Source organism: Streptomyces sp. NPDC003247 (assembly GCF_042888135.1).
Taxonomy (GTDB): Bacteria; Actinomycetota; Actinomycetes; order Streptomycetales; family Streptomycetaceae; genus Streptomyces.
The window spans coordinates 171,621-225,488 of the sequence record NZ_JBIAPF010000015.1 but is presented as its reverse complement, the minus strand read 5'-3'; the positions used below and the strand labels follow the sequence as shown (position 1 = coordinate 225,488).

Sequence of the window (53,868 nt, the reverse complement as noted above, 5' to 3'; positions counted from 1 at the left end):
CGCCGCAAGAAGACCGCCGGCGGACTGGCCTGACCATGCCCGACGCGATAGCAGCCCGGGCCGCCACGACACACCCCCGTGGCGGCCCGGCCCGCGTTCACCGTCCCGGGCCGCCGTTCCGGCCCGGCCCCGTGCAACCATCGGGCGCGCCGGACTGTCTCACCTGACATCAGTCACTTGGACTCTTCGGGGGAGATCATGGTGCGCAGCAGAACCGTAGGGGCGATCGCCGCCCTCATGACCGCCGCACTGGGTGCGGCCGCCGTACCGGCGCAGGCCGCGCCGGCCGCCGCTTCGCAGGTCGCCGCCTGCCCCACCGGCTGGGGCAGCCTCGACAAGGCGTTCACCGCCTCCTCGGCGGAGTCGGTGCGGGACGTACGGACCGGCCGCCACGACTGTTACGACCGGCTGGTCGTCGACGTCCCCGGCGCGAGCGCCGACGGCCTGGGCTTCTCCGTCGGCTACGTCGACCAGATCTACCAGGACGGTTCGGGCCACCCCGTCCCGGTCGGCGGCGGAGCGATCCTGGAGGTGCGGGTGCACGCGCCCGCCTACGACCCGGAGACCGGCGAGGCGACGTACCCCGCCACGTCGGGTCAGCCCCTGCCGGGCGTGGACCTCACCGGCTACGCGACGTTCCGCGACGCCAGGTTCGTCGGCAGCTTCGAGGGGGACACGCAGCTCGGACTGGGGGTGCGCGCCCGGCTGCCGTTCCGGGTGCTGCGCCTGGCGGACCGCCTCGTCATCGACGTCGCCCACTCCTGGGGCAGCACCGGCTGACGGCGTGGCACCTGCCGGCGGGCGCCCGGACCGGCGCCCGCCGTCGGGCGGTCAGCCGCTGCCGGAGGCCGCGCGGGTCGCCGCGTAGAGCCGGCCGGAGGTGACGATCAGGTCCTTGCGCTCCGCCGCCGAACCGACCATCGGCGGCGAGCCGTGCAACGGCACCTGGGCGCTCTCGGGGAGGAACCGGACCGTCACCAGGCCGATGACGCCGGCGGCCATCAGGTAGTAGGCGGGCATCATGTCGTCGCCGGTGACGTGCACCAGCGCCTCGGTGACCAGCGGGGTGGTGCCGCCGAACGCGGCGACGGCGAAGTTGAAGCCGATGCCCATGGCTGCGTAGCGGACGGCCGTCGGGAAGAGGGCCGGCAGGGTGGCAGCGCTCGGCGCGGCGAAGCAGGCCAGCAGGGTGGACAGGATCAGCACGCCGAGGACGGGCGGCCAGGTGCCGTCCGCCTTGATCAGCTGGAAGGACGGCACGGCGAGGACGATCATCGCGGCGGCCGCGGCACCGTACACCGGGCGGCGGCCGACGCGGTCGCTGAGCCGGCCGATGAAGGTGATCAGCAGCACGATCCACACCATGCCCACCAGCACCAGTGTGTCGGCGGAGCCGCTCGAACGGTGCAGCGTCTCCGTCTGATAGGTCGGCAGGAACCCGGTGACCATGTAGTTGGTGACGTTGTAGAGGAGCACGAGTCCCGCGCAGACCAGCAGGGCGCGCCAGTGGTTCCTGACGACGGTGCGCAGCTCGCTGCCCGCCGACGTCTGCGCCAGGCTCTGCTCGTGTGCGTCGAGCTGCTGCTGGAAGGCGGGGGACTCCTCCAGCTTCAGCCGCATGTACAGGCCGATCACGCCGAGCGGGCCGGCGATGAGGAACGGGAGACGCCAGCCCCAGGCCAGCATCTGGTCGTCGGTGAGGGCGACGTTCAGCACGGTGACGAGGGCCGAGCCGAGGGCGTAGCCGACGAAGGTGCCGAAGTCGAGCCAGCTGGAGAGGAAGCCGCGGCGGCGGTCGGGTGAGTACTCGGCGACGAAGGTCGTCGCCCCGCCGTACTCGCCGCCGGTGGAGAAGCCCTGCACCATGCGGGCGAGCAGGAGCAGGACGGGGGCGGCGATCCCGATCGTCGCGTAGCTGGGGATGAGGCCGATGGCGAAGGTGCCGACAGCCATCATGATCATGGTGGTGGCGAGCACCTTCTGGCGGCCGAGCCGGTCGCCGAGCGGTCCGAAGACGAGACCGCCGAGCGGGCGCACCACGAAGGCCGCGGCGAAGGTGGCGAACGAGGAGATCAGCTGGGCGGTCGGGGAGGCTCCGGGGAAGAACACCTTGCCGATGGTGGCGGCGAGGTAGCTGTAGACGCCGAAGTCGAACCACTCCATGCAGTTGCCGAGCGACGAGGCGCCGACCGCACGGCGCAGCAGCGGGCGCTCCACGACCTGGACGTCGTCCTCCCGGAAGGCGCGTCTGTTGCGCCTCAGCCTGCGGAGCAGGTCCCTGCGTACGTGGTCGGGGAGATCCGCCGGGGTGTGCGGGTCTCGTGGGCTGTGCGGCCTCGGGGAGCCTTCGGGCGGTACGTCGGCCACGGTAGCCAAGCGCCTTTCCTCGTCCGTGCGGCGCGCCACGTGCGACGCGCCCTGTTCGACGTGCGCGCGGTTTGCCCTGTATCGGCCCACTGGCGCACTTCGACGCCGCTTCCCACGGCGGGTGATTTCACGCCCAAGGTGTCCGACGTCACGGACGGACGGCGACGGAGCACGGTGACGGGGCGGCGCAGACCTCCCCAGGCAGCGCCGCCCCGTTTCTCTCCGACGTCGTCCCGTCTGCCCCGGCCGGGGCACTTCACACCTGCCTCGTGCGTTCTCTTTCCGTCCCGGTCGTGCCGTGTCGGGGCGGTGAAACCGCTCGGTGCGGGTACCGGGGTGGTTCACCGGCACTCCGTGAGAGGACGACGATGGGTGGGGCAAGTCAACTCCGGCGGCTCAGGACCGCCTATGCGACGGGGACGGCGCTGTGGGGCGCCTCACTGCTGCTGACGGTGGTCCAGGGCAGCGGATCGGCCCGGCAGACGGTGTTCCAGCTGCTGATCCTGGCGGCACTGCTGACCTTGCTGCTGTGTACGACGTGGCAGCTGTGGCACAGGGACGGGGACGAGCGCGGGGGCGGCCGCGAGCGTACGACGGACACCGGCGCGGCGGGCGGCGGACCGCCGCTCTCCCCACCCGTACCGGCGACGCCCTTCACCCGCGCCGCGTACGAGGAGGTCCGGCCCTCGTAGGCCCGCCCGCCCGTGCCCGGCGACCGCGGCGCCCGGACGCCGGGCACAGGGGGGCGGCGCGCCCGGCGTCATCCGCCCGTGCCGCCCTCGGCCTCCCAGCGCAGCAGGTCGCCCGGCTGGCATTCGAGCACTTCGCAGAGCGCGGCGAGCGTGGTGAAGCGCACCGCCTTGGCCCGGCCGTTCTTGAGTACGGCGAGGTTGGCCGGGGTGATCCCGACGCGCTCCGCCAGCTCGCCCACGGACATCTTGCGCTTGGCCAGCATCACGTCGATGTCGACGGCGATCGGCATCAGATCACCTCGGCGAGCTCGGCCCGCATCCGGGACGCCTCGACGTCGCGGGCGACGGCCTGCGCGAGCAGCATCCGCAGTACGAGCACGATGAGCGCGACCCCCAGGACCGCGAGGGACGCCCCGCACACGAGGAGCACCACACCCGGGGCGACGGCCTCCCCCGGCGCCAGGACGACCGCCAGCGCGAACACGAGCAGCGCGGCCGCGGTGAACGCGCCGGTCACGACGTCGACGTAGCGGAACGCGGCGTCGGAGAACACCGTGCCGCGCCGCACCATCGTCACCAGCCGCCACACGCAGACCAGGACGACCTCCAGGGCGAGGACACCCAGCACCACGATGACGAGGAGCGGGGTCCGCAGGTACGCCACGTCCGCCCTGAGCCCCTCCAGATCGACGGCCAGCAGCGGCACCATCACCGCTTGCACGAACACTGAGCCGGCGAGCAGTACGCCGAGCACGGCGCGCAGCGCGAGCACCGTGAGCTTTCCCATAGCCCCTCCCATAATCGAGCAACGATGGGAATCTATCGATATTCGATAGACGGAGCAAGTGAGGCGGCTCCCGGGTCGCCCACCGGGGTCGCGGCCTGTTACCCGGGGGAACCGGGTCGAAAGCCGCAAGCTTCCTCCGGAGCACTCCGGGTAGGCGCATAATGCGGGCGGGTGGTCGGTCCTGACCGGACCCGTCCGCACGGGCGCGGGAGTTGTCAGTCGACGCGGAGGAGGTCGGATGCTGCAGGTCGTCCACGACCAGGGACCGGTAGTGATCGCCGATCTGCCCGAGGAGGTCGACTTCGACACCAGTCCGGCGATCTCCTCGGCCGGGCACCGCTTATTGTCGGCCGGCTGCCGCTATTTGATCCTGAACGCGTCCTCCACCGAGACGCTGGACTCCAGCGGCGTGAGCACACTGCTCGGCTTCTGGCGTCGCCTCGACGCCGAGGGCGGCGCGCTCGTCCTGGCGGGACCCGCGGAGCATGTGCGGCGGATGCTGCAGATCCTCGGGATCGAGCAGTTGCTCGTCACGACGGAGACCCTGGCGGAGGCGACCGTCGCGGTACGGGAACTCCAGCGGTCCTCCGGCCGCGGCACGCTCCCCCACCTGCCGCCCGCGGGGACCGCCTGACGCCCGAGGCCGTCACCCGGCACGGAAGACGGTACGACAGACGGGACGGAGACGGGACGGACGACGGAGGGTGCGGACACCCCGTCCGTCCCGTCAGGGTACGCGCCGTATGCGCAACGGCCCTCCGCCCTCCTCCGACGGGTCGACGACGTGCCCGCCCCGCGTGATCTCGACGAGCCCCTCGGCCGCGAGGCGGCGGGCCGCCCTGCGGGTGGGCTCCATGAGCACGCGCCAGTCCTCGCCGTCGCCCGGCCGGACGGCCCGGGCCGCCTCCGACGGACAGATGGACGCCCCGGGCGCGCGCCGCGACAGCAGTTCGAGCATCGAACGGGCCAGCTCGGCCTCGACATCGGACACGACCCCTCTCCCCTCTCCCGCTCGCGGACCGGGGCCCTCGGCGCCTGCCCGCGCGCCGACGCCCTGCCACCACGGTCCGCCCCTACGACCCGCCGCGCACGTCGGGCAGCCGCCCGGGCCGCGGGCACCGCCGGGCGGGGTCGGCTGGTACGTGGGGGCGGCTGACGCCGGGCGCCGCACGGACGATCGCGGGGCCGTACCGGCGCGTCGCGCCGGTACGGCCCCGCGTCGCATCCGCCTCGGGTGCGGGTCCGCCCGTACGGGCGCCGCCGCCGGTCCGGCGGTCCGGCGGTCCGGCGGCGGCCACGGTGTCGGACCGTGGGGAGCACACCACACCCCGACACACGGTCCGGCTGCCCCACCCCGTGCGGCGCAGGCTGCACCGCACGGGTGACCCGCTCCGGCCCGGCCCGCTGTGCGCGAAACGTCGTCCGACGGCCGGCCCGCGGGATCAGGCGGTGCTGCAGGAGACCGTCGGCCAGGTCCAGTTGCCGTTGTGCTGGACGGTCACGCCCCAGTTGTTCCCGCTGCCGTCGGGCTTGGCGGTCAGCACCTGCGCACTGGGATAACTCGCGCTGATGTTCCAGGTGGAGAGGATCTTCGCCGGAGACGGCACGTTCATCGTCACCGTCCAGTTGCTGGAACCGGAGACCGCGACATTGAGGTTGTACCGGTCACTCCACTGCTGCCCCGCGGACAGGGTCGCCGTACAGCCGGTACTCCCCCCGCCCCCGCCGCCTGAATCGCTGTCCGGCGCCACGGCCCGTCCGGTCTGCGGAGAGATCATCCCGGCGCACAGGCCACGGGCGGCCAGGCCCTGTGCGATGCGCGGGATCGCCGCGAGGGTGTTGGCCGGCCAGTCGTGCATCAGGATCACCTGGCCGTCGGTCAGCCGGCCGGCGGCCGACACGATCGCGTCCGTACCGGCCCCGTTCCAGTCCTGCGAGTCGACGTCCCAAAGGACCTCGGTCAGTCCGTACGCGGCCTCGATGGAGCGCACCGTCGCGTCGGTCTCGCCGTACGGCGGGCGGAACAGCTTCGGCGTGCCGCCGCCGGCCGCGGCGATGGCCTGCTGGGTCCGGGAGATCTCCGAGTCGATCTGCGCCCGGCTCTGCTGGGTCAGGTGGGGATGGGTGTAGCTGTGGTTGCCCACCCACATGCCCGCGTCGACCTGTGCCCGGACCAGGGACGGGTTGGCGGCGGCGTACTGGCCCTGGTTGAACATGGTGGCCCGCAGCCCGTTCTGCCGGAGCGCGGTGAGCAGGCTCGCCGTGCTGCCGGACGGGCCGTCGTCGAAGGTGAGTCCGACGTAGCCGGTACAGGCGGCGGCCTGCGCCGGGGCGGCATGGACGGTGAGGGTGCTCGCCGCGGCCGTCGCGACGACGGCGAGCCTCGTGACCAGGGAGCGTAACGGGAGACGCGGTCCGGCGTTCATGGGAAATGGTCCTCCTGCCTCGGTGGTGGCCGGTCAGCTCGCGGTGCAGGAGACCGTCGGCCAGGTCCAGTTGCCGTTGTGCTGGACGGTCACGCCCCAGTTGTTCCCGCTGCCGTCCGGCTTGGCGGTCAGCACCTGCGCACTGGGATAACTCGCGCTGATGTTCCAGGTGGAGAGGATCTTCGCCGGAGACGGCACGTTCATCGTCACCGTCCAGTTGCTGGAACCGGAGACCGCGACATTGAGGTTGTACCGGTCACTCCACTGCTGCCCCGCGGACAGGGTCGCCGTGCAGCCGGTGCTGCCGCCCGAACCGGCGTCGCCCACGGTGATGCTGGAGCTGCCGCTGCTCTGGTAGCCCTCGGTGGCCATGATCATGTAGTAGCTGAAGCTGCCCAGGGTCATTCCGGCGTTTGCCCAGGCGTCGAAGTGGTTGCCGGTGGTGATGGTGCCGCCCGTCCTCTTCGACTGCCGGACGCTCCAGTACTGGTCGAAGGTCTTGGTTCCCTCCACGGACGGGGCGTTGTACCGCGTCGTCCGGTAGATGTCGTAGGTGCCGCCGTCGCTGGTGACGGTGCCCATGAACGTGCCCGTGGGCCGGTAGGTGCCCCAGTTGTCGACGATGTAGTACTCCACGAGCGGGTTGGACGTCCAGCCGTAGAGGGCCAGGTAGGCGTTGCCGGACGGGTTGAAGGTGCCCGAGTAGGCGACGCTCCGGCGGCCGCCGTTGCTCCAGCCCTTGCCGGCGACGAAGTTCCCCGTGTTGCTCCACTGGGTGCTGTAGGCGCCGCCGGAACTCAGGGTCATGGAGACCGTTCCGGGCGCGTCGGTCCAGAACGAGTAGTAGTAGCCGTTGTCGGTACCGGTCTGGTTCGTGGTGATGACCGTGTCGGCGCTCGCGGCGCTCGGCAGGAGCAGCGCGAGCACCGCGGCCAGCGCGGTGACCCAGACGCTCCGGACCAGGGGCGCGCGGCGGCCGCGACCGCCGCCTCTCCGTTCGGCGTACGTGTTCATGTCCGTGCTTCCTCCTCGAAGGACGGGACGGGCGGGCTTCGCGGTCGAAAGTGTTGATCTGACCCCGTCAACAGTCAACAGTTTCGGTGAAGCTTTCGAAACATTCGTCAGAGAGGAGGAGCTCGCGGCTGCCATACTCGCTGATCAGGCGGCAGGAACGACCGGCCGAACGGAGCGTTCACTTTTCACAGGGAAATACAAGATCAGCTCCCAAGTAAAGAACGTCGAAACATTCGAAGCTCTTCCGAAGTGCTTCTTCGCCCGACACGCTTCGTTCGCCCGGTCCTGACCGGGGAACCCGGTCCTCCGCGCGAACCACCGACCGGCAGGAGGCCGACGTGACGGACGAGCCGAACACCTGGCAGGACCCGACCACGCAGCACCCGCGTCCCGACTTCCCGCGGCAGGACCAGCCGCATCCCGGCTGGACCGGCCCCATGGACCCGCCGCCGGACCACGGCGAGGAGTCCTACCGGGGTTCCGGCCGCCTGGAGGGCCGCAGGACGGTGATCACCGGCGGGGACTCGGGAATCGGCCGGGCGGTGGCGCTGGCCTTCGCCCGCGAGGGAGCCGATGTGCTCTTCACCCACCTCGCCACGGAGGAGGCCGACGCACGCGAGACGTCACGCCTGGTGGAGGACGCCGGACGCAAGGCGGTGGCCGTGTCGTGCGACATCCGTGAGGAGAACGCCTGTCGGGCGCTGATCGACCGGGCCGTCGCCGAGTTCGGCGCCGTGGACGTCCTGGTGAACAACGCGGCGTACCAGATGGCGCAACCGGACGGCATCGAGGCCATCACGACCGAGCAGTTCGACCGGGTGATGAGGACGAACCTCTACGGCATGTTCTGGCTGACGAAGTTCGCCCTGCCGCACATCCCGGAGGGCGGGAGCATCATCAACACCACGTCCGTGCAGGCCTACAAGCCCAGCCCCCACCTGCTGGACTACGCGACGACGAAGGGCGCGATCGTCACGTTCACCCAGGGACTCGCACAGATGGTCGCCGACCGGGGCATCCGCGTGAACGCGGTCGCGCCGGGACCGGTGTGGACACCGCTGATCCCCGCGACCATGCCCGACACCAGCGAGTTCGGCAAGCAGAGCCCGCTGGGCCGGCCCGCGCAGCCGGCCGAGCTGGCGCCCGCCTACGTCTACCTCGCCTCCCAGGACGCGAGCTACGTCACCGCGGAGATCCTCAACGCCACCGGCGGCACACCGCTGCCCTGAGCGGTGCGGCGGACATCGCGTCGCCCCGCTCACGCCCCCTTGACCAGCGGGTCGTGCCCCCAGTTCATCAGCGAATGCCGCCAGCGCGAGTCCTCGACGTCCCCCGACGGCCGCTGTGCCGAGTGCCGCCGGATGTAACCGATCACCTTGCGCATGTGGGCGTAGTCCTCGTCGGACAGCTCGCCCTTCTTCTTGCGGAGGATGGAGACGATCCTGCGGCCCGAGGCGTGCCCGGTGGACTCGCCGCCGTCCTTGTGCTGCCCCGCCTCCTGCGACGCGTCGGAGGCCAGCCACTTCTCCAGTTCGGACGGCGTCATGTTGACCAGTTCCCGGAAGTCGTCCCAGGTCTCACGCCGGTCGTCGTCGGACGGCACCGGGCCTCACTTCTTCTTCTTGAGCGCGGACGGCTTGTGCACGGCCGAGCGGCCGGACTTGTCGCTGCGCACCTCGTACTGGGGCTCCTCCGGGGACGCGTCCACCGTGCGGCCGGCGGCCTTCGTCCGCTTGGTGATCTTCTTCTCCACGGTGCCCGTGGTCTCGCTGCCGTGACTGCTCCAGGCGACCTCGTCGCCCTTGGCCGGCTCCTTCTTCGGATCCTTCTCCGGATCCTTCTTGCGGGAACTGTCCTTCGCCATGGTCGAACTCCTCACGGGCTCCGGTGCGGCGCCCCCCTGCGCACCACCCTGCGGCCTGGCCCTACGGCCCGCACGTCGGGACGGGCACGTCGGCACGGGCACGTCGGGACGGGCACGTCGGGACGGGGGCCGTACGCACGCCTGCGGCGCGGACGGCCGCGTAGCACCGCGTTACCGTCCGCACCGCCGGGGTGTTCTACAGCGCCCGCTCCAAGCGGTCCGCCAGCAGCTGCACGAACCTCGCGGGCTCGGCCGGCCGGCCTCCCTCGGCCAGCAGCGCGAGGCCGTGCAGGAGCTCCGCGCTCTCCGCGAGGGCGGTGCGGTCCTTGCCGTCCCTGAACGCCTCGTTGAGCCCCTTGACCAGGGTGTGGCCGGGGTTCAGCTCCAGGATGCGCCGGGTGCGGGGGACCTCCTGGCCCATCGCGCGGTACAGGTTCTCCAGCGCCGGGGTCAGGTCGTGCGTGTCGGAGACCAGGCAGGCCGGGGAGACGGTGAGGCGGGAGGACAGGCGTACCTCCTTGATCTCCTCGCCGAGCCGTTCCCCCATCCACTCGAGCAGGCCGGCGTACTCCTCGCCCTGCTTCTCACGGTCCTCCTCGGACGCCGTCTCCCCGTCGGGGTCGAGGTCGATCTCGCCCTTGACCACGGACCGCAGCTGCTTGCCCTCGTACTCGCCCACCGCGTCGGTCCACACCTCGTCGACCGGGTCGGTGAGCAGCAGGACCTCGATGCCCCTGGCCCGGAAGGCCTCCATGTGCGGCGAGTTCTCGATGCCCGTGCGGGACTCACCGGTCATGTAGTAGATGGTGTCCTGGCCGTCCGCCATCCGCTCCACGTACTGCCGGAGCGTCGTCGGCTCGGTGTCGTGGTGCGTGGTGGCGAACGACGAGACGGCGAGGAGCGTGTCGCGGTTCTCCGTGTCGGTGACCAGTCCCTCCTTCAGGACGGCACCGAACTCCCGCCAGAACGTCGCGTACCGGTCCGGAGCCGCGGCCATCATGTCCTTGACCGAGGACAGGACCTTCTTCGCCAGCCGGCGGTGCATCAGCTGGATGTGCCGGTCCTGCTGGAGGATCTCGCGGGAGACGTTGAGCGAGAGGTCCTGGGCGTCCACGACACCCTTGACGAACCGCAGGTACGGCGGCAGCAGCGCCTCGCAGTCGTCCATGATGAAGACACGCCGGACGTACAGCTGGAGGCCCCGCTTGTGGCCCTGGGTGAACAGGTCGTGCGGGGCGTGCGCGGGGAGGAACAGCAGGGCCTGGTACTCGAAGGTGCCCTCCGCCTGGAGCCGGACGGTCTCCAGCGGGTCCGTCCAGTCGTGGCTGATGTGCTTGTAGAGCTCGTGGTACTCCTCGTCCCTCACCTCGTCGCGGGACCGGGCCCACAGGGCCTTCATGGAGTTCAGCGTCTCGGGCTCGGGCGGTGTGCCGCCGTGCTCGTCCCCGCCGTCCCCGTCGCCGCCGTCCGCCGCGGTGGGCTGCTGGGGGACCATCCGGACGGGCCAGGTGATGAAGTCGGAGTACCGCTTGACGATCTCCCGGATCTTCCACGGGGAGGTGTAGTCGTGGAGCTGGTTGTCGGGGTCGGCCGGCTTGAGGTGCAGGGTGATGGCGGTGCCCTGGGGTGCCTCGTCGACCGTCTCCAGCGTGTACGTGCCCTCACCGCGCGACGACCAGCGCGTTCCCCGGCTCTCACCGGCCCGCCGGGTCACCAGGACGATCTCGTCGGCCACCATGAAACCGGAGTAGAAGCCGACGCCGAACTGCCCGATGAGCCCCTCGGCGGCACCGGCGTCCTCGGCCTGCCGCAGCTCCTCCAGGAACGCGGCCGTGCCCGAGTTGGCGATCGTGCCGATGAGACGCGCGACCTCGTCGTACGACATCCCGATGCCGTTGTCCCGCACGGTGAGCGTGCGGGCGTCGCCGTCGGCCTCGATCTCGATGTGCAGGTCGGACACGTCGGCGTCCAGCGTGTCGTCCCGCAGGGACTCGAGGCGCAGCTTGTCCAGCGCGTCGGACGCGTTGGAGACGAGCTCACGCAGGAAGACATCCTTGTTCGAGTAGATCGAGTGGATCATCAACTGCAGGAGCTGACGGGCCTCCACCTGGAACTCAAACGTTTCGGTCGGCATGTTCGCGACTACCTCTCCGTTCCTTGGCGACGTCCGGAACTGACGGACGGCAGCACTGTAGAACAGCCGGTCACCGCATCCGCGCGAATCCGGACGGACGCGGTGGCCGAAGGAACGGACGCCCCGTTCACGCGGCGCGGTCCCGGGGGCGCGCCGCCCGCGCCGACGTCGTGGACACACGGGCGGACCTGACCCGGTAGGTGGTCTTCGACGGGTCGTGGACGGGCTCGCTGAGCGTGATGCGGCCGGCGGCGCGCAACTCCTCGCACGCGTCGGTCGGCAGGGCGACGTAACAGCCGCCGCGGCCGGTGTCGGAGTCGACCGGCCGCCAGTAACTGTACCGCCGGCGTCCGCTCGCGTACTCGGTCGCGAACACGGCGGTGCGGGTGTCGGAGAGCACCCGCATGACCTCCGCCTCGGGCGTGCGGAGCGAGGCCGAGGAACGCACCGGGTACGGACCGGGGACGTCCGCCGGGAAGGCGCGGGTCACGGCCGGCCGGCCGGCGACGCCTCCTGGCTGACGGTCCGGTGGGGTGCGGGGAGCGAGGAACCGCCCCGCGGGACGGACGGGTTCGCGGCGGCGCTGGAGCGCGCAGGCGGCACCGCGGGCGTCGACGGCGGCGGGGTGGAGGGGCTGGACCTGATCGTGGGCGAGCGGCATTGCGTGGCCTTTCCGGGAACGGGGACTCGACACCGCTTACCCGTTCGGGCCGGTGTTGATCTCTCTCCCCTCATTCTTGTGCACACCGGTGACAATGGCTATGCCCAACTTGCCAGTTGTCCGTACTCGCTTGATCCCGCCGGATCCGCTCGGTCCTCGCCGTACCGCGCGCGCTCCTCGCCCGCCCTGTCCGCCGGTCCGGCGGTCCGGCGGTCCGGCGGTCCGGCGGTCCGGCGGTCCGGCGGTCCGGCGGTCCGGCGGACAGACCCGCGGGGCCCGCCGCTCACGCCCCGCCGGTGCCCGGCCCGACCGTGGCGGGGGCCCGCGGGTCTCAGACGCGCAGGGCGGTGTGCAGGCGGACGGTCGTGCCGTCGTCGGGGGTGGAGCGGATCTCGACGAGGTCGCACAACTGGTGGGCCAGCCACAGCCCGCGGCCGCCGGCCTGGGCGCCGCGGGGTCTGGTCCGCCCCGCGAGGGGGTCGGCGATGTACCCGCGGTCGTGGAACTCGCAGATCATGCGGTCGCCGTCGGCCCAGGTCCGCAGCGCGCCCTCGCCGCCGCCGTGCTGGACGCTGTTCGCGGCGATCTCCGTGGCGGCGACGTGCAGTTCCCGCAGCCGCGTCGCGTCCAGACCGTGCCACCGGGCGCATTCAGCGATCTTGGCCCGTACCGCGGCCATGTCGCCCTGGCCGTAGCACAGTTCGTCGTACGGGTCGCAGGGCGGTGCCAGCGACTCGAACGGGTAGGCCGCCTCCGGGTCGAAGCCGTCGTAGGGCTGCGAGTGGCCGTTCCTGCGCACCTCGGGGTGGCAGCGCGACATCGTCTTGAGGTCGGCGTGGAGGCCCTCGGTGTCGTAGGGGCACAGCAGCCACCAGGCGGGGCTGTCGGCGAAGGCCTTGTTGAGCAGCCACTCGTGGTACTGGAGTTCCTGGATCTCGGCGCGGCTGCGCGCGTCGTCCCAGGGGGACTCGCCGATGCCCCGGACGGGACGGCCGTCCGCGGCGTGCTCCTGGATCCACCGCTGCCAGGCGTCGATGAGGCGTCCGGGGTGGTGGGCGACGGACCCGGTGTCGACGAAGCGGACGGTCGGCAGTTCGGGGAGTTCGGCGCGCAGCAGCGACACCTTCTCGTGGGGGACGGCCACGACCACCGCCTCGTCGCCGTCGAGCGCTTCCTGGATGAAGCCGAGCGTGCCGTCCAGGAACTCCTCGCGGCCCCGGTACGGGTACAGCTCGTGCCGGTACCCGGCGGCCGGAGCGGCGGTGTCCTGCGAAGACCGGTCGGTCATGGCGCGATCACCACCGGTACCTCGGGCGCGGCGAAACCGGAGAGCTCCCAGCACCGCCGCACTATGTCGTTGGCCCCCTCGAGGATCACCACGCGGTCGGGCAGGCACTTGGCGGCGTCGGCCAGCGCGCTCATGCCCGCCGCGTCGAAGAACTCCAGGTCGTGGCAGACCAGCCGCACGGTCGTGGCGTGGGTGAGCAGGCTGCGCAGCACCGCGCCGAACGCCGCGGCACCGTCGGAGTCGATCACTCCGTTCACCGTCCAGTGGCCCTCTCCGGTGCGGTACACCCGGAACTCGGGTGCTGCGGGCCGACTGCCCACGTGGTGCGGGTGCACGCATCTGACCTGGTCGAGCGTGGGAGGGTCCCAGTCGGCCGGCCGGTAGGTGCACAGCACCATGGCGCCGCTGTCGGCGGCGAACTCCTCCAGGTCCAGCTCGCTCTGGAGCATGGAGTCCGGCCGGGCCCCGTCGTGGCCGGCCGTCACATGGCGCAGGATCCGCAGGGCCCGGTAGCCCTCGCGCCCGGCGCTCGCGGCCTCGCGGCGCACCGCGGCCAGCAGCGAGCCGTCCAGCACGGCCGGATCGAGCACCACGGGGGCCGGTGCGTCGGAGAGTTGCCGGGCGGGTCCACCGCCGGCGCCGACGATCACGACCTTGTCGCCGAAGAGCGCGCCGTCGGCCACGAAGGCACGGCTGCGTTCGACGACGTTGTCGGCGGGCTCCAAGAGCTGACAGAGGTGGTCGCCGCTCTCGACCTCGTCCAGCGTCGCCAGGCTGCGCGCCGCTCTCACCGGTGCTCCCCTCATCACTCCTTCACCTTACTCGCGCCCTTGCCGCCGCCTTCCGGAGCCGTCTCCCTGCCTGTCCCCTCTCTGCCGGCCCCTCTCTGCCGGCCCCTCTCTGCCTGCCGCACTCCGACCGCCGTCCGATCACCACCCGCCGGGCTCCGGTCCGTCCCGTTCGGCGCGCGCCGCGGGACCTCGCGGGTCCACCTGAGGACGCACGGCAGCGACCCGTTCGGGGAGGTTCGCGAACCACGTGACCGGTGCGGGTTCCGGTCCCGGTCACGTGGCTCCTGACCGTGACGGCGCGACCGCCCGGCGGCCTTGACGCGCGGTCACGACAGCGAGTCGGCGGCGGTGCCCTCCTACCCGGTGCGGGCCCGCCGGGGGGAACGGCACGTCGTCCGGGTCGGCACGGGACGCGCGTCACAGGTCTGCCGGCGCGCGGACGGGGCATCCGGGCACCGACCGCATCCGACCGTGAAGGAGCTGCGCCGATGGCGAAGAACCTGACCCCCAAGTACACCGTCCCGGGCATCGAGCGGGAGGCGGCCGGCCGGCTCATCGGCGTGCTGCGGCTGCGCCTGCACGCCCTGAACGACCTGCACCTCACGCTGAAGCACGTGCACTGGAACGTGGTGGGCCCCCACTTCATCGCCGTGCACGAGATGGTCGACCCCCAGGTGGACCGCGTCCGCGACATGGCGGACGACGTGGCGGAGCGCATCGCCGCGCTGGGCGGGGTCGCCCAGGGCACGCCCGGCGCCCTGGTGGAGGAGCGGACCTGGCAGGACTACTCCATCGGCCGGGACGGCGCGATCGCGCACCTCGGCGCCCTGGACCTCGTCTACACGGGCCTCATCGAGGGCGTCCGGGACGCGATCAAGGAGGTCGGCGAGATCGACCCCGCGACCGAGGATCTGCTGATCGAGCAGCTGAGGGACCTGGAGCAGTTCCAGTGGTTCGTCCGGGCCCACCTCGAGAGCAGCAGCGGCTCCCTGGTGACGGCCGACGCCGACACCGAGAAGGAGGCGGCCGCGCGGGGCGCCGAGCTCGGCTGAGGGGACCCGTGGTCCGCCGCCCGGCCAGAGCCCGCCGGGGTGCGGGGTGCGTGCGTGGGCCGTGCGCGCGCTCCCCGGGGCGCCACCGCCCGCCCCTTTCCGGCCGGGTCGTACGGCTTCACCCCGCTTCCGGCGGGTAGACGCTGCCTCGGCGGCGGACGGTGGACGCTGCCTCGGCGGCACCGATCGGGAAGGGGAACACCGTGGACGGATCAGCGGTACGAGCCGTGGGCTGGGCCCGCACACTGCCGATGAACAGTACCGTCAAGGAGGCTCGCGACTGGGCCCGCCGGCATCTGGACACCCTGGGCTGGAGCGGCAGCGATCCGGAGACGGTGGACGCCGTCCTGCTCACCGTCTCCGAGCTGGTCACCAACGCCCACCGGCACGCGCGCAGCAGCGCTCAGCTGGTCCTGACCTGGGACAGCCGCTGCCTGCACATCTCCGTCCACGACGCGTCGGCCGACCTGCCGACCCCGCGTGCGCCCAGCGCGGAGAGCGTCGGCGGACGCGGCATGCTGCTCGTCGACGCGCTGGCCGACAGCTGGGAGACCCGTCCCTGTCCGCACGGCAAGACGGTCACCGCGTGCTTCCGGCCGTCGTCCGCCGCGTCCTGACCCGGGGGTCCGCGGCCGCCGGGTCAGGTCGCGGGGGCGGTGCCCGACTCGTCGGCGTGCCGCCCGGTGAGCGGCGGTGAGGAGTCGTAGGACCGGCCGGTGAGGTGGTCGGCGGTGCCGGTGACGTCCAGCATGCGCACGAGGTGGGCGGGCCGGTTGTCGAGGTGCAGGGCGATCCCCGCCGGATGGGTGCGCCGGCGGAGCATGATCAGCGCGGACAGCCCCATGGAGTCGAGCACGGTCAGCGCCGCGCAGTCCAGGTGCAGGTCACGCGGCGCGGCCCCGTGCTCCCGGGTGTGCTCGTCGAGGGCGCTCGTCACCAGGGCGAGGAAGAAGTCGCTGGTGTCGTAGTCGAGTTCACCGCCGATCGCCACGGTGAGGACACCCGGGCGGGAGGCCCGCGTGGTGACGTGGAAGGAGGGGTGCGTGCTCATGCGGGTGTTCCTGTGCCGGGGACCGAGGGAGCGGGAGGGTGGTCGAGGGTGGCGGCCGTCTCCTTCAGGAAACTCCGGGCGCGCGGGAAGTCGTGCAGGTGGCCGGCGAGCACGGTCAGACCGAGCCGCAGCGCGTCGGCGGGCACCCGGCGGGCGGTGAGGATGCCGGCCGTCCAGGCGACGAACCTGCCGAAGATGTCCGGATCGTCGAAGTACAGCGCGGTGGCGAGGAAGTCGAGGATGTGGCAGAGGTCCTCGGCGGTGCGCTCGTGCTGGGCGGGGGTGTACGACCGCATGGCCGGGTACCGCTCCTCCAGGTCGTACAGCACTTGTTTGACCAGGGACGGCCGGTTGCGGGTGACGAACGTGTACTCCTGGTCGGCCAGATGGGGCAGGTCGTCGATCTGCTGCCGGGGCACGGAGGCCTGCCGTGCCTCGACGCCGGCGTCGAGCAGGTCGGCCGCGTCCCTGGCATCCCGTGCCCAGGCGTCGGCGCGCACGGCGCGGGCCTGACGGCCGTCGGGGCCGAACGCGGCACCGCCCACCAGGACGGGTGTCCCTGTCGACTGACAGGCGGTCAGCGCCGCGTGGGCGGTGGGGAGGTGGGTGGGGATCGACGCCGACAGCAGGACGGCCTCGGGTCCGGTGGCGTGCAGATGGGCGATCAGGTGGGGCGTCGGTACGTGCGCGCCGAGGAAGTCCACATGCCAGCCGCGGCCCCTGAGGGTCTCCGCCACCAGGCGGGCCGGCAGGGCGTGCCACTCCCCGTCCACGCACGCCACCGTCACCCGGCGTCTCTTCCCCGACCGCGGCGACGTGCGGCGGGCGAGCGCCGCCACAGCGCGGTCGTTGATGGCGGTGGCGACGTGTTCGTCGGCCACGGTGATCCGGCCGGCCGCCCATTCCTCGCCCAGCCTCCGCTGTACGGCCGCGATGACGTCGAGGAGCAGGGCCTCGGCGGGCCACCCGTCCCGCTCGGCCGCGCTCACCACGTCGATCGCGCCTGTCTCGTCGGCGTCCAGAGCCGCCGCCCACAGCCGGTCCCGCAGCCGGGACACCTGGTGGTCGGCCGTTCGGCCACCTGTCATGCGCCGTCCTTTCCGCTCCCGCCGGGTGCGGCGGCTGTCCGGGTGTGTCCGTCGACGAGGTGGAGCGGCCCGCGGCCGCTCGTCGGGTTGGTGATGGCGAGGGTGGCCATGTCGTCGTGCCGGCCCGGTCCGAGCCACTGGGCGACGAGCATCTGCACGCGTTCGACGACGGCCTCCGCGGGCATCCGCGCGCAGGCGGCGAGCGCCTCGCGCAGCCGGCGCTCGCCGTAGAGCTGGTCGCCGAGGGGGCCGCCACGGGCCTCGGTGATGCCGTCGGTGTAGAGCAGGCACGTCTCGCCGGGGGCCAGTACGGCGCGTGCGGTGCGGGCGCGTGCCTGGGGGATGGCGCCGATCAGCTGGCCGGAGGTGTCGGCCTCCTCCACCTGTCCGTGCCGTCGCACGATCAGCGGCGGCAGGTGGCCGGCGCTGGTCAGCCGCAGGTGGACCTGTCCGGCGCGGCGCCGGGCGGAGGCGAGGACCAGGGTGGCGAACCGGGTGTGGTGGGAGTTCAGCAGGGCGTCGTTGAGCAGGGTGAGGACCTGCTGGTGGTCGCCGGAGAGCGGCAGCAGGGCCTGGAGGACGCTGCGGATCTTGCCGGTGAGCACGGCGGCCTCCAGGCCCTTGCCGGCGACGTCGCCCAGGACGACGAACGTCTCCTGCAAGGGGTCCGTGCCGGGGTGCACGTCGTAGAAGTCGCCGCCGACGCGTTCGTGGTCGCGTGCGGCGCGGTAGCGGCCGGCGTAGCCCACTCCGTTGACGTGCCGCAGTGTCGGCGGGAGCAGTTCGCGCATCAGCACCGCGGTGATGGAGGACTGCTCGGCGTAGAGGCGGGCCGCGGAGAGGGCGGCTCCCGCGCGGGCCGCGAACAGGCGCGCGAAGACCTCCTCGCCCTCGTCGAACGCCCGTTGGCTGCTGGACCGCAGCAGGACCAGTGCGCCGGCCGGGACACCGTGCCCGGGCAGCGGGGTGACGATGACGGAGCCGATGGGACCGGTGAAGCCGGGCGGGATCGCCCAGTCGGGGATGTCGTCGGGGCTGATCCAGCGGGCCGGGACGGGCGGGAACCCCTGGATCGCCTCGGTCAGTCCCGGCACCTCCCCGGTGTCGATCAGCCGCATCGTCTGGGTGACGGGGCCGCCGCTCTCGGCGTACGTCAGCGGGTGGTGGCGTCCCTGGGCCGGGGCGACGATGACGGCGGCGTCCGCGATGTGACGGGCGGCCATACGGGCGGTCACCTCGAGACAGTGGTCGACGTTCAGGGACGACAGGAGCGCGCTGGAGACCTCGGCGAGGACGGCGGCCCGTTCCTGGGAGTCCTTGAGGGCCCGCTCGGTGTGCCGGAGGTCGGTGTCCTCCACCAGCCACCACACCACGTCGCCGTGTTCGCCGGGGCTGCGGGTGGGATGGGCCTGGAAGGTGCGCCCGGTGATCGCGCCCGACGCGGGGCGCGGGGACCGGGCGTCCGTGCCGGACCGGTCCAGGCGGTGGTGCGCGTCGGACAGCCAGCGCGGGGCGGTCCGCTCGAACCAGTCGCCCCCGGACGCGTCGGGGAAGAGGGTGCGTGCGGCTTCGTTGATCTCGACGACGCCCCCGTCGCGGCCCACGACGAGGACCGGGTAGGGAGCGCTATTCCACGACGCGCCGACGCTCGCGGCGCCGCCGTGCGGACGGGCAGGGGGGCCAGGCGAAGGAATCACAAGCAGGGGAACGCATGGTGCGCACCCCACCCCCTCTCTACAGCTCGAAACTGTTGACCTTCGACAACCGTCTCGCACTCGGGACGGCCCGCGCAACCTCGTGACGGGTTGTACACGAATCCGCCACGCCTCCCGGTGCGCCACGCTCCTCCCCCGGCGGCGGGCGTGCAGGGGCGGGGCGTCCCGACGCCGGGGCCTGCTCACCGGTGCTGGCCGTGCCCTTGCCGGGGGACCCGGCTCGACGGGACGGGCGGGGCTGCCGGAACGGGCCCGCGGGCCGCCGCGGCGCTGTCGGTACCGGCGTCGGCGTCGCGGTCGGGGAGGTCGCCCACGGCGGCGGATCCGGAGAGGGAGACGCCCAGCAGGGCGGCGAGCAGCGCGGCGCCGGCGGTCGCCGGCGTGCGCCGGCCCGGCCGCCGGCCGGCGGGGCCCCGGTGGCCGGCACCGGTCGCCCGCGCGGTCCGGCCGAAGCGGGAGCGGAACGCGGTGGCGGCGCGCTCCCCCACCCGCCGGCCGCCTCGGTGCTGCCCCGAAGGGCGCCCGGCGGGTGTCGCGGCCGCCTCCAGGGCCGTCAACGCCCGGGCGCACGTGAGGGCGTCGGGGCGGCAGCCGGTGTCGAAGGCGGTCATGGCCTCCAGCAGACCGGCCAGACCGTCCAGTTCCCCGTCGAGACCGGCGGGGACGGCCGGCCGCCGGTGGAGGCGGGCCATCGCCGCCTCCAAGGGGACACCGGGGTACTCCAGTTCACCCTTGAGACACTCCAGCAGCGTCAGCCCGAGCGCGTACACGTCCACGGCGGGGCCCGTCCCGTCGCCGGTGACCTGTTCGGGGGCCAGGTACGCCGCCGTGCCCACCAGCACTCCGGTCGCGGTGCGGGCGCTGTCGTCGATCCGCCGGGAGATGCCGAAGTCGGTCAGGTGCGGGGCGTCCTGCTCGTCGAGGAGGATGTTGGACGGCTTGACGTCGCGGTGCACCACTCCGGCGGCGTGGACGTGCGCGAGCGCCGTCGCCAGGTCCGCGCCGAGGGCGCACACGGCGGCGGGGGTCAGCGGTCCGGCGGCGATGCGGGCGCGCAGGGTGGAGCCCCGGACGAGCTGCATGACGAGGAAGGGCAGGTTCTCGTCGCGCCCGACGTCGTAGACGGTGACGAGGCCGGGGTGGTGGAGCCGGGCCAGCAGCAGCGCCTCATCGCTGAACCGTTTCTCCGCCTGTTCCTCGCCGCCCCTGAGCAGCTTCACCGCCACCGGACGCCCGAGCCGCAGGTCGAACGCCTCGTGGACGTCGGCGGCGCCGCCCCGGCCGAGCGGGGCGTCCACCCGGTAACGGCCCGCCAGGACGCGTCCGCCGAGGGGCTCCGGCACTGAAGGCCATGGGCGTACCGGCATGTGTTCCCCCAAGGGACGGGTGTGCGCGAGTGTGGACGGCCGCGGGTGGATCCGGCGGACTGCGGATCCAGCGGGAACGGCGGGGCGGCGGGCGGGTCCGGGAGCGGTGACGCCACCGCTCGTGCTGTGCGGGGCGCCGTCGGGCCGCGCCCGCCCGCCATGAGACCTCGGGTACCCGCCTCCCCGGCCGTCACGCCCGGCCGGCCGGGGCCGGGGCCGCCCGGGGGGCTGCGGACGTCTGGCGGCACGCCGCCCGCCGGGACACCCGGTCGACCGGGCACACGGTCGACCGGGCACACGTGCAACCGGGTGCACGGTTGACCGCGTCCCGCGCGTCAGGGGCCGGTGGCCGCCCGGCTCGTGCGGGCGGCCACCGGCCCCTGATACGGCGTCACCCCGGCGGCGTGTCCGGTCCGCGGGTCAGCGCCGGCCCCGCAGCCTGCCCAGCAGCCGCTGGGCCTGGGCCCGGCGGCGCGGGTCGGCGGAGGCGCGGCGCACCTGCTCCACCGCACGACGCCCCTGCGGGCTCCTGCTGAACTGCTTGATCTTCTCCAACATCCCTGGCACGGCTGCCTCCTGGAACGGTCGACGGCGAGGCCGGTTCGGCAAGGCCTGTGTACCGACGCGTCTACCCCGGTCCCGTCACCTCATCCCTGCGGGCGTCGGCGCCCGTCCGGCTTGACGGCTCCGGTGCGTCGGCTTCGGTGTGACGGGCTCGGTACGACGGCTCCAGTGCGCCGGCTCCGATGTGGCGGCTCCGGTGTGACAGCGCCGGCGTGACGGCGTGTCAGGAGCGCGTGCCGGGGTGCGGGGCAGTCGGTCATGGTGTCCCCCGTGTGTCGCCGCCGACCGGTGCGGACCGGTCGGCGCCCCACCGTGCGAGCAGCCGCAGTGCCGCTCCGCGTCCGCGGTCGGGAACGGTCCACAGGGTCTGGCCCCGGACGCCCCAGCGCTCCAGCAGGGCGTTGGCGGCGAGGAAGCCGCTGGTGGCCGCGCGCTCCATGAGGGCCACCGGCAGGTCCGTGCGGACCAGGTCTCCGGCCACCACCAGGCCCGGGTCGCCGGTGCGTACGGTCGGCCGGTCGCCGTGGCCGCCGACCGGGAACAGCGGGCAGTCGGACCGCCACTCGTGGCGTTCGTCGACGACCCTCGCCGCGCGGGTCTCCGGGTACACCCGGTGCAGTTGCGCGAGCAGCCGCTTCCGCTCGACGTCGCGGACCGCGCCGTCCGGCAGGGCGTACGCGTGCAGTTCCACGACGGATCCCCCGCGGCGGGCGCTCCAGCGGGCCGCCTCCGACTCCCAGCGCTCCAGCACACTGACGTTGTCGAGGGTGCCGTAGCCGCTGGTGCCCAGGAAGCCGGGCCGGTCGGCGGCGACGCGACGGTCCAGCCACAGGCGGCTCACGAGGAACGGCGGCGCGGTGCGCAGCCGGGCGACGCGTTCCCGCCACGCGGCGTCGGCCAGGCGCGGGGAACGGCCGACGAGGGCGCGCAGGCCGCCCGTGTCCAGGGCCAGCACCACGGTGTCGTACCGCCGCTCCTCCTCGCCCGTGACCACGACGAAACCGCCGTCCGGGGTGGGTTCGACGCTCTCGACGGGGGTGCCGGTGCGCAGGTCGGCGCCGTGGCCGCGCAGATAGCCGGCGAGGGGGTCCCACAGGGCGGCGGGGAACGGGTCGCCGGGGACGTCGAAGAGCAGGCCCTCGGCGGAGCCGAGGAAGTAGATGTGGAACATCAGCACCATCTCCGCCGCCGACAGTTCCCGGGGATCGGCGAAGAAGCTGCGGGAGAACACCTCGAAGGCGAGGTGGTGCGCGGCCTCGGGGAAGCGGATCGACCGCAGGAAGTCGTGGGCGCTGACGCCGTCGAACCGCTCGTACACGTCGGGCACGCGGACGTCGAGGAGGGGCAGCGCCGCGACCGGGTTCATCCGGGCGAGGTCGCGCGGCCGGAAGGTGGGGCTCAGGGCGACGAATCCGAGCGCGCTCCACGGCGGGGTGCGCGGGACGTGCCGGAAGCTGTCGTGCGGCCCGTCGCTGTGCCGCAGCGGGTAGTCGGGCAGCGCCCTCAGGCGGGCGAGTCCGGGATCGGTGCGCCGCAACAGACCTCGCAGGTTGTAGTACTGACGGAAGAACGCGTGGAAGCCGCGGCTCATGGTGACGGCGGAGCCGTCGGCGAGGGTGGTCGGCCCGCCCGCCAGCCGTCCCCCGAGGACGGATTCGCGTTCGTGGAGCGTGACGCGCACGCCCCGTTCGGCCAGGGCGGTCGCGGCCGCCAGGCCGGCGATGCCGCCGCCCACGACGGCGGTCGTCGGGCGGCGGTCACCGGTGACGCGCGGCGTGCCCCCGGGCGGGGACAGCCTCCGTGCCCGCCGGTCCCTGCCGTGGCGCGTCGCGTCCGGACGCCGGGGCCCGGTCATCGCTCGCCCGCCGCGCGGACGCCGGGGCGGCGGGCGACGACCGTATGGGTGATGCCGGTCTGCCATCCCGGCATGGGGAGCACCCGTACGTGCACGAACCCGGCCGCGCGGACCCGGTCGGCGAAGCCGTCCGCCGTGTCGAACCGCAGCACGCTGCGCCACAGGTGGCGGTACAGGGCGCCGTCGCCCAGGAGGGTCGCGACGGGCAGGACCAGCCCGCGGCACACCGCCGTCCACACCGCGCGGTGCGCGGGCCGGCCGCTGAGGGTGTACTCGTGCACGGCCAGCCGTCCGTTCGGCGCCAGCACGTCGCGCACCGCCGCCAGCACCGCGTCGGGGTCGGCGGCGTTGCGGACGAGGTAGGCCGCGAACACGGCGTCGAACGGCCCCGCCAGGCCCGCCTCCGCCAGGCGTTCCGCCGGGGCGTGCACGAAGGTCACCCCCGCGCGCCACCGTTTGCCGACCGCCCGGTGCAGCATGCCGGCGGAGGCGTCCACGGCGGTGATCCGGGCGCCGGGGAGGACGGCGGCGAGCGCGGCCGTCGAGGCGCCGGTGCCGCAGCCGAGGTCCAGGACACGCATCCCTCCGCCGCCGTGGGGCAGACCGAGACGGCGTACGGAGCGGCGCAGCTGGGCGTGGTAGCCGGGGTTGGCGGCGACCAGGGTGTCGTAGCTGCGAGCGGCGTGGTCGAACGCGGCAGCCAGGTCGGCGTCGCGCAGCAGGGTCATACGGTCTCCTCGGTCGGGGGCGGGGTCCGGTGGGGGCGGGGATCCGACGGGGGCGGGGATCCGACGGGGGGCAGGGGGCCGGCGGGGGGCAGGGGGCCGGCTGGGGCGGGGGTTCGGTGGGAGGGCAGGGGCCCGGCCGGTGCGGGAGTCCGGCGGGTGCCGGGGCCCGGCCGGTGCGGACTCCCGACCGGTGCAGGGCCCGACCAGTGCGGGAGTCCGGCGAGTACCGGGGCCCGGCCGGTGCGGGAATCCGCCCGTGCAAGGCCCCGCCCGTGCAGGGCGCCGCCGGTGCATGAGCGCTTCCCGGCGGCGGTCACGGTCCGGGGCCGGGGAAGGGCCTGCGGGGCAGGAAGGGCAGCTCGGCGGCGGAGCGGAGCATCGGCAGTACGGGGGTGCGGGCGCCGACGGCGAGGTCCTCGTGGAGGCGGGTGCGGCCGTCGAGGAAGCGCAGCAGCCGCTCCATCGGGACGTGCGAGAAGAGCCGCGCGAAGAACGCGGCGCCGTCGACCCGGCCGCTGTCCAGGGCGCGCAGCATCACGGCGTCCATGGCACGGGAGCGCGCCGAGTGGGGTGCGGGCGGCAGCGGGTGGCGGCCCGCCCGGAGTGCCTCCGCGACGGCCCTCGTCTGCCGCTGGACGGCGGAGAAGGTGTAGCCCGTCGACGGCCGGGTGGCCCCGCCGGCGGCGCCGATGCGGAAGACCGACGGGGCGGCGCGGCGGGGGAAGCGCGCGTCGGTCATGGGGATCACCCCGGTCTCCGTCGAGGTGACGTGGACCGGGCCGAGGCGGAGCACGTCCTCGGTGTAGTGGCGCAGCGCGGCCTCGTAGTCCTGCCGGGGCAGGACGGCGCGGGAGAACTCGGTGTACTCCACGAGCGCGTCGCGGCGGCCGGTCGGCAGGACGTACCCGAAGGCCAGTCCGTGGGACGGCTGCGGGACCCGGAAGTCCATCAGCCCGACCGTGCCGGGGTCGAAGATGGGCCGGGCGGTGCGCACGAACCAGCCGTGGAAGTGCTGCAACAAGGTGGTGCGGGCAGCCGGGAGGCTGCCGGGAGGCCGGGAGTCGAAGACCCAGCGGGCGCGTACGGTCAGCGGGCGGCCGTCGTCGGCGCGGGCACGGACCTCGGCTCCGTCGGCCGTCGCGCGCACCGTCTCGACGGTCGCCTCCAGGCGGCGGACGTCGTCGCCGTCCGCGAGATCGCGGGCGACGAGCGCCTCGAAGTCGTCGGAGCGGAGCATCTTGTAGCGCAGCGGTGCGATGCCGTCCTCGACGGTCCGGCCCTCGGGGGTGTGGATCCGCAGCCGCTCCCACTGCGTGGTCAGCGCGGCGTCGTAGGGTCCCGGGCCCGCCTCCCAGAAGCACCAGGTCCGTCGCGGCGGGCGCAGCGGTCCCGGCGGGGCGTCCACCAGGACCACCGAGAGGCGGCCGGCCCCGGGGACGGGGCGCGTCAGCCGGTGGGCGAGGGAGAGTCCCGCGGCTCCCGCGCCCACGATGGCGACCTCCGCCTCCAGCACGAGCCGCTCCCTCCCTGCGCGCGTCCGGTGTGCTCCCGTGGGAAGCATTCCTGCTCGGCGCCCCTTCCGGATGCGGGCCACGCTGGGCCGTCGGGGTTGTGCTGCCGGTGGCCGGGGCTGTGCCGCCGGTGGCCGGGGTGCCGCCGCCGGCCGTGCGCCCGTGCTGCCCGTGACCGGCTCGTCGTCGCCATGGCAGGTCGTCGTGGCGGCTCGCCGTCGCCACGGCAGGTCGCCGTAGCGGCCCGTGTCGCCACGGCAGGTCGCCGTGGCGGCTCAGGTCGCCAGGGCCGGTAGCGGTGGCGGCTCAGGTCGCCGGTGGCCGGGGTGTCGTGCCGCCCGGCGGTCGTCTCGCGGCTCGGGCCGAGGCGCGTCGCCCCGCCGCCGTACGGGCGCGGGGCCGGACAGCTGCCACTGTCGCGTCGTTAACGCATCGTTTCCGCGTCGCCGCGTTCCCGCCCGCGCGGATCACCCGGCGTTCGCGTACACGCCGTCGTGCTCCAGGCAGCGGCCGAGCCGGTGCAGTCCGCGCCGGGCGTGGCTCTTGACCGTGCCCAGGGGCCAGCCGGTGAGTTCGGCGATCTGGGTCTGCGTCAGGTCGTCGTAGAAGGCGAGGGTGAGGACACGGCGCTGCGGGGCGGGCAGCTTGGCGAGTTCGTGTCCGAGCAGGACGCGGTCGAGCACGGCGTCGGGAGTGTGCCGGTCCCCCGTGGTGACGGACATCCGCGCGCCGGCCGCCGCGACGAGTTCGGCGCGGCGCGTCCGGGCGGACAGCGCGTCGGCGACCTTGCGGCGGGTGATGCCGACGAGCCAGGCGGACAGGGTGCCCCGCTCCGGCAGGAACCCGGCGCGTCCCCGCCAGGCGGCCAGGAACACGGTCTGCGTCACGTCCTCCGCCTCCCGGGCGTCCCCGAGCGAGCGTCGCGCCAGGGTGAGGACCAGGGTTCCGTACCGGTGGTAGGCGGCGGCCAGGCAGGCCTCGTCGCCGGCGGCGAAGCCCGCGGCGAGTCCGTCGTCGGCGAGGGTCTCCTCGGTCGGGGACCACTGCGGAACGGTGTCGAGGGCGGGCCCGGCGGCCTGCTGTGCGGTCATGGTGTCTGCTCCTCGTGCGGGCGGTGTCCGGCCCGTCCCCGAGGCGCGGCCCCTCGCCGGGGCCGTCCACCTCGCCGGATCCGGGGTGCCGGTCGCACGGAGCGACCGCGGCCCCTCCACCATGCGAAGCGGCCAATCGATGCATCAACTTGCATCGACTCTGCATCGTTTTCGCGTGCGCCGGCCGGTCCGGTACGTCGCGTCGCCCCGCTCCCGCCGTCCCCGGCCGCCCGCCGGCGACCGAGAACGAAGCACGGCTGTCCCCCGGTTGGCGCATCCATGCCCGTCCCCGACGCGGAATGCGTTCAGTGTGGGCCGACGCCGATCACGACGAGAGGAACCGGGATGCGCCCGAGCAAGGCGAAGGAACACCCCCTGGCCGGGCCGCCGCCCGGCGCTCCGCTCGTGGCCCTGCGACACCGCGCGGGCCACCTCCCGTCCCTGGTGGCCACCTCCCGCGCGGGCGACCCGTCGTCCCCGACGGGCACCCCCTCGTCCCGCGCGGGTGAGCGCGGCCCCTCCCCCGACAGCCGACCGGAAGGCGCCATGCCCGCCCTCTTCCCCCTGGACGTGAACGACCTGCCCGCCGTCGACGGCGACGTACCCGGAGCCGTGGGACGCGTCCTCGACCACCTCCTGGCCGAACGCTCCGAGCACGCCGCCGCCCTGGACCCGGTGTTCGCCCGGGACCTGGCCGAACGCGTCGTCCGCTGCACCCTGGAGGGCGGCAAGCGCACGCGGCCGCGCTTCGTGTGGTGGGCGCTGCGCGCCTGCGGCGGCGGGGCCGGCGCCGCGGAGGCCGCGCTGCGCGTCGGCGCCGCCCTCGAACTGATCCAGACGTGCGCACTGGTCCACGACGACGTGATGGACGGCTCGCGGCTACGGCGCGGACGGCTCGCCCTGCACGCCGACGTCGCCGCCCAGTACTCCGGCACCGTCCCGCCGGAGCACGGTCCGCGGTTCGGCGAGGCGGCGGCCGTACTCGCCGGGGACCTGGCGCTGGCGTGGGCCGACGACGTCGTCGCGGCCACCGAGCTGGCACCGGTCACGGCCCGCGCGGTGCGCGAGCTGTGGAGCGCCATGCGCACCGAGATGGTGGCCGGCCAGTACCTGGACGTCCAGGGGCAGGCCACGGGCGCCCGCTCCGCGGCCCGCGCGATCCGCGCCGCCTGTCTGAAGAGCGCCCTGTACTCGGTGGAGCGTCCGCTGGCCCTCGGAGCCGCTCTGGCGGGCGCCGATCCCGCGCGGACCGGGGCCCTGTGCGCGGCGGGCCGGTGCGTCGGGATCGCCTTCCAGCTCCGCGACGACCTCCGCGACGTCTTCGGCGACCCGCGGCACACCGGCAAGCCCTCCGGCGGCGACATCCGGACCGGCAAGCCCACCTACCTGACCGCCGTGGCGCTGGCCCGGGCCGAGGCGGCCGGCGACCGGCGCGCGCTCGCGCTGCTGCGGCACTCCCTCGGCCGTGCCGACCTGTCCGACGGCCGGCTCGCCGAGGTGCGCGACGTCCTCGTCACGACCGGCGCGCGCGACGCCGTCGAGGCGAGGATCGACCGGCTGGTCGCCCGGGGCATGCGTCACCTGGACGCCGCGGCACTGGAGCCGGAGGGCCGCGCGCGCCTGCGGGAGCTGCTCCACGCCACGGCCGGCGCCATCCCGGAAGCGGCCGACACCCCTCCGGCGACCGCCGGAGCCACCCCGGCGGCGTCGGGTCCCCGGGACGCACCCCCGACGGCGTCAGACCCCCGAGACACACCCCCAGCGGCGTCAGACCCCCGAGACACACCCCCGGCGGCGTCGGACCCCCGAAGCGCACCCCCAACGGCATCGGACCCCCGAAGCGCACCCCCAGCGGCGTCGGACCCCCGAGACACACCCCCAACGGCATCGGACCTCGACGCACCCCCCACGGCATCAGCCCCCCAAGACACACGCCCAGCGGCGTCAGACCCCCGAGACACACCCCCGCCCGCGCCGGCCCCACAGCCCGCCGCCACCGCGGCTCCCTCCCCGCCAACCTCCCGACCCTCCGCCTCCCGCCCCTCCACCGCCCCACCGCCCCCCGCCTCCACCCGGCCCCCGTCGTCGCCGCCCGGCGCCACCGCGCCCGCGTCCTCCCCCGTGCGGCCCGAGGACGACGCGTCCTACGCCCTCCTGCTGCGCATCGGCGCCGAGGGAGCCGCGCGATGACGCGGACCGTCCCCGGGCGCACGGACCACGTCGTGGTCGTGGGCGCCGGGCTCTCCGGCCTGGCCGCGGCGCTGCACCTGCTCGGCGCCGGACGACGGGTCACCGTCGTCGAGCGCGACGCGCTGCCCGGCGGCCGCGCCGGGTGCCTGGTGCGCGGCGGCTACCGCATCGACACCGGTCCGACCGTGCTCACCATGCCGGACCTCGCCGACGAGGCGTTCGCCGCGGTCGGCGACAGCCTGCGCGACCGCGTCGACCTCGTCCCCCTGCACCCGGCCTACCGGGCCCTCTTCGCCGACGGCAGCAGCGTCGACGTGCACACCGACGCGGACGCGATGGAGGCGGAGGTCGAGCGGTTCGCGGGCGGCGCGGAGGCCGCCGGCTACCGGCGGCTGCGGCACTGGCTGGAGCAGCTGTACCGGGCCCAGATGCGGCGCTTCATCGACACCAACTTCGACTCGCCCCTGAACCTGCTCACCCCCGACCTGGCCCGGCTGGCCGCGCTCGGCGGGTTCGGCCGGCTGGACGCGCGGATCGGCCGCCACCTGCGCGACGAACGCCTGCGCCGCGTCTTCTCCTTCCAGTCGCTGTACGCGGGTGTCCCGCCCGCCCGCGCCCTCGCCGCGTACGCCGTCATCGCCTACATGGACACCGTCGCCGGCGTGTACTTCCCGCGCGGCGGCATGCACGCGCTGCCGCGGGCCATGGCGGACGCAGCCGCGGACGCGGGCGCCGACCTGCGCTTCGGACGGGACGTCACCCGGCTGGAGCGCTCCGGTGACGGCGACCGGATCACGGCCGTCGTCACCGCCCACGAGCGCATCCCGTGCGACGCGGTCGTCCTCACCCCGGACCTGCCGGTCGCCTACCGCCTCCTCGGCCGGACGCCGCGCCGCCCCCTGCGCATCCGGCACGCGCCGTCGGCCGTCGTCCTGCACGCGGGGACGGACCGGACCTGGCCCCGCCTCGCGCACCACACGCTGTCGTTCGGCGCACGGTGGCACGGCACCTTCGACGAGCTCACCCGCACCGGCCGCCTGATGAGCGATCCGTCGCTGCTCGTCACCCGCCCCACCGCCACCGACCCGACGCTCGCGCCGCCCGGCCACCACCTGCACTACGTCCTCGCCCCCTGCCCGAACACCGACGTCGGGCCGGACGCGGCCGCCTGGGGCGAGCTGGCACCGCGGTACCGCGACAGCCTCCTGCGAGAACTGGAGCGGCGCGGGCTCGACGGCCTCGCCGCGTCCGTCGAGGACCAGACCCTCGTCACACCCGCCGACTGGCAGGCCCAGGGGCACGCGGCGGGCACGCCCTTCTCGGCGGCCCACACCTTCGCCCAGACCGGCCCGTTCCGCCCGCGCAACCTGGTCCGCGGCACCGAGAACGCCGTGCTCGCCGGGTGCGGCACCACCCCGGGCGTCGGCGTGCCGACCGTCCTGCTGTCGGGCAAGCTCGCCGCGGCCCGCATCACCGGGCACCCCTCCCCCGCCCCCGGCCGCCGCCCCGGCGTGCGGGCCACACCGGAAGGAACGCACTCATGACCGGCCGTGAACTCGACGCGGCGGGCATCACGGATCCGGCGCTGCGCGACGCCTACGCGCGCTGCCGCGCGCTCAACGCCCGGCACGGCAGGACGTACTTCCTCGCCACCCGGCTGCTGCCCGTCGAACGGCGGCCCGCCGTCCACGCCCTCTACGGCTTCGCCCGCTGGGCGGACGACATCGTCGACTCCCTGGACGACGGCGTGCCGCGCCACCGCCGCGCGGAGGACCTCGGGCGCCTCCAGGCGGGCCTGGAGCGGGGGCTGCGCGACGGCGGCAGCACCGAACCGGTGGTCCTGGCGCTCGCCGACACGGCCCGCCGGTACGCCATCGACCACCGGCACTTCACCGACTTCATGGCCGCCATGCGCAGCGACCTGGAGGTCACCGACTACCCGACCTACGACGACCTGCGCGCGTACATGCACGGCTCCGCCGCGGTGATCGGGCTGCAGATGCTGCCGGTCCTCGGGACCGTCGTCCCGCGCGAGGAGGCCGCCCCCCACGCGGCCGCCCTGGGCGTCGCCTTCCAGCTGACCAACTTCCTGCGGGACGTGGGCGAGGACCTCGACCGCGGCCGTGTCTACCTGCCCGCCGACCTGCTGCGCGCGCACGGCGTGGACCGGGGGCTGCTGGCCTGGAGCCGCGCCACCGGCCGGCCCGACCGGCGGATCACCGAGGCGCTCAGGGCCTTCGAGGAACTGACCCGTGGCGTCTACCGCGAGGCGGCGCCCGGGCTGGCCCAGCTCGACCCCGTGTCCCGCCCGTGCATCCGCACGGCCTTCGTGCTCTACGGGGGCATCCTGGACGCGGTCGCCGACGGCGGGTACGCGGTGCTGCACCGCCGTGCCGTGGTGCCCCGCCGACGGCGGGCCGCGGTGGCCGCCGACGGGCTGCTGCGCCTGGCCGCCGCCCGCGCGGCGGCGCGCACCGGGGCACGCCGGACGCCGGCGCCCGGACCGGGGCGGCCGCCCACCGGAGTGACCGGGCCGTGCGGGGCGTCGTCGTCCGGCTTCCCGCCCTCGTCCGAACGGCTGCCCGAGGAGGCCGCGTGAACCCCGACCGTCCCGACCGTCCCGTCCGGCGCGGACGGTTCCCGCTGTCGCTGCGCAGGAACCCGGTGGCCTGGGAACGGCAGCGCCCGACCTGGCGCGAGGCGCGCCCGGCCGTGATCGCCCGGGCGCTCAAACGCGCCCAGGCACGCCCCTCGGGCAACTGGTACGTCGTCGGCGCCACCCGCGACGTGCGCGACGACCGGCCCCTCGGCCGGACGGTCGCCGGCCGGGAGGTCGTCGTCTGGCGCGACGCGGCACGCCGGCTGGTCGCCGGGCCCGGCGTCTGCCCCCACCTCGGCGCGCCGCTCCGGGACAGCCCGGTGCGCTGCGGAACCCTGGTCTGCCACTGGCACGGCCTCGCCCTGCGCGGCGGCCCGTTCGCGGGCTGGGAGCCGCTGCCGGTGCACGACGACGGCGTACTGGTGTGGGTACGGCTGGACGACGTGGGCGGCGAGCCGCCCCTGGACGAGCCGGTCGTACCGGTCAGGCCCGCCCTGTCGGACGCGCTGTCGGCGGTCTACGTGGGCGTCGGCACCTGCGAACCGGAGGACGTCGTCGCCAACCGGCTGGATCCCTGGCACGGCGCCTGGTTCCACCCGTACTCCTTCGTCGACCTGACCGTCGTCGACGCTCCCGGGACGTCCCCGGCCGGCGCGGGCGGGCAGGAGGCCGGGCGCGGGGCGGCGGACGGGGACGGCTTCGCCGTCGACGTCTCCTTCAAGCTGGCCGGACGGCTCGTCGTACCGGTCCGGGCGGTGTTCACCGCGCCCGAGCCGCGCACGGTCGTCATGCACATCACGGAAGGCGAGGGGCAGGGGTCGGTGGTCGAGACACACGCCACCCCGCTGGGCCCGGACGCCCTGGGCCGGCCGCGGACGGCGGTCGTCGAGGCGGTCGTGGCCGCCTCGGACCGTCCCGGCTTCGCCGCGGCCCGCACGATGGCCCCACTGCTGCGGCCACTCGTACGGGCCGCCGCCGGACGCCTGTGGCGTGACGACCTGGCCTACGCCGAACGGCGCTGGCACCTCCGGTCCACGGGCCGGTTCCCCGGCTGAGCCCCTGTGCTCCCAGCGCCGTCCGCACCACGGCCGCTTCGCCGTCCGCACCCTACGGGCACCTCGCCGTCCGCACCACAGGCGCCTCGCCGTCCGCACCACGGCAGGGCTCGACCGGCCCTGACCGAACCACGCCGGGCCGCGCCAGGCCAGGCCAGGCCGGGCCAGGCCGGGCCAGGCCAGGCCGCGTCGGGCCGGGCCGGAGCGGGACTGGGGCCGGACTAGGGCCGGACCACACCAGGGCCGGAGTGGGCAAGGACGGGTCAAGCCGGGGCAGCCGGCCTCGTTGAACGGCCTCGTGCCGGAGGCGGGGACGGCGGCTGGGCAGGCGACCGCGGGGACCGCGGGAGGGTACGTCCCGGACCCGGCGGCCCGGGACGCCCCGGCTCAGGGCGGCCCCGGCTCAGGGCGGCCCCGGCTCAGGGGTCGCTGCCGGTCCGGCGTCGGAACAGCACGTCCCGGCGCTCGCCGGCCGTCATCGCGCCCCACACGCCGTCCCGTTCCGCGTTGCGCAGCGCCCAGGAGGCGCAGGGCACGCGGACGGGGCAGCGTCGGCAGACCGCGCGCGCCTGCTCGATCTGCCGGCGTGCCGGGCCCTCCTCACCGACCGGGAAGAAGAGCTCCGGGTCCTCGGAGCGGCAGGCCGCGGCCTCACGCCAGTTCACGTGCCACCTCCCGTCCCGCCCGGAGCCCCGGGGCGCCGCCCGGGAGCGGCGCGCGACGGCCGTCACAGCGAGAAGAATTCATCACAACCTCCGCCGCAGGTCGGGCCGCACCATCGGGGCAGCCCCGTTACCGCGGTGCCCGGAGCACCGCCGACCCGGCAGAGGTAACGAGAAATATAGGCGCTTATCCACCGTTTGGGCCATGGTTGTCCGGCAGAACGGCCGCTGATCACGGCGCCGCATCCGTTCGGGGGCGTCCGGGAGAACACCGTACGAGCCACTCGGGCCGGCCGAAGCCCGTTCGGTGTGCGAGAGGAGGCGAGGACCTGTGGTGAGCCGCAGCTTCCCGGCGACCGGCCCCCTAGGGGGAAGCGGCGCCGCCCCGAATGCCGTACGACGCGGAGGTGCCCGGTGAAGGTGAGCCCCCGCGCGACGGCGGGAGCGCCGGAGGTGGGGGTGACGACCGGTTTCCTGGCCCGCAGGGTGGGTGTCTCCCCCACGACGCTGCGTTCCTGGGACCGCCGCTACGGGCTGGGGCCCGCCGTACGGGTCGACGGCAGGCACCGCCGCTGGTCGCCGGAGGACGTGGCCATGGTGCAGGAGATGTGCCGACTGACGGCCTCGGGCGTGCCTCCCGCCGAGGCCGCGCGCGCCGCGAAGGAACGTGCCCGCGGCCGTGGCACGGCAGCGCCCGCAACCGTGGACGCGCAGGCGGCCCGGAGTCCCGGTCCGCGTCCGGCACCGCCACCGCCACCGCCACCGCCACCGGCACCGGACGCGGACCACGGGCCGGATCCGGACCGGGACGCGCGCTCCCCCGGCGGTCTGCCGCTGGGGAACGTGCGCCAGGAGTGCCGGGGCCTGGCCCGAGCGGCCGTCCGGCTCGACGCGTCGGCGGTCCAGGAGCAGCTGACGGCCGTGATCCGCGCCCACGGGCTGGTCACGGCCTGGGAGGAGGTGATGGTGCCCACGCTCCGCGCGGTCGGCCGGAAGTGGGAGTCGTCGGGCGACCGGTACGTGGAGGTGGAGCACCTGCTCTCCTGGCACATCTCCGCCACCCTGCGCCACCTGTACGTGTCATGTGCGCGGCAGGACCACCGGCCCGGCACCTCACCGGTGCTGCTGGCCTGTCTCCCGGGTGAACAGCACACACTGCCTCTGGAGGCGCTCGGCGCCGCGTTGGCGGAGCTGGGCGTGCCCGCCCTCATGCTCGGCGGCGCGGTCCCGGCCGAGGCGGTGCTCGCGACGGTGCGGCGGGTCGGTCCCGCGGCGGTGGCGCTGTGGTCGCAGTCGCGGTCCACGGCGAGCCTGCCGCTCGCCCAGCACGTCGCCGCCAGCCGGTGGGGGGTGCGCGGCGCCCGGACGCAGAGCCTGGTGCTGTTGTGCGGCCCCGGCTGGAGCCGGCGCTCCGGGGGCCCCGGGCTGCTGCGCCCGCCCGGCCTGCGGGACGCGGTGCGGGCGCTCACCTCGCGGGACGCCCCGGGGACGCCCCCGCTCGGGCCCCCAGGGCCGCCGGCCGTCCGGGACGACTCGGCGCTGCGACCCGCGCACGTGTGACACGGCACTACGGCCCACACGCCCGTGACACGGCACGACGACCCGCACGCCCGTGACACAGCACGACGGCCCGCACGCCCGTGACACGGCACGACGGCCCACACGCCCGTGACACAGCACGACGGCCCACACGGTCGTTGAGACAGCACCAGGCCCACACGGTCGTGACACCGCACGACGGCCCGCGCACCGTGTCACAGGTGCGCGGGCCGAAGTGCCGGGTCGCAGGCGCGGGCCGCCGAACCACGGCCTGTTGTCCCGGCGAGGTGGGTCACTCGGTCGTGAGCATGCCCTCACGCAGTCGGGCCAGCGTGCGCGACAGCAGCCGCGAGACATGCATCTGCGACACCCCGAGACGCTCGCCTATCTGAGCCTGCGTCATCTCCTCCACGAACCGCCAGTGCAGGATGCGGCGGGAGCGCTCGTCGAGCTCGGCGATCATCGGGGCGAGGGCGTGGAAGTCCTCCACGAGCTCCAGCGCGCCGTCCTCGTCGCCGATGAAGTCGGCCAGGGCGGTCTCGCCGTCCTCGCTGCCGCCGATGGCGGCGTCCAGGGACGACGACCGGTAGCCGTTGGACGCCAGGCGCGCCTCGATGACCTCCTCCTCCGGGAGGTTCATCAGCTGCGCCAGCTCGCTCACCGTCGGCGTCCGGCCCAGCCGGCTGCTCAGTTCCTCCGTCGCCCGCGCCAGCTGCACCCGGGCCTCCTGAAGACGGCGCGGAACGTGCACGGCCCAGGTGGTGTCCCGGAAGAACCGCTTGATCTCGCCCACGATGTAGGGGATCGAGAAGGAGGTGAACTCCACCTCGCGCGACAGCTCGAAGCGGTCGATCGCCTTGATCAGACCGATCACGCCGACCTGGACGATGTCCTCCATCTCCTCCGGGTCACGGCTGCGGAACCGCGAGGCCGCGTAGCGCACCAGGGAGATGTTCATCTCGATCAGCGTGTTGCGCGCGTACTGGAATTCCTCCGTTCCCTCTTCCAGAACCGCCAACTGCTCGAAGAACAGGCGGGTCAGCTGCCGCGCGTCCTTCGGAGCCACCTTCGACGGATCCGCGACCTCCGGCAGTCCGGCGGTGTGCGTTGCGATCCGCAGCGCCGTCTCCGTCATCATGTTCCCTCCCAGGTGGACCTATAGCTGCACACCGCCCGCCTGCCCGCACTTTCGGCGCTCACACCCATGAATTTCGTTCGATGGGGATTCGGATGGCGAAAGGCGGCGCGATCGGGCTCCTGACGGACGGTGGTTGAGGCGCCCTGACCGGCGGAGGCACCCGGCCGGGGCGGACCGGGTGCCTGTGGACGGCCGGCCGGGTGCGGGCCGACCGCGCGCGCCGTGAGCCGTCGGTGACGGTGAGTCAGGCGGTGGTGCAGGCGGTGCCGTTGAGGGTGAACGCGGTCGGAGCGGTGTTGGTGGTGCCCTTGGCGCCGATGAATCCGACGGTGACCGAGCCGCCGGCGGGGATGGCCGTGGTGTACGAGGCCGGGGTGACGCTGACCGTGCCGCCGCTCTGGGTGGCGGTGCCGCCCCACATGTTGGTGACCGTCTGGCCGTCCGCGAAGGCGAAGACCAGCGTCCAGCCGTTGACGGCGGCGGTACCGGTGTTGCGGAGCGCGATCTCGCCCTGGAAGCCGCCCGGCCACTCGCCGACGACGCGGTAGCCGACGGAGCAGGACGCGCCCGGGGTTCCGCCGTCCTCCGCGGTGGTGACATCGACCGTGGCCGAGCGCGCCGAACGGTTGCCGGCCGCGTCCCGGGCGTAGACGGCGAAGGTGTACGCGGTGTCGGCGGTGAGGCCGCTCACGGTGGCGGTGTTCGTCGTGGAGACGGCGACCCTGGTCTCGGTGCCGCCGCCGACGCTGACGACGTCGTAGCCGGCCACGCCGATGTTGTCGGTGGACGCGGTCCAGGTCAGGGTGGCGGAGGTGGACGTCACGGCCGAGGCCGCCGGGGTACCGGGCGCCGTCGGTGCCTGGGTGTCGCCGGAGGTACCGCCGTAGACGGTGGCCTCCTCGGCGGTCTGGGCGATGCCGTCGGTCCCGTTGAAGATGCGCTGGCCCCAGGAGCTGAGCTGCGTCGGGTCGAAGCCGATCGCCAGGTCGAGGATCGGGTCGGTGTTGCCGCTCCAGGACCAGGCCAGGTAGCCGAGGTCGAGTTGCTCGGCGGTGGCCATCATGGTGTCCTCGTCCGGGTCGCCCCACTGGTCGGCGGGCCCCCCGAACTCACCGATGAGGATGGGCAGTCCGGCGGTGACGAAGGCGTTGAGGTAGTCCGTGATCTCCGCCGCCGTGTCGAAGACGCTGTACATGTGGATCGAGAAGATCAGGTTGCCGGTGGTGTCGGCGTCGTAGACGCTCTGGGCGTTGGCGCGCATGACGCCCTGCCAGTCCTGACCCCAGTTGGGGGCGTCCACCATGATCGTGTGTTCGAAGCCGGCGGCGCGCAGCTTCTGGATCGCGGCGATGGTCGGCGCGGTCCAGCCCGCGGGGTCGGTGTTGCCCCAGGGCTCGTTGCCGATGTTGATGATGACGTGGTTCTCCTCGCCGGCGAGCACGTCCTTCAGGCCGATCCAGTAGTCGGCGGCGTGGTCGAGGGTGCCGGCCGCGGTGTCCTCGCCGTAGCCGGTGGTGTCGTGCACCTCCAGGACGCAGATCAGACGGTTGGCCTTGCACTGGGTGACAACGTTCGCCACGTCGGCCGCGCTGTTCTCGCTCCAGCGGTAGCCGTCGGAGAGGACCACTCGGACGGAGTTGGCGCCGAGCGCCTTGATGTCGGCCAGCGACTGGAGCTCGCCCGGGTACCAGGTGTGGGCGTGGTTGACGCCCCGCATGACGAAATCGTTGCCGTTGGCCTCCAGCAGGCGGCCGTCGTCGATGTGGAGGCCGACGGCCTGGGCGGAGGGGGCCTCGGCCGCCCGGACGGAGGACGGTGCCGCCGCCTGCGCGGCGGCCGGGGCCAGGAGGCCGACGGCCATCCCCAGACCGAGCAGGGCGGCCAGGGTGGGCAGGAACCTCTTTCGTGTCGTGCTGCGTGCTCTTCTCACTGCGGCTCCAGGGAGTGAGCGCCAGGAAGGAATTCCGGCATCGGAAGGGAGTGGGAGCGCTCCCATGAAGCCACTATGCCAAGTACACGTCAAGTCATTGCGCACAGACCGGCACCGCGCGCAGATCGTCGGCCGCCCCGCGCGCAGACCGTGGGCCGCCCCGGGCGCGGATCGTCGGCCGCACCGGGCGCGGATCGTAGGCGGCACCGTGCGGTCGGCACCACGGCGGCCGCACCGTGCGGTCGGCACCACGGCAGCCGGGGCCGGGAAGCAGTCGGCACCGCGGCAGCCGGGGCGCGGGCGCCGCAGGCCCCGGGGATGCCCGGTGGCCGTCGACCCGCGGATCAAGGGTGAGCCGCGGGTCGACGGGGAGCCGCAGGTCGACGGGGAGCCGCGGGTCAGCGGGTGACGACGTGCCGTTCGTTCGGGACGCAGTGCGTCATCGTGAGGCCCTGCACGTCGCGCGGCGGGTTCTTGCCCAGGCGGGCGAGCCGCTCACGGTCCTCGTCGGTCAGCCCCTGGCCGGCCAGGGGTTCCAGCCCGGCGACGTCCTCCGGGCTGACGCCGATGCCCTCACCGACCCTGAGGCCGAGGTCGTTGTCGACCAGGAGGAAGTGCCAGACCATGCGCTCCTGCACCGGCCGGTCGCACTGGGCGAGCGCGGCGGTGAAGTTCTTCACCAGGTCGTCGCGCTCCCACTGCTCCATCAGCGCGTAGCGCTGGCCCGCTTGCAGGTAGTCGTTGGTGCGGGGGATGCGCTTGCGCGTGAGCCGGCCGGTGATCTCCGGCCCCTGCTCGTCGTGCGACGGGTACTCGTCCTCGTGCAGTCCGCCGGTGATGGAGGGCTCGTAGTTGACGCTCGGGTTCACACCCCCGCCGTCCACGTGGTAGGTCATCTGCCCGTCGCGCTGGTTGGTGCGGACCTCCGCGTTCTTGGCGAGGTTGACCGGGAGCTGGAGGTAGTTCGGGCCGACACGGTGGCGCTGGGTGTCGCTGTAGGAGAACGTCCGGCCGACCAGCATCTTGTCGTCGGAGAAGTCCAGCCCGTCGACGAGGACGCCGGTGCCGAAGGAGATCTGCTCGTTCTCGGCGAAGAAGTTCTCCGGCATGCGGTTGAGCACCATCTTGCCGACCGGCTTGGGCGGGAAGTCCTGCTCCGGCCAGGTCTTGGTGTCGTCCAGCGGGTCGAAGTCCAGCTCCGGGTGCTCGTGGTCGTCCATCATCTGGACGAGGAGTTCCCATTCGGGGTGGTCGCCGCGCTCCACCGCCTCGTACAGGTCCTTGGTGGCGTGGCCGAGGGAGTCCGCCTGGACGTTCGCCGCGTCTTCCTCGGTCAGGCTGCGCACGCCCGCCTTGGGCATCCAGTGGTACTTGACCAGCTTGGTCTCGCCCTCCTCGGTCACCCATTTGTAGGTGTTGACGCCGAATCCCTGCATGTGGCGGTAGTCGGCGGGGATGCCGCGGGGGCTGAAGAGGTTCACGAGCATGTGCATGGCCTCGGGGGTCTGCGACATGAAGTCGAAGATGCGGCGCGGCTGCTGCTCGAAGGTGACCGGGTCCGGCTTCAGGGCGTGGATGACGTCCGGGAACTTGATCGCGTCCCGGATGAAGAAGACGCCCAGGTTGTTGCCGACGAGGTCCCAGTTCCCCTCCTCGGTGTAGAACTTCACGGCGAAGCCGCGCGGGTCGCGGGCGGCCTCGGAGGAGTCGCGCCCGCCGATGACCGTGGAGAAGCGGACGGCCAGGTCGGTGCGCTTGCCGCGCTCCTGGAACAGGGCGGCGCGGGTGTAGCGGCTGATCGGCTCGTCGCCCCAGGTGCCGTACGCCTCGAAGTAGCCGTACGCCGTGACGCCCCGGGCGTGGACGACGCGCTCGGGGATGCGCTCCCGGTCGAAGTGGCTGATCTTCTCGAGGAACTGGTAGTTCTCCAGCGTGGCCGGGCCGCGGGCGCCGACGGTGCGCTGGTTCTGGTTGTCGTGGACGGGGTGGCCCTGCCGGTTGGTGAGCACCTTCCGGCCGTTTCCCGGGCCGGATCCGCTGCTCGATACGTCCGTCATGTCCTTGAGCTCCTTGGGGATCGTCCCCCCACGCTTGCGAGGGTGCGGGCCGCACGGCAGCCGCCGCCGGACCGCTGAGGGACCGTCCGGGTACCCGGCACCCTCATTCACTCACGTCCCTCCTCGCTTCGCCGGAGGAGAGCCGTCCGCGTCGTCGGGAAAGCCACCCGCGCCGGGCAGGCCGTACCTGTCCTCGGGTGGCGGCCGGCCTTGGGGGGCGTCGCCGGCCGTGAGGTGTTCGAGGACCTCCACCAGTTCCTGGCAGGCGCGTTCCACCGAGCGCCGGGTGTTGCGCTGTTCGGTGATGACGGCCGACAGCAGCAGGGCGGTCAGGGCCATCGTGCCGTTGAAGGCCTGGAGGTTGATCATGACTTCGACGCGGGTGCGACCGGCGAACGGGCCGATCCCCTCGGTGGCCGCGACGGTGGCCATGACCGAGGTGAACAGCGCGCACAGCATGCCGCCCGCGAGCCGGAAGCGCAGGGCCGCCCAGATCAGCAGGGGGTAGACGAGGAAGAGGAGACTGATGTTGCTTCGGGTGGCCACGGTGCCGAAGGCGACGGTGATCAGCGCCAGGCCCGCGGCTTCCTTCCAGCGGCGCACGGGCGGCGGGCTGCGCAGGGTGAACAGGAGCAGCAGGAGCGGCGTGACGAGCAGGACCCCCATCGCGTCGCCGACCCACCAGCCCAGCCAGACGGGCCAGAAGCTGTCCGCGTCCAGCCGGCCGGCCAGGACGAGGACGCCGACGCCGACCGTGGAGCTGATCAGCATGGCGGTCAGGGCGCCCAGGAACACCAGGGCGAGGGTGTCGCGCATATGGGCCAGGTCGGTGCGGAAGCCCACCTTGCGCAGCATGAGGTAGGCGCAGACGGGAGCGGCCGTGTTTCCCGCCAGGGCGACGATCACGAAGGGGCTGAGCTCGGTGGTGATCGACAGGATGACGAACAGCGCACCCAGGGCGATGCCCGCCGACGCCCGCATCCCGAGGACCAGCAGACACGCCACCGCGACGCCGGAAGGCGGCCAGACGGGGGTGAACACCGCGCCCTCGACGACGAGCTGCCGCAGCAGGCCGAGCTGTCCGGCGACGTAGTAGCAGGCGGCGACCGCCACCGTCTCGACGGCGAGAACGGCCGGCCGGCGCAGCTCGCTGGTACCCACCACAGCAGCCATCAGACACCGGCGCGGCGCCGTCGGCGAGGTGAGAGGCGCAGGGTCCGGCCCTATGGCGGAACGCCGTCCGGTCAGGCCCTTCGGCGGAACGGCGTCCGGCCAGGCCCTACGGCGGAACACCGTCCGGCCAGGCCCTACGGCGGAACACCGTCCGGCCAGGCCCTACGGCGGAACACCGTCCGGCCCTACGGCGGAACCTGGGGCCCGGGGCCGCCCGGAGTCCCGTCGTGTCCGACGACGAGGACGGCCGCGTCGTCGTCGTGTCCCACGCGCTCGGCGCCCTTGAGCACGGCGGCGGCGAGCGCGCCGGCCTCCAGGCCCGCGACGGCGGCGATGCCCGCCAGCCGGACCACCTGGTCGAGGCCCTCCTCGACGCTCATCGACGGCCCCTCCACCACACCGTCCGTGAGCAGGACGAACACACCTCCCTGGGTGAGCCGGTAGCGGGTGACCGGGTAGTCCATGCCCTCCTGGACGCCGAGGGGCGGTCCGCCCTGGTCCTGGGCGATGCCCGATCTGCCGTCGGCGGTGGCCCACACGCAGGGGATGTGGCCGGCCCGGGCGCTCTCCAGGACGCCGTTGGCCGGGTCGAGGCGCATGAAGGTGCAGGTGGCGAAGAGGTCGCCGCCGAGGGAGAGCAGCAGGTCGTTGGTGCGGGCGAGGAGTTCCCCCGGCTCGCCGGTGACGGAGGCCAGGGCGCGCAGTCCGACCCGGACCTGGCCCATGAACGCGGCCGCCTCGATGTTGTGCCCCTGGACGTCGCCGATGGACAGCCCGATGCGGCCGTCGGGCAGGGTGAAGGCGTCGTACCAGTCGCCGCCCACGTTGAGTCCGTGGCAGGCGGGCGCGTACTGGACGGCCAAGCGGAAGCCGCGGGCCGCCGGGAGGTCGCGGGGCAGCATGCCGCGCTGTAGGGCGATGGCCAGCTCGACGTGGGAGCGCTGCACCTCCGCGCGTTCGCGCGCCTGGGCGGTGAGCGAACCGAGTCTGGCCAGCAGCTCGTCACCGTCGTCCGTGGGGCGCTTGCGGGACATGGATCACTCCGGAGAGGACGGTGGCCCCTTCGGGGCAAATGTCGCATACCGCGTTTAGAGGATGATACCGACCTGGGGTGGGGGTCTGACAGGCGGGCGGGACGGCCGGTGGCCCGGTGCGCCGAAGCCCCCGACCGTCATCCGCGGCCCCGACCGTCATGCGCAGCCCCGACCGTCATGCGCAGCCCCGCGCGTCGTCCGAGGCCGCCGCCCGCGCGTCAGCCGCGGGTGCTCAGCCGCCGAGCGCCGCGCCCACCACGGCCCTGGCCTCGTCCTGGACCCGGCGCAGGTGGTCGGGTCCCTGGAAGGACTCGGCGTAGATCTTGTAGACGTCCTCGGTGCCCGAGGGGCGGGCGGCGAACCAGGCGTTGGCGGTGGTCACCTTGATGCCGCCGATGGCCGCTCCGTTGCCGGGCGCCTCGGTGAGCACGCCGGTGACCGCTTCCCCGGCGAGGGTGTCCGCGGTGACCTGGGCGGGCGAGAGCCTGGCGAGCAGCGCCTTCTCCTCCCGGGTCGCGGGGGCGTCGATGCGGGCGTAGGCGGGTTCGCCGAAGCGGGCCGTCAGGGCGGCGTAGTGCTCCGACGGGGTCTTCCCGGTCACCGCGGTGATCTCGGAGGCGAGCAGCGCCAGGATGATGCCGTCCTTGTCGGTGGTCCACACCGAGCCGTCGCGGCGCAGGAAGGACGCGCCGGCCGACTCCTCCCCGCCGAAGCCGAGCGAGCCGTCGACCAGCCCGTCCACGAACCACTTGAAGCCGACGGGCACTTCGACGAGCCGTCGGCCGAGGTCGGCGGCGACGCGGTCGATCATCGAGGACGACACCAGGGTCTTGCCGATGCCCGTGCCGTCGGGCCACCGCTCGCGGTGGGCGAAGAGGTAGGCGATGGCGGCGGCCAGGTAGTGGTTGGGGTTCATCAGGCCCGCGTCGGGGGTGACGATGCCGTGCCGGTCGGCGTCGGCGTCGTTGCCCGTGGAGATACTGAACCGGTCGCGCTGCTCGATCAGCGAGGCCATCGCGTAGGGCGAGGAGCAGTCCATGCGGATCTTGCCGTCCCAGTCCAGCGTCATGAACCGCCAGGTGGGGTCGGTGTGCGGATTGACGACGGTCAGGTCGAGGCGGTGCTCCTCGGCGATCCGGCCCCAGTAGGCGACGGACGCCCCGCCGAGCGGATCGGCGCCGATCCGGACGCCGGCGGCGCGGATCGCGTCCAGGTCGAGGACGCTCGGCAGGTCGGCGACGTAGGTGCCGAGGAAGTCGTAGCGGCTGGTGCCCGGGGCGGCGAGCGCCTGGGTGTACGGGATGCGGCGTACGTCCTTGAGGCCGCCCGCGATGATCTCGTTGGCCCGGTCCTGGATCCAGGAGGTGGCGTCGGAGCCGGCGGGGCCGCCGCTGGGCGGGTTGTACTTGAAGCCGCCGTCGGCGGGCGGGTTGTGGGACGGGGTGACGACCACGCCGTCCGCGAGGCCGGTGGCACGGCCCCGGTTGTGGGTGAGGATGGCGTGCGAGACGGCCGGGGTGGGCGTGGAGCCGTCGGCGCTGTCGACGAGCACGGTGACGTCGTTGGCGGCGAACACCTCCAGCGCCGTGACCCGGGCCGGCTCGGACAGGGCGTGGGTGTCGGCCCCGAGGAAGAGGGGGCCGTCGGTGCCCTGGGCGGTGCGGTACTCGCAGATCGCCTGGCTGGTGGCGGCGATGTGGTCCTCGTTGAACGCCGTGTTCAGGGACGACCCGCGATGGCCTGACGTGCCGAACGCGACGCGCTGCGCCGGATCGGCCGGGTCGGGGTGCAGCGCGTAGTACGCGGTGACCAGCCTGGCGACGTCGACGAGGTCCTCGGGGCCGGCCGGCCGGCCCGCTCGTTCGTGCGTCATGGTCCGTTCCTCCGCATGGTTGATCCGTCACTCGCCGTCTCATCTTTCCTCGTCAAGGCGCCGGTGCGCGAGGGGACTCCGCCGCGACGGCACGTGAGGCCCGTCGCACGGCGCGGGCGAGGGCACGGGCGAGGGCCCCGGCACGGCGGCGAGCACCGCGCGCCGGACGGTACGCACGAGGCGGGCGCCCCTCGGCGAACGCGGGCCCGCGAAGGCGTGGACCTCCTCGCCCGGCCGGGGCGCGAGGGCCGCCCGCCACCCTGGCCCCGTCCGCCGGACAGCGGATCCGGGACCGTCGCGGGCGCCGATTTATGCCTCCGTTCACATATATCGGCTCCGAGCCCATCCGTAGGGGGCCCAGCGTCCGAATACCCAGTGAAGAGGAGTGAGAAGGTGAACAGCGATGAGAAGGTCGTCCACCTGCCCTGTCGTCCGGACGAACGGATCTCTCCGAGGACTGCGCGGCCATGTACGCGCACAGCTGCAAGCCTGGCGGCAGGAGGCTCTCGCCGATGATGCCGAGATCGTGGTCGGCGAGCTCGTCACCAACGCGCTGCGGCACGGGAGGCCGCCGGTACGGGTCGCCCTGAGCCTGCGGCACCAGCCGGGGGTGCGGAACACGGTGCGGATCGAGGTCACGGACGCGGGCGCCGCCTTCGACGTGCGCCTCGTCCGCGCCCGCTGGCGGCATCCGTCCTTCACGGCCGGGGAATCGGGCCGCGGCCTGCTCATGGTCGACGCCCTCACCTGCGGGTGGGGCGATCTCGGCAACTTCCACGGGCACACCGTCTGGGCGGAGCTGGTCTGCGAGGGTGCCGGTGTCCCGGTCCGGTAGGGCCCGCCGCGGCGAACGCCGCCGACCGCGGTCCGCGGGTGCCGTAGCCTCGAAGCGAAGATCACTTGTCGAGAGGAGGCCGGGTGAACGAGGCCGAGTCCGGGAGTTGTTGTGCGCCCTCCGCCGGCCGGGGCGGGGCGGACCTCACCCTGGGACCGACCGTCGGCGCCCAGGGGCACACCGCGACGGGACGACCGAAGGACCGCGACCGGTACCGGGACCGGGACGGGATCCAGGACCGGGACCAGGACCGCGACCGGGACCAGGACCAGGACCGAGACGAGGACCAGGACCGGGACCGGGACCAGGCCAGGTACCGGAATCACAGCGGCCCTGATCACAGCGTCCTGCTGGAAGGCGGCTCGTTCCTGATGGGGACGCGGGACACCGACGGTTTTCCCGAGGACGGTGAGGGACCGGTCCGGGAGGTCACCCTGTCGCCGTTCCGGATCGACGCCTGCGCGGTGACCAACGACCGGTTCGCGCGGTTCGTCGACGCGACCGGGTACGTCACCGAGGCGGAACGATTCGGCTGGTCCTTCGTGTTCGCCGGTTTCCTGCCCGCCGCGCTGCGGCGCGGGGCACCGCGGCCGCCGGGGACACCGTGGTGGTGCGGGGTCGAGGGCGCCTGCTGGCACGCCCCCGAGGGTCCGGGCAGCTCGGTCGGCCCGCGCGGCGACCACCCCGTGATCCACGTCTCCTGGAACGACGCCGCCGCCTACTGCCGGTGGGCCGGCGCCCGGCTGCCCACCGAGGCGGAGTGGGAGTACGCCGCGCGGGGCGGCCTGGTGCAGCGCCGCTATCCGTGGGGCGACGAGCTCACGCCGGACGGCGAGCACCGCTGCAACATCTGGCAGGGCCGGTTCCCCACGAAGAACACCGCCGAGGACGGCCACCGGGGCACGGCACCGGTGACCGCGTACGAGCCCAACGGCTACGGGCTGTACAACGTGTCCGGCAACGTGTGGGAGTGGTGCGCGGACCGGTGGGGCACCCGGCACCCGGACCGTCCGCGGACCGATCCCAAGGGCCCGGCGCACGGCACGTCGCGCGTCATGCGCGGCGGCTCCTACCTGTGCCATCACTCGTACTGCAACCGCTACCGCGTCGCGGCCCGCACGGCGAACACCCCGGACAGCAGCACGGGGAACCTCGGGTTCCGGTGCGCGTGGGACGCCTGACGCACACCGCAGCATCCCCGCCCCGCGCCACGCCGCACCACCCGTAGCACCCCCGTCCCGCACCACCCCCGCACCACCCGCAGCAACCCCGTGTCGCACCACCTGCACCACCCGCACCACCCCGCCACCCCCGTCCGTCACGGAAACATTGCAGCCTCATGAAAGGTCACCCGCTCCACCGACAGCCACCCCACCCCTCCTGACCTGCACCTTTCCACCCCTTCCGCAGCCGCTCGGCACATCGCCGGTTTTTTCCGGGCTGTTGACGTAATTACTCGGGCTCCGCATCCTGAGCCCCATGCCGCACGATCAGGAAAGCCCGCTGGCACGGCTGCGCCGGGGTCACGAGGAACTCGTCCTCGGGCTCCTGCGCACCCACGGTCCACTCAGCAGGGGGGAGCTGGGCAGGCTGACCGGCCTGTCCCGCACGACCCTGTACGACATCGTCGCCGTCCTCGTGGACAGCGGCGCCGTCGTGGCCATGCCGCCCGCCGGCACCGAGCGGCGCCGGGGCCGTCCGGTGGAGACGCTGAGCCTGCACCCCGGCGCCGGGCAAGCCATCGGCATCGACTTCGCCCGGCGCGCGGTGCACGTCGCCGCGGTCAACGTCGCCCACGAGGTAATCGGTTCCGCGAGCGCGCCGCACGCCGAGGGCCTGGGCTGGGAGGAGCGCGTCGGCCTCGCCGGGCGGCTGGTCGGCGGGCTGGCCGGCGGCACGCTGCGGCTGGGGGCGCTCAGCGGCGTCGGAGTCGGGGTCGTCGGACCGGTGAACGGCGCGGCGGCCACCCCGCCGGGGGGTTCACCGGCCCGCGACGACGGGGCACCGCCTCCCCACGACGACCTGTCGGTGCTGCTGCGCAAGCGCTTCGGGGTTCCCGTCCTGCTCGACAACAACACCCGGCTGGCGGCGCTGGCCGAGGCGACGTGGGGGGCCGCGGCCGGTGTGCAGGACGTCCTGTACCTGCGGCTGTCGCACGGCGTGGGCGGCGGTCTGGTGGTCGGCGGCGCCCTGCACCGCGGCGCGCACGGGCTGTCCGGGGAGTTCGGCCACATCACGGCCGAGCCCGGCGGCCGGCGATGTTCCTGCGGCAAGGACGGCTGTCTGGAGACCGTCGCCTCGATCGGCGCGGTACTCGACGCCCACCCCGGCTCCGACGATCTGGGGGCCTTCCTCGCCGCGCTTCCCGGCGATCCCGGCGCACGCCGCGTGCTGGCCGAGGCCGGTGCCCGGGTGGGCACCGTGCTCGCGGCCGTGTGCAACGCGATCGGCCCCGACGTCACGGTACTGGGCGGCGAACTCGCCGAGGCCGGACCGGCGTTGTTCGCACCCGTCGAACGCGCCCTGTCGGCGCACCTGATGCCGGTCTCCCGGCCGCGGATCGACCTGCGGCCCGCCGCCCTGGGCGAGGCGGGCGGCGCGCTCGGCGCCATCGCGCTCGTCCTGCACGAATCGCCCCTGCTCACCCGCTATCCCGCACCCGATCCCGTGGAGGGAACGTGACCGCCCCCGTCCCGCCGAGGCCACCATGGCCGTGATCACCGCACCCGACAAGACGCCCGCCACGTCCACCGCGCGACGGCGGCGCCGTACCGTTCCCACGCTCCTGCTGAACCTGGTGGCGCTGATCGCGGGGGTCGCCGTGTGGGGGATCGCCGCCGCGACCCACCTGGCCGACGTCCCGGGCCCGCCGGCGGTGGCCGCCCGGGCCTGGGAGATGCTGGGCGACGGCACCCTGGCCGACGACACGCTGGCGAGCCTGCGCCGGGTCTTCCTGGGCTTCGCGCTCGGCACGCTCCTCGCCGTGCCGGTCGGCTTCCTGATGGGCTGGTACCCGCTCGCCCGCGGCCTGCTCGAACCGTACGTGCAGTTCTTCCGGACCGTGCCGCCGCTGGCGATCATCCCGCTGGCGATCGTGCTCATGGGCATCGGCGAGACCCCGAAGGTCTTCGTCATCTTCCTGGCCGCGTTCCTGTCCGGTGTGGTCGCCGCGTTCCAGGGCGTGGTGGGCGTGGACGGCACGCTCGTGAACGCGGCCCGCGTGCTGGGCGCCCCGGACCGCGTGATCTTCCTGAAGGTGGTGGTCCCGGCCGCCACGCCCTTCCTGCTCGTCGGCATGCGCATCGGGCTCGGGGCGTCCTGGGCGACCGTGGTCGCCGCCGAACTCATCGCCGCCGACAAGGGCCTGGGCTACGAGATGATGCACGCGCAGACCTACTACGACCTGCCGACGATCTTCGTCGGGCTGATCACCATCGGGGTGATCGGGCTCGCGATGGACCGCCTCCTGCTGCGGGCGGAACGGCATCTGACGGCCTGGCAGGAGCGGCGATGACCGACATACCCACCCTCCCCGAGGCCAAGATCTCCTTCCGGGAGGCCGGGAAGAGCTTCCCCGTGAAGGGCGGCGAGTTCACCGCGCTCGACCGGGTGTCGCTGGACGTGGCCGACCGCGAGTTCGTCACCGTCGTCGGGCCCTCGGGTTGCGGCAAGTCGACCCTGCTCAACATGGCGGCCGGCCTGGTCGAGCCGACCACGGGCCGGGTCCTGGTGGACGGGGACGCCGTGCGGGGGCCCGGTCCCGAGCGCGGGGTCATCTTCCAGCAGTACGCGCTCTTCCCCTGGCTCACCGTGCGCGGGAACGTCGAGTTCGGGCTGAAGCTCAGGTCCCTGTCCGCCGCCGAACGCCGTAGCCGGGCCGACCGGGCGATCGAGCTGGTCGGGCTCACCGACTTCGCCGACGCCCTGCCCAAGACGTTGTCCGGCGGCATGAAGCAGCGGTGCGCGATCGCCCGGGCGTACGCCGTCGATCCCGAAGTGCTGCTGATGGACGAGCCGTTCGGCGCGCTGGACGCCCTCACCCGGGTGCAGTTGCAGGACCAGTTGCTGCACACCTGGACCCGGGAGCGCCGTACGGTCATGTTCGTCACGCACGACGTCGACGAGGCCGTCTACCTGGCGCGCCGCGTCGTCGTGATGGCCGCCCGGCCGGGCCGCGTCCACCGCGTCATCGACGTGGACCTGCCCTACCCGCGGACCGAGGAACTGCGGCTGTCCGCCGAGTTCGCGCGGATCCGCAACGAGGTGTGGCACGCCGTGTACCACCAGCCGTCCGCAGCCCCCTCGGCCTGACGCCTCGACCGTCAGCCCGAGATCCCCGGCCTGACGCCTCGACCACCAGCCCGCCACCCCCCGGGGCCCGACAGCCCCTCATCCCACCCCGCGGTCCCGCACTGCGCGCACGCCCGAAAGGCCCCCTGTCATGAGCATGCACATGTCTCGACGCACCTTCCTGGCATCACTCTCCGCCACCGCGCTGGCGCTCTCCGCGTCCGCCTGCTCCTCGGACGAGGACGGTGGCAGCGGCGGCAGCGGCGGTACGACGGCGATCCGCTTCGGCTACATCGCCGACTACAACGGAGCCAGTCTGCTGGCCATCGCCGACGACCAGGGCCTGTGGAAGAAGCACGGCCTGTCCGCCTCCTACAAGACCTTCGTCAACGGCCCCATCCAGATCCAGGCACTGGGCAGCGGCGACCTCGACTACGGCTACATCGGTCCGGGCGCCATCTGGCTGCCCGCCTCGGGCAAGGCGAAGATCGTCGCTATCGACACGCTGACCTACGCCGACCGGGTCATCGCCAAGCCGGGGATCACCTCCATGGCCGGCCTCAAGGGCAAGAAGGTCGGTGTCCCCGAGGGCACGTCGGGCGAGATGATCCTCCACCTCGCGCTGCGCGAGGCCGGGATGACCATGGACGACATCGAGAAGGTCGCGATGGACGCGCCCACCATCGTCTCGGCCTTCTCCGCCGGACAGATCGACGGCGCCGGCATCAACTACCCCCTGATCGACACCATCAAGCAGAAGGTGCCCGACCTGGTGGAGCTGGCGAGCGCCGAGGACATCGGCGGTTCCTTCCCCACCGCCTTCGTCTCGGGCGAGAAGACGGACGCGACCGCCCGGGCGAAGGTGGTCAAGGTGCTCCAGGAGGCCAACGACTGGCGGGCGGCGAACCCGGCCGCCTCCGTGAAGCTCACCGCGAAGCTCCTGAAGGTCTCCGAGGACAAGGTCGAGGCGGACGCGAGCCACGTCAAGACGCTCACGACCGCCGAACTGGTCGCCCGGACGAAGGACGGCACCGTCGCCGAGTGGCTGGACGGCATGACGGAGTTCTTCGTCAGCACCGGCCAGCTGAAGAAGGCGCCCTCCGCCGACACCTTCTACACGGGCGACGTCTACACGAAGGCGGCCTCGTGAACCTCCTCTTCCTCATGACCGACCAGCACCGCGTGGACACGCTCGGCTGTTACGGCAACCCGCACGTCGCCACCCCGAACCTGGACCGGCTCGCGGCCACCGGCACCCGCTTCGACCGCTTCTACACCCCCACCGCCATCTGCACCCCGGCCCGCGCCAGCCTGCTCACCGGCCAGGCGCCCTTCCGCCACCGGCTGCTCGCCAACTACGAGCGCAACGTCGGCTACCTGGAGGACCTGCGCGAGGACGCCTTCACCTTCCCCACCGCGCTGGCCGCACGCGACTACCAGCTGGGGCTGGTGGGCAAGTGGCACGTCGGCACCCGCCGCAACGCCGCCTCCCACGGCTTCGACGGCCCGGACCTGCCCGGCTGGCACAACCCGGTCGACCACCCCGACTACCTCTCCTACCTGGAGGAACGCGGGCTGCCGCCGTACCGCATCACCGATCCGGTGCGTGGCACCACGCCCAACGGCAATCCGGGCAACCTGCTCGCCGCACGTCTCCGGCAGCCGGTGGAGGCGACGTTCGAGCACTACCTCGCCACCCGCGCCATCGAACTGCTGGACAAGTACGCCGCCGACGGCCGGCCCTTCTTCCTCGCCACCCACTTCTTCGGCCCGCACCTGCCGTACCTGCTGCCGGACGCCTACTACGACCTGTACGACCCCGAACTCGTCGAACTGCCGCCCTCGATCGCCGAGACCTTCGAGGGCAAGCCGCCGGTGCAGCGCAACTACAGCGCGCACTGGACCTTCGACACCATGCCGCTTGAGGTCACCCGCAAACTCATCGCCGTCTACTGGGGCTACGTCACCCTCGTCGACGAACAGATCGGCCGCATCCTCACCCGGCTCGACGAACTCGGGCTCACCGACGGCACCTCCGTCTTCTTCACCGCCGACCACGGCGAGTTCACCGGCGCCCACCGGCTCCACGACAAGGGCCCGGCGATGTACGAGGACATCTACCGGATCCCCGGGATCGTCCGCGTCCCCGGGCAACCCCCGCAGGTCCGGCGGGAGTTCGTCAGCCTCACCGACTGCACGGCGACCGTCCTGGACCTGGCGGGCTGCGACCCCGCGCCCGCGACCGACAGCCGCAGCCTGCTGCCGCTGGTGCGCGGCGAACACCCCGACTGGCCGGACGAGTTGCTCGCCGAGTTCCACGGCCACCACTTCCCCTACCCGCAGCGCATGCTCCGCGACGACCGCTACAAGCTGATCGTGAACCCGGAGTCGGTGAACGAGCTCTACGACCTCGAGGCGGACCCGCACGAGCTCACCAACCGTTACGCACACCCCGAACTGGCGCCCGTACGGCGCCGTCTGATGCGCCGCCTCTACGACCTGCTCCGGGAGCGCGGCGACAACTTCTACCACTGGATGACGCCCATGTTCGACATCGGCGCCTCCGACTACGACCCGACCCTGAGCTCCTTCGAGTAGAGAGGTCCGCCGACCGTGCACCGAAGAACGCGCGGCGCCGCCCACTGGACGTGGACCGGCGTGCGGGCGCTGCCCGCTGAGCAGGCGCTGAGCATCGGACCGGTCACGGCGGCGGCCCGCACCGTCCGGCGCGGGCCGCCGGGGCGTCGCCGCCGGGACGCGCTCAGTGGCCCGAGCCGTGCCGGCCGCCGAGCTGGTCGCGGTGGCGCGGATCGCCCAGGTAGGTCACCGCGTCGAACGGCGGCGCCGACCTGATCTCGTCCTTCGTCCGCGCCACCTGCACGGTCCGCGCGTCGTGGTCGACGCCCATGACCACGTCCGACGGCAGGACCACCTTCCTTCCCAGGAACCAGAACCCGGTGTGCACCACGAGGAACCGCGGGCCCAAGTCCCTGGAATACTTGGTGACCTTCCCGGCCTGGCCGTCCATGGCGTCCACCTGATACCCCGTCAGATCGTCGTCCGGGGTGTGACCGGCGGTCGGCACGTGTCCGTGCTGACCGGCGGTCGGCACGTGTCCGTGGTGTCCGTGCTGCCCGTGCTGTCCTCGGGGCTCGCTCACGAAAGTCCTCCCTGCTCTGCTCGTCGCCCGTGTGCCCGGAGCATCAGCGTCTGCGGCCGCGCACCGCCCAGCCGCTGCCGATGCCCGCCACATGGAGGGCCAGCAGGGTCAGGCCCAGGAGCATGATGTTCGTGGACGTGAAGGTGTCGTTGGTGGAGATCTCCGCCGCGTTGATCAGGAAGGCGATGAAGAACGCCACCGCCGCGATGATGGCCAGCACGAGGTCCGTCCCTTCGGTGTGTCGGGTCGTCGGGTTCGTTCTCCTCCGGATGCCCCCTATAGGGCCGGGAACACGGCGGGCCGCGCGGAACGTCGGGAACGGCGCCGCGGTCTGAGTAGCCGTACTCAGGCGGGGCGCCCGCGCCGCCGCGACACTGTGGTGCACACCGTCCCGCCCTGAGAAAGGCCCCCTCGTGCTGAGCCGTGCCGCCGCCGCCCTGATGCCCGTCCTCGGACGACTCACCGTCACCAGCGAGCTGCGGATGCGCCTGCCCTCGGGCACCATCTTCGCGGCCAACCACGACTCCCTCGCCGACCCCGCCGTCGTCCTGGCCGCCCTGCGGGGGCTGGGCGTGGAGCCGGTGGTCATGGCGACCGCCGGGCTGTGGCGCGTCCCGCTGCTCGGCCGGGCGCTGGCCCGCGAGGGGCACATCGCCGTCCACCGCCGCTCGGCGCGCGCCGCGCAGGCGCTCGACGCGGCCGCCGAGGTCCTCGCCGGCGGCCGGCACGTCCTGCTCTACGGGGAGGGCGGGCTGCCGGACCGCACGGACGCGGCCCCCGGCCCGCCCGAGGCCTTCCGTACCGGACTCGCCCGCCTCGCCCACACGTCCGGCGCCATGGTCGTCCCGGTGGGCCACGCCGGCGCCCGGCGCATCACCTCCGGTTCCACGACGAAGCAACTGGCGGGCGCCCTGACGGCACCCGTGCGCCGCCCGCGCTGCCACGTCCACGTCGGCGCGCCGCTGCGGCTGCCCGCGGAGACGGCGACCGGTACCGCGGCCGCCCGCCGCGCCGTCTGGGTGGCCTGGCGGACGGCGGTGCGCGCCGTGGGCGAACGGGGCGCGGAACGGCACCCGGTGTGACGGTCCGGGACGGACCCGCTCGCCCGCACCCGGTGTGACGGTCCAGAACGGACCCGCTCATCCGCACCCGGTGTGACGGCCCGGGACAAACCCGCTCATCCACACCCGGCGTGACAGCCCGGGACAAACCCGCTCATCCTCACCCGGTGTGACGGTCCAGAACGGACCCGCTCGCCCGCCCCCGCTCGTCCGCCCCGGCTCGTCCGCCCCGGCTCATCCGCCCCCGGGCGGTGGCGCCGTGCTCCGGCGCAGGACGAGCCGGGTCGGTACGAGGGTGGTGCCGCGTTCCGGACCCTCGCGGCGCATCTTGCGCAGGACGGCCTGGACGCAGAGGCGGCCGACCTCCGCGAAGTCCTGGTGCAGGGTGGTCAGCGGCGGCAGGAAGGAACTGGCCTCGGGGATGTCGTCGAAGCCGATGACGCTGACGTCCTCGGGGACGCGCCGGCCGCGTTCGTGCAGGGCGCGCAGCAGGCCCAGGGCCATCTGGTCGTTGGCCGCGAAGACGGCGGTGCACTCCTCGCGGGCGGCGAGTTCGAGGCCCGCGTGGTAGCCGGACTCCGCCGACCAGTCGCCGCGGACCAGGGGCGGCGGGGTGCGGCCGGCCTCGACGAGGGCACCGCGCCAGGCGTCCGCGCGCCGTTGGGCGGCGAAGGAGTCCTCCGGGCCGCCCAGGTGCCAGACCGTGCGGTGGCCGAGGTCGAGGAGGTGCCGGACGGCGGTGCGGGTGCCGCCGGACTGGTCGGTGTCGACGACCGTGTAGTGGTCGCCGGCGTCGGAGTCGACCACCACGACCTGCACGTGCGGCGGGAGGGTCACGGTCGCCGCGTCCAGCAGGTGGACCTCCATGATGACGATCACCGCGTCGACGGCGAGTTCCTCCAGCCGGGAGAACGCCCCGCGCACCTCGTCCTGGGTGGGGACGGCGACCGGCAGCAGTGTCACCGCGTACCCCTCCTCTGCGGCGGAGGTGGCGATCGCCTCCAGCGTGCGCACGTTGCCGGTGGTGGAGAGCGTGAAGGTGATGACGCCGATGGTGCGGAACTCGCCGCGTTTCAGCGCGCGGGCGGCGCTGTTGGGGCGGTAGCCGAGCTCCTTCATGGCGGCCAGCACCTGCTGCCGGGTCTCCTCGTTCACCCCGGCGTACCCGTTGGACACCCGGGAGACCGTCTGCGACGAGACGCCCGCCAGGCGGGCCACGTCCGCCA

The 53,868-nt window shown here is 73.6% G+C and carries 49 protein-coding genes and 1 pseudogene (1 of these 50 cut by a window edge); 19 read left to right on the top strand and 31 right to left on the bottom strand.

Annotation, left to right across the window (positions count from 1 at the left end; genetic code table 11):
* The first annotated feature begins 198 nt into the window (after positions 1–198).
* Positions 199–780: a hypothetical protein gene (locus ACFYWQ_RS37330; RefSeq protein WP_389523142.1), complete on the top strand. Its 582-nt coding sequence runs from the start codon at positions 199–201 to the stop codon at positions 778–780.
* Positions 781–831: 51 nt separating this feature from the next.
* On the opposite strand, the gene ACFYWQ_RS37325 is transcribed toward ACFYWQ_RS37330, so the two are convergent.
* Positions 832–2,367, bottom strand: a complete 1,536-nt coding sequence (locus ACFYWQ_RS37325) for an MFS transporter (protein ID WP_389523180.1) — start codon at positions 2,365–2,367, stop codon at positions 832–834.
* A 368-nt stretch (positions 2,368–2,735) separates the two neighbouring features.
* Between ACFYWQ_RS37325 and ACFYWQ_RS37320 the strand changes: the two genes are divergently transcribed.
* Positions 2,736–3,059, top strand: coding sequence for a hypothetical protein (locus tag ACFYWQ_RS37320; RefSeq protein WP_389523139.1), 324 nt, complete (start codon positions 2,736–2,738; stop codon positions 3,057–3,059).
* A 68-nt stretch (positions 3,060–3,127) separates the two neighbouring features.
* On the opposite strand, the gene ACFYWQ_RS37315 is transcribed toward ACFYWQ_RS37320, so the two are convergent.
* Positions 3,128–3,349 carry a helix-turn-helix domain-containing protein gene (locus ACFYWQ_RS37315; RefSeq protein ID WP_389523137.1) on the bottom strand — a complete coding sequence of 74 codons (222 nt, stop codon included), beginning with the start codon at positions 3,347–3,349 and terminating at the stop codon, positions 3,128–3,130.
* Entirely contained in the window at positions 3,349–3,846 is a 498-nt protein-coding gene (locus tag ACFYWQ_RS37310) for a DUF2975 domain-containing protein (protein ID WP_389523131.1), read from the bottom strand. Before ACFYWQ_RS37310 ends, ACFYWQ_RS37315 begins: the two co-directional genes overlap by 1 nt.
* Positions 3,847–4,084: 238 nt before the next feature.
* On the opposite strand from ACFYWQ_RS37310, the gene ACFYWQ_RS37305 reads away from it, so the two are divergent.
* On the top strand, positions 4,085–4,480 hold the full coding sequence (locus tag ACFYWQ_RS37305) for an STAS domain-containing protein (RefSeq protein WP_389523129.1): 396 nt from the start codon (positions 4,085–4,087) through the stop codon (positions 4,478–4,480).
* Positions 4,481–4,573: 93 nt separating this feature from the next.
* Here ACFYWQ_RS37305 and ACFYWQ_RS37300 read toward each other — a convergent pair whose 3' ends face one another.
* From ACFYWQ_RS37300 to ACFYWQ_RS37290, 3 genes are all read right to left on the bottom strand, one after another.
* Positions 4,574–4,837: a DUF3253 domain-containing protein gene (locus tag ACFYWQ_RS37300; RefSeq protein WP_389523126.1), complete on the bottom strand. Its 264-nt coding sequence runs from the start codon at positions 4,835–4,837 to the stop codon at positions 4,574–4,576.
* Between the two features lie 451 nt (positions 4,838–5,288).
* Positions 5,289–6,272, bottom strand: coding sequence for a polysaccharide deacetylase family protein (locus ACFYWQ_RS37295; protein ID WP_389523123.1), 984 nt, complete (start codon positions 6,270–6,272; stop codon positions 5,289–5,291).
* Positions 6,273–6,305: 33 nt separating this feature from the next.
* On the bottom strand, positions 6,306–7,286 hold the full coding sequence (locus ACFYWQ_RS37290; protein ID WP_389523120.1) for a glycoside hydrolase family 11 protein: 981 nt from the start codon (positions 7,284–7,286) through the stop codon (positions 6,306–6,308).
* A 338-nt stretch (positions 7,287–7,624) separates the two neighbouring features.
* Here ACFYWQ_RS37290 and ACFYWQ_RS37285 point away from each other — a divergent pair, with 338 nt between their 5' ends.
* Positions 7,625–8,515: an SDR family oxidoreductase gene (locus ACFYWQ_RS37285; RefSeq protein ID WP_389523118.1), complete on the top strand. Its 891-nt coding sequence runs from the start codon at positions 7,625–7,627 to the stop codon at positions 8,513–8,515.
* Between the two features lie 29 nt (positions 8,516–8,544).
* Here ACFYWQ_RS37285 and ACFYWQ_RS37280 read toward each other — a convergent pair whose 3' ends face one another.
* The 6 genes from ACFYWQ_RS37280 to ACFYWQ_RS37255 form a co-directional block, all read right to left on the bottom strand.
* On the bottom strand, positions 8,545–8,889 hold the full coding sequence (locus tag ACFYWQ_RS37280) for a DUF3140 domain-containing protein (RefSeq protein ID WP_389523115.1): 345 nt from the start codon (positions 8,887–8,889) through the stop codon (positions 8,545–8,547).
* 6 nt (positions 8,890–8,895) lie between these two features.
* Entirely contained in the window at positions 8,896–9,150 is a 255-nt protein-coding gene (locus ACFYWQ_RS37275; RefSeq protein WP_389523112.1) for a DUF2945 domain-containing protein, read from the bottom strand.
* Positions 9,151–9,346: 196 nt separating this feature from the next.
* Positions 9,347–11,284, bottom strand: a complete 1,938-nt coding sequence (gene htpG / locus ACFYWQ_RS37270) for a molecular chaperone HtpG (protein WP_389523109.1) — start codon at positions 11,282–11,284, stop codon at positions 9,347–9,349.
* Between the two features lie 127 nt (positions 11,285–11,411).
* Positions 11,412–11,945 (bottom strand): hypothetical protein, encoded by a 534-nt coding sequence (locus ACFYWQ_RS37265; protein ID WP_389523106.1) that lies wholly within the window; start codon positions 11,943–11,945, stop codon positions 11,412–11,414.
* A 331-nt stretch (positions 11,946–12,276) separates the two neighbouring features.
* Positions 12,277–13,233 (bottom strand): anti-sigma factor RsbA family regulatory protein, encoded by a 957-nt coding sequence (locus ACFYWQ_RS37260; RefSeq protein WP_389523103.1) that lies wholly within the window; start codon positions 13,231–13,233, stop codon positions 12,277–12,279.
* Positions 13,230–14,024, bottom strand: coding sequence for an MEDS domain-containing protein (locus ACFYWQ_RS37255; protein ID WP_389523177.1), 795 nt, complete (start codon positions 14,022–14,024; stop codon positions 13,230–13,232). The genes ACFYWQ_RS37260 and ACFYWQ_RS37255 overlap by 4 nt, the downstream gene beginning before the upstream one ends.
* 488 nt (positions 14,025–14,512) lie before the next feature.
* Between ACFYWQ_RS37255 and ACFYWQ_RS37250 the strand changes: the two genes are divergently transcribed.
* Both ACFYWQ_RS37250 and ACFYWQ_RS37245 read left to right on the top strand, forming a co-directional pair.
* Positions 14,513–15,076 (top strand): Dps family protein, encoded by a 564-nt coding sequence (locus ACFYWQ_RS37250; RefSeq protein WP_389523100.1) that lies wholly within the window; start codon positions 14,513–14,515, stop codon positions 15,074–15,076.
* A 251-nt stretch (positions 15,077–15,327) separates the two neighbouring features.
* Entirely contained in the window at positions 15,328–15,693 is a 366-nt protein-coding gene (locus tag ACFYWQ_RS37245) for an ATP-binding protein (RefSeq protein WP_389523097.1), read from the top strand.
* Between the two features lie 23 nt (positions 15,694–15,716).
* On the opposite strand, the gene ACFYWQ_RS37240 is transcribed toward ACFYWQ_RS37245, so the two are convergent.
* The 9 genes from ACFYWQ_RS37240 to ACFYWQ_RS37200 form a co-directional block, all read right to left on the bottom strand.
* The gene (locus tag ACFYWQ_RS37240; RefSeq protein ID WP_389523095.1) at positions 15,717–16,127 is read right to left on the bottom strand and encodes an STAS domain-containing protein; all 411 of its coding nucleotides are present in this window, start codon (positions 16,125–16,127) and stop codon (positions 15,717–15,719) included.
* Positions 16,124–17,215, bottom strand: coding sequence for a B12-binding domain-containing protein (locus ACFYWQ_RS37235; RefSeq protein ID WP_389523092.1), 1,092 nt, complete (start codon positions 17,213–17,215; stop codon positions 16,124–16,126). The genes ACFYWQ_RS37240 and ACFYWQ_RS37235 overlap by 4 nt, the downstream gene beginning before the upstream one ends.
* Positions 17,212–18,819: a PP2C family protein-serine/threonine phosphatase gene (locus ACFYWQ_RS37230; protein WP_389523089.1), complete on the bottom strand. Its 1,608-nt coding sequence runs from the start codon at positions 18,817–18,819 to the stop codon at positions 17,212–17,214. The genes ACFYWQ_RS37235 and ACFYWQ_RS37230 overlap by 4 nt, the downstream gene beginning before the upstream one ends.
* Before the next feature lie 293 nt (positions 18,820–19,112).
* On the bottom strand, positions 19,113–20,273 hold the full coding sequence (locus tag ACFYWQ_RS37225) for a serine/threonine-protein kinase (RefSeq protein WP_389523086.1): 1,161 nt from the start codon (positions 20,271–20,273) through the stop codon (positions 19,113–19,115).
* A 444-nt stretch (positions 20,274–20,717) separates the two neighbouring features.
* The gene (locus tag ACFYWQ_RS37220; RefSeq protein WP_389523183.1) at positions 20,718–20,864 is read right to left on the bottom strand and encodes a hypothetical protein; all 147 of its coding nucleotides are present in this window, start codon (positions 20,862–20,864) and stop codon (positions 20,718–20,720) included.
* Positions 20,865–21,117: 253 nt separating this feature from the next.
* Positions 21,118–22,716, bottom strand: coding sequence for an FAD-dependent oxidoreductase (locus ACFYWQ_RS37215; protein WP_389523083.1), 1,599 nt, complete (start codon positions 22,714–22,716; stop codon positions 21,118–21,120).
* A complete protein-coding gene (locus tag ACFYWQ_RS37210) occupies positions 22,713–23,444 on the bottom strand; it encodes a class I SAM-dependent methyltransferase (RefSeq protein ID WP_389523081.1) in 732 nt (243 codons plus the stop codon). The genes ACFYWQ_RS37215 and ACFYWQ_RS37210 overlap by 4 nt, the downstream gene beginning before the upstream one ends.
* A 313-nt stretch (positions 23,445–23,757) precedes the next feature.
* The gene (locus ACFYWQ_RS37205; protein ID WP_389523078.1) at positions 23,758–24,957 is read right to left on the bottom strand and encodes a lycopene cyclase family protein; all 1,200 of its coding nucleotides are present in this window, start codon (positions 24,955–24,957) and stop codon (positions 23,758–23,760) included.
* A 465-nt stretch (positions 24,958–25,422) separates the two neighbouring features.
* The gene (locus tag ACFYWQ_RS37200) at positions 25,423–26,046 is read right to left on the bottom strand and encodes a sigma-70 family RNA polymerase sigma factor (protein WP_389523075.1); all 624 of its coding nucleotides are present in this window, start codon (positions 26,044–26,046) and stop codon (positions 25,423–25,425) included.
* Between the two features lie 345 nt (positions 26,047–26,391).
* Here ACFYWQ_RS37200 and ACFYWQ_RS37195 point away from each other — a divergent pair.
* The 4 genes and pseudogenes from ACFYWQ_RS37195 to ACFYWQ_RS37180 form a co-directional block, all read left to right on the top strand.
* Positions 26,392–27,732, top strand: a pseudogene (locus tag ACFYWQ_RS37195) (polyprenyl synthetase family protein); the annotation flags it as partial.
* Positions 27,733–28,232: 500 nt separating this feature from the next.
* Positions 28,233–29,780 (top strand): phytoene desaturase family protein, encoded by a 1,548-nt coding sequence (gene crtI, locus ACFYWQ_RS37190; RefSeq protein ID WP_389523072.1) that lies wholly within the window; start codon positions 28,233–28,235, stop codon positions 29,778–29,780.
* The gene (locus ACFYWQ_RS37185) at positions 29,777–30,835 is read left to right on the top strand and encodes a phytoene/squalene synthase family protein (protein WP_389523070.1); all 1,059 of its coding nucleotides are present in this window, start codon (positions 29,777–29,779) and stop codon (positions 30,833–30,835) included. Before crtI ends, ACFYWQ_RS37185 begins: the two co-directional genes overlap by 4 nt.
* On the top strand, positions 30,832–31,890 hold the full coding sequence (locus ACFYWQ_RS37180; protein ID WP_389523067.1) for a DUF5914 domain-containing protein: 1,059 nt from the start codon (positions 30,832–30,834) through the stop codon (positions 31,888–31,890). Before ACFYWQ_RS37185 ends, ACFYWQ_RS37180 begins: the two co-directional genes overlap by 4 nt.
* A gap of 419 nt (positions 31,891–32,309) precedes the next feature.
* On the opposite strand, the gene ACFYWQ_RS37175 is transcribed toward ACFYWQ_RS37180, so the two are convergent.
* Positions 32,310–32,555 (bottom strand): WhiB family transcriptional regulator, encoded by a 246-nt coding sequence (locus tag ACFYWQ_RS37175; protein ID WP_389523065.1) that lies wholly within the window; start codon positions 32,553–32,555, stop codon positions 32,310–32,312.
* Between the two features lie 417 nt (positions 32,556–32,972).
* Here ACFYWQ_RS37175 and ACFYWQ_RS37170 point away from each other — a divergent pair, with 417 nt between their 5' ends.
* On the top strand, positions 32,973–34,112 hold the full coding sequence (locus ACFYWQ_RS37170) for a MerR family transcriptional regulator (protein ID WP_389523174.1): 1,140 nt from the start codon (positions 32,973–32,975) through the stop codon (positions 34,110–34,112).
* Positions 34,113–34,383: 271 nt separating this feature from the next.
* Here the strand turns inward: ACFYWQ_RS37170 and ACFYWQ_RS37165 are convergent, their stop codons facing one another.
* The 6 genes from ACFYWQ_RS37165 to pgm all read right to left on the bottom strand — a co-directional run bounded on the left by ACFYWQ_RS37165 (position 34,384) and on the right by pgm (position 43,296).
* A complete protein-coding gene (locus tag ACFYWQ_RS37165; protein WP_389523062.1) occupies positions 34,384–35,229 on the bottom strand; it encodes an RNA polymerase sigma factor SigF in 846 nt (281 codons plus the stop codon).
* Between the two features lie 244 nt (positions 35,230–35,473).
* Complete coding sequence (locus ACFYWQ_RS37160) at positions 35,474–37,159, bottom strand: cellulase family glycosylhydrolase (RefSeq protein ID WP_389523059.1); 1,686 nt, start codon at positions 37,157–37,159, stop codon at positions 35,474–35,476.
* A gap of 398 nt (positions 37,160–37,557) precedes the next feature.
* Complete coding sequence (locus ACFYWQ_RS37155; RefSeq protein ID WP_389523057.1) at positions 37,558–39,216, bottom strand: catalase; 1,659 nt, start codon at positions 39,214–39,216, stop codon at positions 37,558–37,560.
* 111 nt (positions 39,217–39,327) lie between these two features.
* Entirely contained in the window at positions 39,328–40,380 is a 1,053-nt protein-coding gene (locus ACFYWQ_RS37150; RefSeq protein WP_389523054.1) for an MASE1 domain-containing protein, read from the bottom strand.
* Between the two features lie 194 nt (positions 40,381–40,574).
* On the bottom strand, positions 40,575–41,423 hold the full coding sequence (locus ACFYWQ_RS37145; RefSeq protein WP_389523050.1) for a PP2C family protein-serine/threonine phosphatase: 849 nt from the start codon (positions 41,421–41,423) through the stop codon (positions 40,575–40,577).
* Positions 41,424–41,655: 232 nt separating this feature from the next.
* Positions 41,656–43,296: a phosphoglucomutase (alpha-D-glucose-1,6-bisphosphate-dependent) gene (gene pgm, locus ACFYWQ_RS37140; protein WP_389523048.1), complete on the bottom strand. Its 1,641-nt coding sequence runs from the start codon at positions 43,294–43,296 to the stop codon at positions 41,656–41,658.
* Between the two features lie 403 nt (positions 43,297–43,699).
* Between pgm and ACFYWQ_RS37135 the strand changes: the two genes are divergently transcribed.
* The 7 genes from ACFYWQ_RS37135 (at position 43,700) to ACFYWQ_RS37105 (ending at position 51,019) form a co-directional block, all read left to right on the top strand.
* Entirely contained in the window at positions 43,700–44,131 is a 432-nt protein-coding gene (locus ACFYWQ_RS37135) for an ATP-binding protein (protein WP_389523045.1), read from the top strand.
* Positions 44,132–44,478: 347 nt separating this feature from the next.
* A complete protein-coding gene (locus ACFYWQ_RS37130) occupies positions 44,479–45,312 on the top strand; it encodes a formylglycine-generating enzyme family protein (RefSeq protein WP_389523171.1) in 834 nt (277 codons plus the stop codon).
* 298 nt (positions 45,313–45,610) lie between these two features.
* Positions 45,611–46,813 (top strand): ROK family transcriptional regulator, encoded by a 1,203-nt coding sequence (locus ACFYWQ_RS37125; protein ID WP_389523042.1) that lies wholly within the window; start codon positions 45,611–45,613, stop codon positions 46,811–46,813.
* A gap of 25 nt (positions 46,814–46,838) precedes the next feature.
* Entirely contained in the window at positions 46,839–47,645 is an 807-nt protein-coding gene (locus tag ACFYWQ_RS37120) for an ABC transporter permease (RefSeq protein ID WP_389523040.1), read from the top strand.
* Positions 47,642–48,442: an ABC transporter ATP-binding protein gene (locus ACFYWQ_RS37115; protein WP_389523037.1), complete on the top strand. Its 801-nt coding sequence runs from the start codon at positions 47,642–47,644 to the stop codon at positions 48,440–48,442. Before ACFYWQ_RS37120 ends, ACFYWQ_RS37115 begins: the two co-directional genes overlap by 4 nt.
* A gap of 136 nt (positions 48,443–48,578) precedes the next feature.
* Entirely contained in the window at positions 48,579–49,571 is a 993-nt protein-coding gene (locus tag ACFYWQ_RS37110) for an aliphatic sulfonate ABC transporter substrate-binding protein (RefSeq protein WP_389523168.1), read from the top strand.
* Entirely contained in the window at positions 49,568–51,019 is a 1,452-nt protein-coding gene (locus tag ACFYWQ_RS37105) for a sulfatase-like hydrolase/transferase (RefSeq protein ID WP_389523035.1), read from the top strand. Before ACFYWQ_RS37110 ends, ACFYWQ_RS37105 begins: the two co-directional genes overlap by 4 nt.
* A 163-nt stretch (positions 51,020–51,182) precedes the next feature.
* On the opposite strand, the gene ACFYWQ_RS37100 is transcribed toward ACFYWQ_RS37105, so the two are convergent.
* The gene (locus tag ACFYWQ_RS37100; RefSeq protein WP_389523032.1) at positions 51,183–51,581 is read right to left on the bottom strand and encodes a PRC-barrel domain containing protein; all 399 of its coding nucleotides are present in this window, start codon (positions 51,579–51,581) and stop codon (positions 51,183–51,185) included.
* A gap of 43 nt (positions 51,582–51,624) precedes the next feature.
* Positions 51,625–51,801: a hypothetical protein gene (locus tag ACFYWQ_RS37095; RefSeq protein ID WP_389523029.1), complete on the bottom strand. Its 177-nt coding sequence runs from the start codon at positions 51,799–51,801 to the stop codon at positions 51,625–51,627.
* Positions 51,802–51,994: 193 nt separating this feature from the next.
* Here ACFYWQ_RS37095 and ACFYWQ_RS37090 point away from each other — a divergent pair, with 193 nt between their 5' ends.
* Positions 51,995–52,663 (top strand): lysophospholipid acyltransferase family protein, encoded by a 669-nt coding sequence (locus ACFYWQ_RS37090; protein WP_389523026.1) that lies wholly within the window; start codon positions 51,995–51,997, stop codon positions 52,661–52,663.
* 213 nt (positions 52,664–52,876) lie between these two features.
* Here the strand turns inward: ACFYWQ_RS37090 and ACFYWQ_RS37085 are convergent, their stop codons facing one another.
* A protein-coding gene (locus ACFYWQ_RS37085) for a LacI family DNA-binding transcriptional regulator (RefSeq protein ID WP_389523165.1) crosses the window boundary here: on the bottom strand, positions 52,877–53,868 show its 3' portion. It continues 1 nt past the right edge of the window; the window shows 992 of its 993 coding nt (coding positions 2–993); its start codon straddles the right edge of the window (only 2 of its three bases are visible, at positions 53,867–53,868); it ends in the stop codon at positions 52,877–52,879.

Coding starts and splice junctions, on each gene's coding strand:
- ACFYWQ_RS37330 (WP_389523142.1), top strand. CDS start 199: ATGGTGCGCAGCAGAACCGTAGGGGCGATCGCCGCCCTCATGACCGCC.
- ACFYWQ_RS37320 (WP_389523139.1), top strand. CDS start 2,736: ATGGGTGGGGCAAGTCAACTCCGGCGGCTCAGGACCGCCTATGCGACG.
- ACFYWQ_RS37315 (WP_389523137.1), bottom strand. CDS start 3,349: ATGCCGATCGCCGTCGACATCGACGTGATGCTGGCCAAGCGCAAGATG.
- ACFYWQ_RS37310 (WP_389523131.1), bottom strand. CDS start 3,846: ATGGGAAAGCTCACGGTGCTCGCGCTGCGCGCCGTGCTCGGCGTACTG.
- ACFYWQ_RS37305 (WP_389523129.1), top strand. CDS start 4,085: ATGCTGCAGGTCGTCCACGACCAGGGACCGGTAGTGATCGCCGATCTG.
- ACFYWQ_RS37295 (WP_389523123.1), bottom strand. CDS start 6,272: ATGAACGCCGGACCGCGTCTCCCGTTACGCTCCCTGGTCACGAGGCTC.
- ACFYWQ_RS37290 (WP_389523120.1), bottom strand. CDS start 7,286: ATGAACACGTACGCCGAACGGAGAGGCGGCGGTCGCGGCCGCCGCGCG.
- ACFYWQ_RS37275 (WP_389523112.1), bottom strand. CDS start 9,150: ATGGCGAAGGACAGTTCCCGCAAGAAGGATCCGGAGAAGGATCCGAAG.
- htpG (WP_389523109.1), bottom strand. CDS start 11,284: ATGCCGACCGAAACGTTTGAGTTCCAGGTGGAGGCCCGTCAGCTCCTG.
- ACFYWQ_RS37265 (WP_389523106.1), bottom strand. CDS start 11,945: ATGCCGCTCGCCCACGATCAGGTCCAGCCCCTCCACCCCGCCGCCGTC.
- ACFYWQ_RS37260 (WP_389523103.1), bottom strand. CDS start 13,233: ATGACCGACCGGTCTTCGCAGGACACCGCCGCTCCGGCCGCCGGGTAC.
- ACFYWQ_RS37250 (WP_389523100.1), top strand. CDS start 14,513: ATGGCGAAGAACCTGACCCCCAAGTACACCGTCCCGGGCATCGAGCGG.
- ACFYWQ_RS37245 (WP_389523097.1), top strand. CDS start 15,328: ATGAACAGTACCGTCAAGGAGGCTCGCGACTGGGCCCGCCGGCATCTG.
- ACFYWQ_RS37240 (WP_389523095.1), bottom strand. CDS start 16,127: ATGAGCACGCACCCCTCCTTCCACGTCACCACGCGGGCCTCCCGCCCG.
- ACFYWQ_RS37235 (WP_389523092.1), bottom strand. CDS start 17,215: ATGACAGGTGGCCGAACGGCCGACCACCAGGTGTCCCGGCTGCGGGAC.
- ACFYWQ_RS37215 (WP_389523083.1), bottom strand. CDS start 22,716: ATGACCGGGCCCCGGCGTCCGGACGCGACGCGCCACGGCAGGGACCGG.
- ACFYWQ_RS37210 (WP_389523081.1), bottom strand. CDS start 23,444: ATGACCCTGCTGCGCGACGCCGACCTGGCTGCCGCGTTCGACCACGCC.
- ACFYWQ_RS37200 (WP_389523075.1), bottom strand. CDS start 26,046: ATGACCGCACAGCAGGCCGCCGGGCCCGCCCTCGACACCGTTCCGCAG.
- crtI (WP_389523072.1), top strand. CDS start 28,233: ATGACGCGGACCGTCCCCGGGCGCACGGACCACGTCGTGGTCGTGGGC.
- ACFYWQ_RS37185 (WP_389523070.1), top strand. CDS start 29,777: ATGACCGGCCGTGAACTCGACGCGGCGGGCATCACGGATCCGGCGCTG.
- ACFYWQ_RS37165 (WP_389523062.1), bottom strand. CDS start 35,229: ATGATGACGGAGACGGCGCTGCGGATCGCAACGCACACCGCCGGACTG.
- ACFYWQ_RS37155 (WP_389523057.1), bottom strand. CDS start 39,216: ATGACGGACGTATCGAGCAGCGGATCCGGCCCGGGAAACGGCCGGAAG.
- ACFYWQ_RS37145 (WP_389523050.1), bottom strand. CDS start 41,423: ATGTCCCGCAAGCGCCCCACGGACGACGGTGACGAGCTGCTGGCCAGA.
- pgm (WP_389523048.1), bottom strand. CDS start 43,296: ATGACGCACGAACGAGCGGGCCGGCCGGCCGGCCCCGAGGACCTCGTC.
- ACFYWQ_RS37135 (WP_389523045.1), top strand. CDS start 43,700: ATGAGAAGGTCGTCCACCTGCCCTGTCGTCCGGACGAACGGATCTCTC.
- ACFYWQ_RS37125 (WP_389523042.1), top strand. CDS start 45,611: ATGCCGCACGATCAGGAAAGCCCGCTGGCACGGCTGCGCCGGGGTCAC.
- ACFYWQ_RS37120 (WP_389523040.1), top strand. CDS start 46,839: ATGGCCGTGATCACCGCACCCGACAAGACGCCCGCCACGTCCACCGCG.
- ACFYWQ_RS37115 (WP_389523037.1), top strand. CDS start 47,642: ATGACCGACATACCCACCCTCCCCGAGGCCAAGATCTCCTTCCGGGAG.
- ACFYWQ_RS37110 (WP_389523168.1), top strand. CDS start 48,579: ATGCACATGTCTCGACGCACCTTCCTGGCATCACTCTCCGCCACCGCG.